Here is a 56,243-nt window from a genome sequence, read left to right as displayed (position 1 = left end):
AGCAGGCCGATGTCGGTGGTGTCGAGGAAGAGCTGCATGGGTGACCTTCTGGCGCGGGGTTTCGCGGGCTCTTTACCGTTTGCAGCCGCGTGCGGCCAGCCTATCTGGACGGGGCCATGAGCCGCATCGCCTCCGTCCTGCTTCCCATGCCGCTGCCTGAGGCGTTCGACTACGCCGAGCCGGAGGGGATGGAGCTCGTCGTCGGCGACCAGGTCGCCGCGCCGCTGGGCCCGCGGCTGCTGCGCGGCGTCGTCGTCGCCCTGCGCGAAGGGGCCGGCGGCAACCGGCCGCTGAAGCCGCTCGACAGCAAGCTGGATTCCCCGCCGCTGCCGCCCGGCGCCATCGAGTTCGTCCAGTGGGCGGCGCGCTATTCCGTCGACGCGCCCGGCCAGCCGTTGGCCATCGCCATCCGCGGCGCCCGCGCCCCCAAGGCCAAACCCGAAAAGGTGCTCGAGGCCACCGGCCTGCTGCCGGCCCGCGCGACCCCCGCCCGGCTGAAAGTGCTGGAGGCCGCCGCCGCCGGCCCGCAGGCGCCGGCCGATCTCGCCCGCGCCGCCGGGGTTTCGGCTGGCGTGGTCAAGGGCCTGGTCGAAGAGGGCGCGCTGGCCCTGCGGCTGATCGAGGCGCAGGCCGCTTTTCCCGAACCCGATCTCGCCCGCGCGGGCCATCCGCTGAACCCCAGCCAGGCCGCCGCGGCCCAGGCGCTGGTCGACATGGTCCGTGAGGGCGGCTTCAACGTCGCCCTGCTCGACGGCGTCACCGGTTCGGGCAAGACCGAGGTCTATCTGGAGGCGGTCGCCGCCGCCCTGGCCAAGGACCCCGCCGCCCAGGTGCTGGTCATGCTGCCCGAGATCGCCCTGACCCAGGCGGTGATCGCCCGGTTCGTGGAGCGCTTCGGGGTGAAACCGGCCGAATGGCACTCCGACGTCGCCCCGCCGATGCGCCGCCGCACCTGGGACGCGGTCGCCACCGGCCAAGCCCGCATCGTCATCGGCGCCCGGTCGGCGCTGTTCCTGCCGTTCACCCGCCTGTCGCTGATCGTCGTCGATGAGGAGCACGACGGCTCCTACAAGCAGGACGAGGGCTTCATCTACCAGGCCCGCGACCTCTCGGTGATGCGCGGCAAGATCGAGGGCGCGGGCGTGATCCTGGCTTCGGCGACCCCGTCGCTCGAGACCCTGCGCAACGCCGAGACCGGCCGTTACCGCTGGCTGAAGCTGACCAGCCGCCACGGGACCGCGCAGCTGCCCGACATCACGCTCATCGACCTTAAGGCGACGCCGCCGCCGCCCGGCCGCTGGCTTTCGCCGCCGCTGGTCGACGCCATGGGACAGACCCTGGCCGCCGGCGAGCAGACCCTGCTGTTCCTCAACCGCCGCGGCTACGCCCCGCTTGTGCTCTGCAAGGCCTGCGGCGAGAAGCTGACGTCGCCCGACACCGACAGCTGGCTGGTCGAGCACCGCTATAGCGGCCGGCTGGTCTGCCACCTGACCGGCTTTTCCATGCCCAAGCCCGACAAGTGTCCGCACTGCGGGGCCAAGGACAGCCTGACCTCGATCGGCCCAGGCGTGGAGCGGGTGGAGGAGGAGGCCCGCCACCTGTTCCCTGACGCCCGCATCGCGGTCTTCTCGTCCGACACGGTCTGGGACGCCAAGGAGGCGCGCCGCCTGGTCGACTCCATGGCCGAGGGCGAGATCGACATCCTGGTGGCGACCCAGGCCGCCGCCAAGGGCCACAATTTCCCCAAGCTGACCCTGGTCGGGGTGGTCGATGCGGACCTTGGCCTGCGCGGCGGCGACCTGCGCGCCGCCGAGCGCACCTACCAGCTGCTGGCCCAGGCCACCGGCCGGGCCGGCCGCCGCGACCGTCCCGGCCGCGCGCTCCTGCAGACCTACGCCCCTGAGCACTCGGTGATGCAGGCGCTGAAGGCCCAGGACCGCGACGCCTTCGTCGAGGCCGAGATGGCCGAGCGCGAGATCATGAAGCTGCCGCCGTTCGGCCGGCTGGGGGCCATCGTGATCTCCGGCCCCGACGCCGCGGCGCTGGAGGCCTTCGCCCGCGAGATGGCCAAGGTCGCGCCCAACGCCGAGGGGGTCGAGGTCTACGGCCCCGCCGACGCCCCGCTCGCCCTGGTGCGCGGCCGGCGGCGCAAGCGCTTCCTGGTCCGCGCCGACCGCAACGTCGACCTTTCGGCCTACCTCGCCACCTGGCGCGCCCGCGTGCGGCCGCCCGGCGCGATCCGGGTGGCCATCGACGTCGATCCGTACAGTTTTCTGTAGAGAGCCGCGTGTCATCCCGGTTTCGGCGCAGCCGAAGACCGGGATCCATGAACACCAGATGGTTCAGATGGCGGCGCCGGCCGCGCCCCTAATTCGACGCGGCGGCAATGGATCCCGGACAGCCGCTATGCGGCTTCCGGGATGACACTGGTGGTCAGTGCTTGGTCGCGTCCTGACCCAGCGCTTCGCGCTTCTTGGCGGCGTTGCGGCTCCACATGTTGAGCGCCTCGACCCCGGCCGAGAAGGCCATCGCCGCGTAGATGTAGCCCTTCGGCACATGCACCCCGAAGCCGTCGGCGATCAGCACGGTGCCGATCATCAGCAGGAAGCCCAGCGCCAGCATCACTACGGTCGGGTTGTTGTTGATGAAGTTGGCCAGCGGATCGGCGGCCAGCAGCATCACCGTCACCGCCACGATCACCGCGATCACCATGACCGGCAGGTGCTCGGTCATGCCCACGGCGGTCAGGATCGAGTCGATCGAGAACACCAGGTCCAGCATGATGATTTGGATGATCGCCGCGCCGAAATTGGTTGCGACCGCCTTCTTGGAGTCGAACACGTCGTCGTTCGGGGTCGGATCGACCGTGTGGTGGATTTCGGTGGTCGCCTTCCAGACCAGGAACAGGCCGCCGGCGATCAGGATCAGGTCGCGCCACGAGAACGCCAGCTCCCAGGCCGGCTTGCCGTTTTCGTCCAGGGCCCCGTGCCAGGGCAGTTCGAACACCGGCGCGGTCAGGCCGACGATGAAGGCCAGGGTCGAGAGCAGGACCAGGCGCATGATGAGCGCCAGGCTGATGCCGATGCGGCGGGCCTTAGTGCGGTGTTCGGGGGGCAGCTTATTCGAGAGAATGGAGATGAAGATGAGGTTGTCGATGCCAAGGACCACCTCCATGACGATGAGCGTGATCAGCGCCGCCCACACGGCCGGATCAGCAGCTAGGGTCATAAGGGTGTCCATCGAGGTCCTCTCGGTTATGTGGAAATTCTATCGAGCCAACCGCGTCAGATAAGGTGGAGTTTCAGCGCCGCAAGCGGGCCATGGTCTCAACAAAGCTCGATTTCAGCCGCGCCAGCGCCTCAGGTCCCTCGCCGTGGCCGGCCCAGACCACGCCGTAGTTGAGCGCCCCGTTGATCATCACCGCCAGGGTTTCGGGGTCGCCCTGCAACTCGTCCGCCTCCACCGCGGCCCGCACGCCCTCGACCAGCAGGCCGAAACCGTGCCGGCGATCCATCTCATTCCAGGCCTCCCAGCCCAGCACGCTGGGGGCGTCGAGGATCAGGATCCGGCGCGCCTGCGGGCCGGCCATGAAGTCGAGAAAGGTGAGGCACCCGGCCAGCAGCCCGTCGAAGGCGCTGGCTTGTGCGTCGGCGTCCGTTTCGATCGCCAGCTCGGCTTCGCCGTGCAGCTGCTCGCACACTGCGGCGAACAGCGCCTGCTTGTCGGCGAAGTGGTGATAGAGCGCCCCGCGGGTCACCCCGGCCGCGGCCAGGATCGCCTCTGTGCCGGTCCCCGCGTACCCTTGAGCGGCGAACAGGTCGCGCGCGACCGCGACCAGCTTGCCTCGCGTCGCCGCCGCCTTCGCCGCCTTCACGCTCATCCGCGATTTCCTATTTGACATACAGACTGTCTGTATTTTAGTTCGCCATCAGGACTGATCAAGGACAATCGCCATGAAGTTCGTCGACCGATATCCGATCATCGTCACCCCTAAGCTGCAGCAGTGTCGCGACTTCTGGGTCGAGCATCTGGGGTTCGAGGTGGTCTTCGAGGCCGACTGGTTCATCCTGCTGGCCGCCGACGGCGCCACCCTGGCCTTCATGCACCCGAACCACCCGTCCAGCCCGCCGGGTCCGCAGGCGTTCTCCGGCCACGGCATGTGCTTCGAACTGCAGGTTGAGGACGCCGCCTTGGCCTATGAGGAGTTCCGCGGCCGCGGCCTGCGGGTCGACTACGCCCTGGCCCAGGAGCCGTTCGGCCAGCTGCGCTTCGGTTTCTTCGACCCCTCCGGCCTCTGGGTCGACGTCGTCGAGCAGATCGAACCGGCCGAAGGCTTCTGGGACCGCTACATGACCGCGGCGGCGTAGGCGCGGCCAACACCGGGACCCATTCGCGCCTGCGCTGCTGGGTCGAGCGCCGTGCGGCGCTTGCCCGTAACCGAATGGTCAGGCTTCCTGGCCTAGTCTCCTCGCCGGGGCTCGCCTGGTGCGCGAATTGCACTCGCCCCTGACGCTGCGCCGAGAACGGCGCCGGAACGGGACGAAGCCGCCTATGAACGACGCCTCGAACATCCGCCAGCTCACCTCCTTGCGGTTCTTCGCCGCTTTCTGGGTCGTGCTGTTCCACTACTGGCCGAAGCTCGATTTCGACGCGGCGATCCCGCTCTTCGTGCAGAAGGGCTATCTCGGGGTCGAGCTGTTCTTCGTCCTCTCCGGCTTCATCCTCTGCCACGTCTACCGGACCAGCCTGGAGGAGGGGCGCTTCCGCTACGGCTCGTTCCTCTGGAATCGGCTCGCGCGGGTCTATCCGCTGCACCTGGCCACCCTGGTCGGCATGATCGTGCTGGCGCTTGGCGCCCAGGCCGCGGGCTTTGGCATCGACTCGAACATTCTCTCCTGGGAATCGCTGCCGGCGAACCTGCTGCTGGTCCAGGCCTGGGGTCTGGCCCCGCAGGCGGCGTTCAACCACCCGTCCTGGTCGATCTCGGCCGAGTGGTTCGCCTATCTGACCTTCCCGCTGTTCGCCTGGGGCGCCCTGGCGCTGAAGGACCGGCCGCTCGTGGCGCTCGGTCTGGCGATCGGCTTCCTCGCCGCCCTATATGCGGCGTTCCAGCACCTGGCCGGCTTTCCGCTCACCCAGGCGACCATACAGTGGGGCGCCCTGCGCATCGTTCCGTGCTTCGCCTACGGCTGCGCCCTGCATGCCCTGTGGCGCGCGCGGCCCTCGCAGAATCGTCGCAGCGCCCTGGTCGGCGCCGTCGCTTCGACCCTCGCGGTGCTTATTTTGGCGGCGATCGCCGCTCCTGATGCCGTAATTGTGACTGCGCTCGGCGCCGTGATCTTCTTCCTCGCACGCATGGCGCAAACCGGTTCTGAAACATTTGGTAACGCACAGCTCGTTTATCTGGGCGAGATCAGCTACTCCGTCTACATGGTCTGCGTTCCGTGGAAGATAGTATTCGTGAACGCGGCGTCGAAAGTATTTGAGCTCAACGACGAGCGCCTGCCCCTTTGGCTGTGGTTAGTTTTCCTCGGCGGAGTCGTTCCACTGGCCGCGGCGTCATATCATCTTATTGAAAAGCCGGCCCGCGCCCGCATGAAGCTATGGGCGGAGGCGTGGGAGGCTCGGCGACCTTCTACCGCAGGCGCATAAAGACTCTTTTCATCCGGGCGTGAGATGGTTACCCCTTACGCTGTTCGCGTGGGGGAGTACCCGTAACATGCTTAAACGCCCGAGGGCCGTGATTGGCTCCCTGGCCGCTGCGGCGGTTATGTTTTTCGCTCCCATCTCGGGCGCGATGGCCGACACCTACTGGCAGTGCGTCCCGTTCGCGCGCCTGATTTCCGGCGTGCAGATCTATGGCGACGCCTGGACCTGGTGGCGTCAGGCGGTGGGCAAATACGAAACCGGCTTCAGCCCCAAGGCGGGCGCGGTCCTCTGCTTCAAGCCCACCGGCAAGATGCGTCTCGGACACGTGGCCGTGGTCAGCCAGGTGCTGACCGACCGCGTCATCCAGATCACCCACGCCAACTGGTCGCGCATCGGGGGCACGCGCGGGCAGATCGAGAAGGACGTCACCGTCATCGACGTCTCGCCGGCCGGCGACTGGTCGCAGGTCAAGGTGTGGTATGATCCGGTGCGTGACCTCGGCTCGTCGACCTACCCGACCCACGGCTTCATCTACCAGGACGCCAACGCCATCCGCATGGCGAGCAACAAGCTCAACGGCGCCCAGAACACCGCCATCGCCGTCGCCCAGGGCGCGGCCAACCAGGTCGCCTCGGTCGTTCGTCCGGGCGCTGGCCCGCTGCAGATGCTGAGCCAGGCCGCCGACTCCACCGACCGGATCGCCGCCCTGATCCAGGCCGCTACCCAGATGAACCCGCCCGCCGAGTCGAACTGACCCGGCTGGGCGCTGACGCCCATCCCTCAAATTTCAGGTGGGGCTCCATCCCTTGCGGAGAGCTCCATGCTGACGGCCGGACGACGACATCATCTGGATCAACCTGGTCTCGCCCTCGCCGGAGGGCGCGTCGTGGAGCGGGCCGTCGAGCGCCTCGATGCCTTCCTCGGCCGCCTCGCCAAAGCCGCCTGACCTCGATCCAGCACGACATTCAGCCCTGAGCGAGCACGCGGAGCTGGCGACGACCGCATCTGGTTCCTGCCCGACGCGGCGCTCGACCTGATGAAGCGAGAGAACAGCATCAATTCTTCTCTGTCGTGGCGGTCGTCTTCCGGCCGCCGCCGCCAGTCGCATCTATATATGGAGCGGACTTCGGCGCGACACCGCATTTGCGCTGGATGTTTGGGTATACATTGACTCATCTGCTTATGGTTATCGCGCAAGTTACCCCGTTCATCTGATACGAGAGGTAGGGTTGGCTGTAGATCGCCGACCGGCGTTAGATATCGCCACGGTGAAGTCACAATTGTGCAACCGTTCCTTAAGCGCGATATCTGATCCTGAGGGCCTCGTTCCTTAAACCGGTCCGCATGTCCGCAGTCGCCAACCTCTATCGGCCGCTGGATCCCCAGGCGCTTCGGCAAACCCTGGAGGCCCATCGCCGCTATCTCGCCCACCGCACCGGCGGGCGGCGGGCGAACCTCGCCTATGCGGACCTGTCAGGCCTGAAGCTCGAAGGCTTCGACCTCAGCGACGCCGACCTGACCGGCGCGCGGCTGTCCGGCGCGATGCTGGCCGGCGTGAAGCTCGACCGCGCGATCCTGTTCGGCGCGGACCTGCGCGACGCCAACCTGCGCAAGGCCAGCCTCTCCAAGGCCGACCTGCGCGGCGCTTCGTTGCGCGGCGCGAACCTGACCGGCGCCAATCTCGCCGGCTGCGACCTGCGCGAGGGCCGCATCGCCCTGCAGGACCGCACCGAGGGGTTCCGATATCTCGACCACGCCGGCGGTCCGGGCGAGCTTAACTTCGCCGTGCTCACCGGCGCCGACCTCACCGGGGCCCAGATGACCGGGGCCTCGGCCCTGGCCACCGATTTCACTGACGCCAACCTGACCGACGCTCAACTGGGCGGGGCGCGCCTGATCAAGGCCAAGCTCGATGGAGCCAACCTGACCGGGGCCCAGGTGGCGGGGGCCGACCTCTCCGGCGCTTCGCTGCGGCGCGCCATTCTGATTCGCGTGGACTTCAGTTTCGCGACCGTCGAGGGGGCCGACCTCTCGGACGTGCTGCGGGCGCCGCCGGCGGTGGTCTATGTCGACGAACGCCCGCTCGGCGAGGTGCTGGCGGCGCACGAGGCCTTCTGCGAAAGCGGCGGTCGCGCCGGCGCCGCCGCCCGGCTGGCCGACATTGACTTCCGCCCGGTGGGCACGCTCAAGCGCCGCAAGCTCAGCGGCCTGATCGCGCCGGGCTCGGTGCTGTTCGGAATGAACCTCGAGGGCGTCGAGCTGCAGGGCGCGGACCTGTCGCGCTGCGACCTGCGCGCGGCCAATCTGCGCATGGCCGACCTGCGCGGCGCGCGCCTGATCGACGCGCAGCTGACCCGCGCTGACCTTCGCGGGGCGATCCTCGGCCCGCTGGAGATCGGTCAGGGCCGGTTCATCCGCGCCGACCTGTCCCGCGCCAACCTGCGCCAGGCCGACCTGCGCCGCGCGTTCGCCCTGCGCGCCCGGTTGCCGGAAGCCGACCTCTCCGACGCCAAGCTCGACGGCTGCGTGCTCACCGACGTCGAGCTGGGCGGCTGAGCTGTGGCTGTCATCCCGGTTTCGGCCGCAGGCCGAAGACCGGGACCCATGAGCACCTGATCATGCGGATGACGGCTCGACCTCGCCGCATGCCTCAAGCGCGGCCAATGGATCCCGGCCTTCCGCTTCGCTTCAGCCGGGATGACACTCCAAGGAAGGCGGGTTCCTACATCCCGTGCTTCAGCGGCTGAAGCCCCTGCCACACCGGCTCGCGCTTCTCGGACTTCGCCGCGAACGCCTCGCCCATGTGCGGGCCCGAGAACATGCCGGTCTGCCAGACGGCGATGTAGTCCAGGCCGTCCTTGATGGTGTGGTCGCGGGCGTAGTTGATCATGACCTTCGAGCCGGTCACCGCCAGCGGGGCCTTGCTAGCGATCTCGTGGGCGGTGGCGAGGGCGTGGGCGACACACTCTTCGTGGGTCGGCAGCACCTCGTTGACCCAGCCGATCTCCTTGGCCTTCGCGGCCGGCATGCGGCGGCCGGTATAGGCCATTTCGCGCACCCAACCCTCAGGGATCAGCTTGCACAGCCGCGGGAAGGTCCCGACGTCGGCGGTCATGCCGATGTTGATCTCCTGGATGCAGAAGAACGCATCGGCGCTGGCGTAGCGGATGTCGCAGGCGCTGGTCATGTCGACCGCTCCCCCGATGCAGCCGCCCTGGATGGCGACGATCACGGGGATGCGCGCCTCGTCGAGACACCCGAAACAGTCCTGCAGCCACAGGATATGATGGCGCTGCTGCTCGGCGTTGATGTGCCGGTCCTGGTTCTGGTTGGCCGAGGTCGAGCCGCCGCCGCCGAACACGGCCAGGTCCATGCCGGCGGAGAAGTGCTTGCCGGTCGAGGAGATCACGATCGCCCGGGCGCGGGCGTTGTGGTCGATGTCCTTCACGATCACCGGCAGCTCGTTCCAGAACTCGCGGATCATCGAGTTCATGGCCTCGGGGCGCTTGAGCTGGATGTGGGCGACGTGGCCGTCCAGGGTCACGTCGAAGCAGGTCCAGGTCTGCGAGAAGGCGTCGGCCATATGGGCGTCTCCTTATGAATGATGCAAAGGCGGCATCATTGCCGGATGACGCAAGGGAATGGGAGGCGTTTAGCCGTAGCGCATCTTGCCGAGCGCGCTGGCGACGTCGGACAGAAGTTGCGAGGGCTTCAGGCCGCCCTTCCACTTCTCGAAGGCCATCACGTTTTCGATGCGGGCGTCGACGAAGGCCGCCGCCGCGTCGCGGCCCGACGACAGCCGGATCGCCAACGCGCTGGCCAGGATGCCCGAGAGGATCGCGCGCTTGGAATAGTGGTTCTCGTCGGTGGCCGTGTCGCCGGCCCACCGCCACAGCTGGTCGGCGCTGTCCCACAACAGCCGCATCGCTAGCGGCAGGTGTATCGGCAGGGCGAGGAAACCTGCCCAACGCCGAACGGCCGCCTCATCCTGGGCTGCGACGTCGATCCGGGTCATGGCGGCGGTGCGGATCCGCTCGCGGATCTTTAGGGCCGCCGGGTCGGGCAGGGCGGCCAGGGTCAAAGCGTCGTGTCGCTTGCCCAGCAAGGCGGCGAGGTCGCGCGGACCGTGCGGCAGCAGCAGTTCGACATCGGCCTCAGACAGTCCGGCCGCCGCGCCGGCGGCCTTCACCGTCGGCCAGGTCCAGCCGCGATCGGCTGCAATCTGCAAGGCGGCGTCGAGAACCTGCCGTTCGGCGTCCTGCGCCCACTCGTCTACATTGGCCATGCATCCATATAGCGGGCGATTTTCCGCCTGTCCGCCGTGGACATCGCGCTCGGGTTCTGATATCTCGCCGCGCTCAACCCGAAGGGCCTTCGCTCGACGGGTCGCAAGGCTTTTATCCGTTCGCCGCCGCCTGATGTCAGGAAGGCCGAGCGGGAACGGGTGATAGGAGAGAGACCTCTGGTTCAGATTTTCGTCCGCGACAACAACGTCGATCAGGCCCTCAAGGCGCTGAAGAAGAAGATGCAGCGCGAGGGCTCGTTCCGCGAAATGAAGCGGCACGTGCACTATGAAAAGCCGAGCGAAAAGCGCGCTCGTCAAAAGGCCGAAGCCGTGCGCCGCGCGCGCAAGCTGGCCCGCAAGCGCGCTCAACGCGAAGGCCTGATCGCCGCGCCGAAGAAGCCGAGCCGGTAAGAAATCAAGGCGTCATGCCTAAGTGTGGGGGGCCGCGCGGGAGACTGCGCGGCCCTTTGCATGTCTGGAATCGGGCTTGGTCAAGCTCGCTCAACGAACCGCGATATTCGGTCGCGCGGCACGAGGCTTGCTAGTGCCCATGGCCACTCCCACCTACAGTGGGATTTGAGAGACACTTTTCACGAAGGCGCGTCATGAACCTGCGTAATCTCGCCATCTGGGGCGTCATCGTCGTCGTCCTGATCGGCCTCTACAGCATGATGACCGGCGGCAGTCAGGCGGCCGGGGCTTCAGGCCAGATCTCCTACTCGCAGCTGCTGAGCAAGGTGAACTCGGGCGAGGTCAAGTCCGCGACGTTCCGCGGCACGGCGATCGAGATCAAGGACGCGGGCGGCAAGTCGTACACCGCGCTGACCCCGAACAATCAGGACGACCTGATCAAGCGGCTGGAGTCCGGCGGCGCCGACATCAATGTGAAGTCGGCTGGCGGCGGCCTGCTGGGCCTGTTCCTGAACAGCCTGCCGATCCTGCTGTTGATCGGCGTCTGGATCTTCTTCATGCGTCAGATGCAGGGCGGCGCCCGTGGCGCCATGGGCTTCGGCAAGTCCAAGGCCAAGATGCTGACCGAGAACAAGAACCGCGTCACCTTCGACGACGTCGCCGGCGTGGACGAGGCCAAGGAAGAGCTGACGGAAATCGTCGATTTCTTGAAGGACCCGCAGAAGTTCCAGCGCCTGGGCGGCAAGATCCCGAAGGGCGCCCTGATGGTCGGCCCTCCCGGCACCGGTAAGACCCTGCTGGGCCGCGCCGTCGCGGGCGAGGCCGGCGTGCCCTTCTTCTACATCTCCGGTTCGGACTTCGTTGAAATGTTCGTCGGCGTCGGCGCCAGCCGCGTGCGCGACATGTTCGAGCAGGCCAAGAAGAACAGCCCCTGCATCATCTTCATCGACGAAATCGACGCCGTCGGCCGTCACCGCGGCGCCGGCCTGGGCGGCGGCAACGACGAGCGCGAGCAGACCCTCAACCAGCTGCTGGTCGAGATGGACGGCTTCGACCCGTCGGAAGCGATTATCGTCATCGCCTCGACCAACCGACCCGACGTTCTGGACCCGGCCCTGCTGCGTCCCGGCCGCTTCGACCGTCAGGTCGTGGTGCCGAACCCGGATATCGGCGGCCGCGAGCGGATCCTGCGCGTCCACATGAAGAACGTGCCGCTGGCCGCCGACGTCGAGGTCAAGACCATCGCCCGCGGCACCCCGGGCTTCTCTGGCGCCGACCTGGCCAACCTGGTCAACGAAGCGGCCCTCATGGCGGCGCGCAAGAACCGCCGCATGGTCACCCAGCGCGACTTCGAGGACGCTAAGGACAAGGTCATGATGGGCGCCGAGCGCAAGTCCATGGCCATGACCGAGGACGAAAAGCGCCTGACTGCATACCATGAGGGCGGCCACGCCCTGATCGCCCTGAACGTCCCGGCCACCGACCCGGTGCACAAGGCCACGATCATTCCGCGCGGCCGCGCCCTGGGCATGGTCATGCAGCTGCCGGAACGCGATCAGCTGTCAATGTCCTACGAGCAGATGACCTCGCGTCTGGCCATCCTGATGGGCGGCCGGATGGCGGAGGAGCTGATCTTCGGCAAGGACAAGATCACCTCGGGCGCGTCGTCCGACATCGATCAGGCGACCAAGCTGGCCCGCGCCATGGTCACCAAGTGGGGCTTCTCCGACAAGCTCGGCGTCGTCTCCTACGGCGAGAACCAGGACGAGGTGTTCCTCGGTCATTCGGTGTCGCGGACCCAGTCGGTCTCGGAAGAGACGGCCAACCTGATCGACGCCGAAGTGAAGCGTCTGGTCCAGGGCGGCTTCGACGAGGCTCGCCGAATCCTGACCGAGAAGATGGACGACCTGCACACCCTGGCCAAGGCTCTGCTCGAGTACGAGACCCTGACCGGCGACGAGATCATCAATGCGCTGAAGGGCGTCCCGCCCGTTCGCGACGACGCCGACGCTAAGCGGCCCACTGGCCCGTCGGTGGCGGTGCCGATCTCGCCGCGGCCCGAACCGGCGTAAGGCCGACCAGCCCTAGCGATCTTGACGCCCTCCCGGCCCCGCGCCAGGAGGGCGTCTTGCTGATTGCGCGAGGAGATCCGTCCATGCCCGGTTCTGCGAAGGTCATGGGGATCGTCAATGTCACCCCCGACAGCTTCTCGGACGGCGGCCGCTTCCTGGATCACGAGGCGGCCCTGATCCATGCCCGGCGGCTGATCGCCGAGGGCGCCGACATCCTCGACATCGGCGCTGAGTCCACGCGGCCAGGCTCCGAGCCGGTCTCCGCCGAGGACGAGATCGCTCGCGCCGTGCCGCTGATCGCGGCTATCCGGGCTGAGAGTCCGATCGCCATCTCGATCGACACGATGAAGCCGCAGGTCGCCCGCGCCGGGGTCGAGGCCGGCGCGAACATCTGGAACGACGTGGCGGCCCTGCGCTACGCGCCGGACGGCCCGCAGATCGCCGCTGAGCTGGGCTGCGACCTAGTGCTCATGCATATGCGCGGCGAGCCGCGCACCATGCAGGCGGACCCGCAGTACGACGACGTCGTCGCCGAGGTCTGCGAATTCCTGGCCGAACGGGCGCAAGCGGCGATGGCGGCCGGGGTGGCGCGCGAGAAGATTTGGCTCGATCCCGGGGTGGGGTTCGGCAAGCGGCCCGAGCACAATCTGGCGCTCATCGCCCGGCTGGACGCGGTCGCAGCCCTCGGCTACCCGGTGCTGTTGGGCGTCAGCCGCAAGCGGTTCATCGCCGCCCTTGATCCGTCTGGCGGCGCGGCCTTGGACGGGCGGTTGGCGGGCTCGCTGGCCGCGGCCTTGGCCGGCGTCGAACGCGGGGCCGGGGTCCTGCGGGTGCACGACGTCGCCGAGACGGTCCAGGCGCTGAAGGTCTGGGAGGCGGTCGCGGCCGCCCGTTAGCCGCGGCCGATGAACGGCATCTTGGTCGCCATCACGGTCATAAACTGGACATTGGCGTCCAGCGGCAGGCCGGCCATGAACGCCACGGCGTCGGCGACGGCCTTTACGTCCATCAGCGGCTCGGGCGCGAACGAGCCGTCGGCCTGCGGCACGCCCTTGGCCATGGCCAGCGTCATTTCGGTGGCCGCATTGCCGATGTCGATCTGGCCGCAAGCGATGTCGTAGGCCCGGCCTTCGAGCGAGGCCGAGCGGGTCAGGCCCGTGATCGCGTGCTTGGTGGCCGTGTAGGCCACCGAATAGGGCCGGGGCGCGTGGGCCGAGATCGAGCCGTTGTTGATGATCCGTCCGCCGCGCGGGTCCTGGGCCTTCATCAGCCGGAACGCCGCCCGGGTGCAGAGGAAGGCGCCGGTGAGATTGGCGTCGACCACCCGCTTCCAGGCGTCCAGAGACAGATCCTCCAGCCGCCCCCCGGCCGAGACGCCCGCATTGTTGAACAGCACGTCCAGCCGCCCGAACCGCGCCCGCGTCGCCTCGAATGCAGCGTCCACGGCGGTCTCGTCGGCGATGTCGGCGGTCTGGATAAGAGTCTCGCCGGGCAGGGCGGCGGCGGTTTCCTCCAGCTTGTCGGCGCGGCGTCCGACAAGGACGAGCGAATAGCCGGCTTCTGCGAGGGCGATCGCGCTGGCGCGGCCGATCCCCGATCCGGCCCCGGTGACGAGGGCGACTTTCATGGCCGGCAGGTTAGCAGTGGGCCGGGCGCAAGCGCCACAGTGGACAGCCGCGCAAATCCCGATGCATTCGCTGCGCGCTCGCGCTACGTCCAGTCCATGAGCGAGACCTTGGGCCGAGTGCTGATCATCGCAGGTTCGGATTCGGGCGGCGGCGCCGGCATCCAGGCCGACATCAAGACGGTCACCATGCTGGGCGCCTATGCGGCGACGGCGATCACGGCGGTGACCGTGCAGAACACCTTGGGCGTCACCGGCGTTCACCCGATCCCTCTAGACGTGGTCGAGGCGCAGGCCCGAGTGGTGCTGGACGACATCGGCGCCGATGCGATCAAGACGGGGATGCTGGGCGACGTCGCCATGGTGGAGACGGTGGCGCGGATACTCGACAGCACCGCTGCGCCCGCAGTGGTCGATCCGGTCATGGTCGCCAAGGGCGGTTCGAACCTCTTGGCGCCCGACGCCGTGGATGCAGTGCGTACGTTGATGGTCCCGCGCGCGGCGCTACTGACCCCCAATGCGCCTGAGGCCCAGGCGCTGACCGGCCTGGCGGTCGAGAGCCTGGACGACCAGCGCCGCGTCGGCGAGGCGCTGCTGAAGCTCGGCGCTCGCGCCGTCCTGATGAAGGGCGGCCACGTGCCAGGAGAGACCGTCACCGACGTGCTGCTGACGCGGCAGGGCGAGACCACCTATGAGGGCGAGCGTATACACACGCGCCATACGCACGGCACCGGCTGCACCCTGGCCTCGGCCTGCGCCGCGGGCCTCTCGCAGGGCCTGCCGCTGAGCGAGGCGGTGGCCCGCGCCTGGGCCTATGTGCATGAGGCGATGCGGGCCGCGCCAGGCCTTGGGGGCGGCCATGGTCCCCTGGATCACGCCTGGGCGCTGCGAGGCGGCAAATGAGCGCAGATCTTGCGGAGCGGCTCGAGACCATCGTCCGATCGACTCCCAGCCTGATGCACGTGCTGACGACGGTGCGGCGCCTGAACCTGCCCGACTGGCTGGTGTTTTCCGGCGCGGTCTACCAGCCAGTGCTGAACCACCTGACCGGCCGCGATCCCGACTATGGGATCAAGGACTACGATCTCGGTTACTTCGATGCGTCCGACACTTCTTATGAGGCGGAAGACGTAGTGATCCGCCAGGTCGCCGCCGCCTTCGCGCCGCCGTTCCAGGAGATGGTCGAGGTCCGTAACCAGGCCCGCGTGCACCTCTGGTTCGAGCAGAAGTTCGGCGAGCCGTACGAGCCGCTGACCTCCTGCACCCAGGCGCTGTCGCGCTTCACCTCCACCGTGTTCGCGGTCGGCGTCCGGCTGGAAGACGACGACCGGTTGACCGTCCACGCCCCATTCGGGCTCGACGACCTGTTTGCGTTGCGCCTGCGCCCGAACCCGAGCCGCGTCACGGGCGGCTTCCTGCGCACCGCCCACGCAGCCCAGCGCCGCTGGCCTGAGCTGTCGATCCTTAACGCCTAGACGGAAAAGGGGCGGCCTCGCGACCGCCCCTTCCCAGTGTCTCAAGCCCGCGCCTCAGCGGCGATAGTCGGGCCCGTAGCCATAGCCGTATCGGCGATCGTCCCGATCGATGCGGCGCGCCAGCTGATCGTAGCGGCGGTCGATGTCCTGGCGCTCCCACTGGCTGAAGCCGCCGCGGCTGTAGCGCCACGCCAGACGTTCGGTGGCGTTCACTTCGCGGCGCAGCCATACGGCGGCGCCGGAGTTCAGCGAGCCGGTGCGCTCGGCGCGGTCGATACGCCACATCAGGCGGTCGGCGCGGTTGTTGTCGTAGTGCTGAGTGCGATCGTAGCGGTCGGGGCCGCCGTACGGCTGGGCCGCGGCGGGAACGGCGGCGGCAGCCAGGGCGGAAGCCGCAGTCAGGGCCAGAACGAGCTTTTTCATGACGGTCCTCCTTGGACATCCGCGTCGCGGGGAAGCGACGTTGATGGGCAAAAGACCATGGGCGACCTGAAACGGGTCTGAGGCCGTCGTTGTCTGTCGTTCAGCTTGATTGGAGGCCGGTCAGGCCGCTGCGCCGGCGACGGCGCCGGTGGTGCTCGAGCCGTTCGCCGCAGCTTCGGTCAGGGCTCGGCTGATCGCCTCGTAGAGCTTGGCGATCTCTATCGGCTTGGCCACGTGCCCGTCCATGCCGGCGGCGAGGTACTCCTCGACCTGATGCGAAAGAGCGTTGGCGGTCAGGGCGATGATCGGGGTGCGCAGGCGGCCGGCCTCGCGCTCGGCCGCGCGGATTGCGCGGGCGGAGTCGATGCCGTCCATGACCGGCATCTGGATGTCCATCAGGATCAGGTCGTAGGACCCGTCGCGCCAGGCCTCGAACGCCAGGCGGCCGTTGGCGACGATGTCGATGTCGATGCCCAGCGAGCCCATGACCGCAGCCAGTACCTGTTGGTTGGTCGGGTTGTCCTCGGCGGCCAGCAGGCGCAGCGCGCCCTCGTCGGTTTCCTCGGTCACTACCGGCGGGGCGATGGTCTCGCAGGCCAACTCGCCGCGCTCCAGCGGCAGCTCGACGGTGAACACCGAGCCCTGGCCCTCACGGCTCTCCACGCTGATTAGACCGCCCATCATCTGGGTCAGCTCGCGGCAGATGGCGAGGCCAAGGCCCGTGCCGCCAAAGCGGCGAGTGGCGGAGTTGTCGGCCTGGGTGAACTTCTCGAACAGGCCAGCCTGCTTTTCGGTGGCGATGCCGACGCCGCTGTCGCGGACCACCAGGCGCAGTACGCCGGACGGGCCGACGTCGAAGCGGGCGCTGACCTCGCCCTGCAAGGTGAACTTGACGGCGTTGGATAGCAGGTTGCCGACGATCTGGCGGATGCGGTCGGCATCGCCGCGCCAGGCGCCGCGGGCTTCCTCGGCGACCGAGACCTCGAAGTCCAGGCCCTTGCCCTGGGCGATGACCGAGAAAGAGTCGCGGGTCGGTGCGATCGCCGCTTCCAAGTCGAAATCGTCGACCAGCAGGGTCAGCTTGCCGGCCTCGATCTTGGACAGGTCGAGCACGTCGTTGAGCACGGCCAGCAGCAGGCCGCCGGACTGGCGGATGACGTCCAGGCGTTCGCGCTGAACCTGGGTCAGGTCGCCCATCGACATGACCTCGGCCATGGCGAGCACGCCGTTCAGCGGCGTGCGGATCTCGTGGCTCATATTGGCCAGGAACTGCGACTTCAGCACGTTGGCGGCGTTGGCCGCGTCGCGCGCCTCTACCAGTTCGCGAAGGGTCCGTTGCAGCGCCTGCTCGCGCTCGTCGAGCTTCGCCAATAAGTGGTTGAAGCTGTCGGTCAGACTGCGGAACAGCGCATCGTCGGCCTCAACCTCGACGGGCGCGAAACGCCCGCTGGCGGCGACGTCATGCATCGCCTCGGACAGCTTGAGCACGGGCGCGATCACCCGAGAGGCGAGTCCGCGCGCGAGGAACAGCGCGACGCCGACGCCGCCGAAGAGTAGCGCAAGGGTCAGGGCGACGAACTGCGGCAGCAGGGCGGTGAAGGCGGGGGTCTCGAAGGTCAGGTTCAGTTCGCCGACCTGGCGGCCTTCGGCCATCAACGGAGTGGCGATCACCTCGAAGGACTCCGAGGTCGACGGCTCAGGCCGCTCGAACCGGGCCACCGCGCGGCCGGAGCCGTCCTTCAGCACGGCGACGGTGACGCTGCCGTCGCTGCCGAGCGTAGCAATGGAGAGCTTTGCACCGTCAAGATCACCGGCGGCGAGGGCCGGAGCCGCGGCGCGCGCCACGACGTCCGACAGGGCGCGGTGGGCCTGGTGGTTCTGTTCGCGGGCGACGGCCCATTGCTGGAGCATGAAGGTCAGGCACGCGGCCACCAGGACGACCACGGTCGTGATCAGGGCCACCCCCGCCACGCGCGCGTGGAAGGTCATCTGGGGCCGAGAGACGGTGGTGCGAGGCTGGTCAGTCATGGAGCCCGAGCTTCATCCGAGCTCCCGATTTAGGCGAATTCTCCTAACGGTTCGCTTCCAGAAGGCTCGCCCAGAGCGCGAACTGTGGCGCCAAAGCCACGATCACAACCGTCGAGCGATAAAATCGTGGTTAACGGAACATGAATCTCCTAGGTAGAATTTAACCTCCGGTTTACCTTGACGGAGTTGGTTAATTTCCTCGGAGGGGTTCCCCATGGAAAAGGCGTTTGTCGCGCAGCGTGTCGCGACCAAGTTGTTCTCGACGGAAGCGGCGGTTGACCAAGCCATGGTCGAAGCCACCGAACTGCTGGCGGATCTGCTGAAAGCCCGTTCGGAAGTTAACGCCTCGCTCGTCTTCGCTGACGAAGTGCAGGTGAAGATGGTTGAAGCCATCAAGGCCCTGGGAGAAGCCCGGAGCGCCATGGTCGGCGCGCACAACGAGCTGGCGGAAGCCCAGCTGCGCCTCGGCATCCGCACCAAGCTTGGCTACATGGACAAGCCGGCCATGCGGAAGCGTGAAACCGTGACCGCGATGCGCGAAGTCGGCTGAGCCGACTTGGTTGCAATAGATTAACTGTTGCTGCGCCCCTAATGCGAGTTAGGGGCGCAGTGTTATGCCGACATCACCGATCGTTCTTGGCCTGATCGCCCTCACCTTGGGGATCTCGCTGCTGGCCCTCTGGAAGGGCGACTTCGCCGAACGGGTCGGCGGCGCCATCGTCGGCGCCAACGTCGTTCTGTCGATCCTGAGCGGGTTGCTGTTACCGGAATCGGCCCAGGCGCTCGCGCGGCTCACCCTCGACGGGCTCACCGCCATCAGCCTGCTGATCATCACCGTCAGCTTCGCCAGCTTCTGGCTCGGCGGGGTGATGCTGCTTTACGCCGTGCAGTTCAGCCTGCATGCGTTCTACATCGTCACATCACGCCCGGTCGACGTGCTCTACGCCTGGATCAACAACCTGAATTTCCTCGGGATTGTCATCTGTCTGCTGGTCGGGGCGATCGTCGGCTGGCGGCAGCGGCTCAGGCGCCCCGCCTAGGCGATTACGCGACGGTTCGCGTCGAATTCGAAAACTTTCGCTTGCGCCGCGTCGCGATCCGGAGTTTCTCCGCCGCGGGCCACACCCCCCCAACGGGGTGCAGCTCATCTGTAAGGATGGGAGACATCGCTATGACGACCCTCGCCAAGCCGGCCATGCGCCCGGCTCGCCCCGAGTTTTCTTCCGGCCCGTGCGCCAAACGCCCCGGCTGGACCCCCGAAAATCTCCAGAACGCCGTGCTCGGCCGCTCGCACCGCTCGAAGCTGGGCAAGGCGCGCCTGCAGGACGCGATCCAACGCACCCGCCAGGTGCTGGAGGTTCCGGACGACTTCCTGATCGGCATCGTGCCGGGATCGGACACCGGCGCCGTGGAAATGGCGATGTGGTCGATGCTGGGCCCCAAGCCAGTTCAGCTGCTGGCCTTCGAGAGTTTCGGCAAGGACTGGGTCACCGACGTGACCAAGCAGCTGAAGCTGCCGGCCGAGGTCTTGGATGCGCCGTATGGCGAGTTGCCGGACCTGACCAAGGTGCGCAAGGACGCCGACCTCGTCTTCACCTGGAACGGCACCACCTCGGGCGTCCGCGTCCCGAACGCCGATTTCATCGCCGCCGACCGTGAAGGCATCACCATCTGCGACGCCACCAGCGCCGCCTTCGCCCAGGATCTCGACTGGGCCAAGCTCGATGTCGTGACCTTCTCCTGGCAGAAGGCGCTGGGCGGCGAAGGCGCGCACGGGATCCTGATCCTGTCGCCGCGCGCGGTCGCCCGCCTGGAAAGCTACACCCCGGCCTGGCCGATGCCGAAGCTGTTCCGCATGACCAAGGCCGGCAAGCTGGCCAAGGACATCTTCGAAGGCGCGACGATCAACACGCCCTCGATGCTCTGCGTGGAAGACGCCATCGACGCCCTCAAGTGGGGCGCCCAGATCGGCGGCCTTGCCGAGATGCAGCGGCGCGCCGACGCCAACCTGGCGGCCCTGGCCGCCTGGGTCGAGAAGACCGACTGGGTGGACTTCCTGGCCGCCGACCCGGCGACTCGCTCGAACACCTCGGTCTGCCTGAAGGTGGTCGACGCCCGCGTGACCGCCCTGGATGACGACGCCCAGGCCGACTTCGCCAAGAAGCTGGCCGCGGTGCTCGAGAAAGAGGGCGCGGCCCTCGACATCGGCGGTTACCGCGACGCCCCGGCCGGCCTGCGCATCTGGTGCGGCGCCACGGTCGAGACCTCGGACATCGAGGCCCTGACGCCGTGGCTCGACTGGGCGTTCGCCACGACCCTCGAGCAACTGCAAGCCGCCTAAGGCCCTTCTCGCGTCCTCGCGACTTCACGCCCGTAAACCGTGTGGAGCCGAGGACGCCTACCCCTTATCCGCAAGGAAATTCCCATGCCCCGCGTCCTTATCGCCGACAAGCTGAGCCCGGCCGCCATCGACATCTTCAAGCAACGCGGCGTCGACGCCGACGTGAAGACCGGCCTGTCGAAAGAGGAGCTGCTCAAGATCATCAACGACTATGACGGCCTGGCCGTCCGCTCGGCCACCAAGGCCGACAAGGACGTCATCGCCGCCGCCGGCAACCTGAAGGTCATTGGCCGCGCCGGCATCGGCGTCGACAACGTCGACATCCCCGCTGCGACCTCCAAGGGGATCGTGGTGATGAACACCCCGTTCGGCAACTCGATCACCACCGCCGAGCACGCCATCGCCATGATGTTCGCCCTGGCCCGCCAGCTGCCGGCCGCCGACGTCTCGACCCAGGCCGGCAAGTGGGAAAAGAACCGCTTCATGGGCGTGGAGCTGTACGCCAAGACCCTGGGTCTGATCGGCGCCGGCAACATCGGCGGCATCGTCGCCGACCGCGCCAACGGCCTGAAGATGAAGGTCGTCGCCTACGACCCCTTCCTGTCGGCTGAACGCGCCGTCGAGATCGGCGTCGAGAAGGTGGAGCTGGAAGAGCTGCTGGCCCGCGCCGACGTCATCACCCTGCACACCCCGCTGACCGACAAGACCCGCAACATCCTGTCGGCCGAGAACCTGGCCAAGACCAAGAAGGGCGTGCTGATCGTCAACTGCGCCCGCGGCGGCCTCGTCGACGAAGCGGCCCTGCGCAAGGGCCTGGACGAAGGCCACATCGGCGGCGCGGCCTTCGACGTGTTCGTCGAGGAGCCGGCGAAGGAAAACGTGCTGTTCGGCGCCGAGAACTTCATCGCCACCCCCCACCTGGGCGCTTCGACCATGGAAGCCCAGGAGAACGTGGCCCTGCAGGTCGCCGAGCAGATGAGCGACTATCTGCTCACCGGCGCGGTCTCCAACGCCCTGAACAGCCCCTCGGTCACCGCCGACGAAGCCCCGAAGCTGAAGCCGTTCGTAGCCCTGGCCGAGCGCCTGGGCGCCTTCGCCGGCCAGATGGTCGACGTCGAGGTCAAGGCCGTGGACATCGCCTACGAAGGCGAAGTCGCCAACCTCAACACCCGCCCGCTGACCGCCGCGGCGCTGGCCGGCGCCATGCGCCCGATGCTGGCCGAGGTGAACATGGTCTCGGCGCCGGCCGTGGCTAAGGATCGGGGCATCACCGTCTCCGAGAGCAAGCAGGACGACTCGCCGATCTTCGACAGCCTGGTGCGGATCACCGTCACCACGGCGCTCGGCAAGCGCTCGTTCGCCGGCACCGTGATCGCCGGCGCCCCGCGCGTCGTCGAGGTCAAGGGCATGGACCTGGACGCCCCGTTCGCCCCGACCATGCTCTACGTCAACAACCTCGATAAGCCGGGCTTCATCGGCGCGCTCGGCGCGCTGCTGGCCGAAGCGCAGGTCAATATCGCCACCTTCAACCTCGGCCGCGTCTCGGCCGGGGAAGACGCCATCGCCCTGGTCGGCGTCGATCAGGATCCGGGCGACACGCTGGTCGAGAAGATCCGCGCCCTGCCGCACGTCAAGGAAGCGCGCACCCTGCGCTTCTGATCTGTCGCGGGCCGCGCCGCCTTGCCGGGCGGCGCGGCCTTGCGCACTTCGGCCTCCGCAGGGAGGTCCCATGTCCCAGACGCCGCACCAGCGGGCCAAGGCCCTGCTCACGGCCTGCGGATGAGCTTGCCGGGGGCCCGGGACGGGCTTTCACCGCGCGCTCTACGTGAACAAGAAGATGTTCGCGGTGTTCGGCGGCAAGGCCCAGCCGCTCGACGCCCTCACTCTCATCGTACAAGCAGCATGACTGGGTGGCCGCCTACGACATCCTGGCCGAGCTGGATACGCTGAAGGCCTGGCTGCGGAGAGGCGGCATGAGCCGCGACAAATTCACCTGTCTGTTCGCCGAGGGGCTGCGCTGTCTCTGGTGACCGACCGGCTGTGGGCGTTGTCGGCCGACCTGCCCATCGTGCAGCCTTCGATGTTGGGGGTCCGCTGCGCGGCGGCGCCACTGTGAGGTGCTTGACTCTCTCGCCGTCGAAACTAGAACAAAAGAAGAACTTCGGAGAACGAAAAAGCCATGTCCGGTGTTCGCGACAGCCGCCTGGCGGCTCTCAAGGCGAAGATCGCCGCCCTTGAGGCGGGCGGACGGGCGGACTCCGAATCCCTCCCGTTCGGGGCCGCCGCGATCGACGCCTGCCTGCCGGGCGGCGGACTGCCGTTGGGCCAGTGGCACGAGTTGCTCGGGGCAGGCATGGAGACCGAGATCGGCGCCAGCCCCGCCGCCTTCGCCGCCCTGACCGCCGCGCCGCTGGCCCGCCGCGGACAGGCGGTCTGGATCCTGCGACGGGACGATCTCTTCGCCCCTGGCCTGGTCGGGCTCGGCTTCCCGGCCGAACGGTTGATCCAGGTCTGCGCCCGCGACGAGGACGAGGCGCTGGCGGTGAGCGAAGACGCGCTATCGACCCTCGGCGTGGCCGCCGTCTTCGCCGAGGTGGAAGGGGTGAACCTGACCTCCGGGCGGCGGCTGCAGTTGGCCTGCGAAAAGCATGGGGCCACCGGCTTCATGATCCGTCGTCGGCCCTATGGCGGGCAGGCCCGCAAGGAGAGTGCGGGGTCGGCCGCCGCCACTCGCTGGAAGATCACGCCTGCGCCCAGCGAACCTGGGTCGGGAGAATTCGGCCTGGGGCCGCCGCGCTGGCGGGTCGAACTGGAGCGCTGCCGGGGCGGGCGGACCGGCGCGTGGCTGATGGAAGCCGAGGCCGCATACACTTGGGAGGCCGAGAATGGCCCGCATCCTCTGCGCCTGGTCGCCGAACTGGGCGATCGCCAACTGGCGCCGGCGGAACCCGTCAGACTCTCCGCCTGAACCCTTCGCCCTGGTCGAAACCGTCAAGGGCGCGCGCCGGCTGGCGGCGGCGGACAAGGCCGCCCGGGCGCTGGGCCTGTTTCCCGGGCAGAAGGCGACCGACGCCATGGCGCTGGTCCCTGATCTGGTCGTCGCCGAGAGCGAGCCGGAGGCCGACGCCGAGGCCCTGACCGCTCTGGCCGACTGGTCGGTGCGCTACTCGCCCGCCGTGGCCGAAGATGCCCCGGACGGCCTCTTCCTAGACATCAGCGGCGTCGCCCACCTGTGGGGCGGCGAAGCGCAACTGCTCGCCGACTATCGCGCGCGGCTGGCGGCCAACGGGATCTTCGTGCGCGGCGCGGTCGCCGACACGCCCGGCGCGGCCTGGGCGCTCGCACACTATGGCAAGGGGGCGGAGATCATCGCCCCGCCGAACGGTCAAGCCGACCTGCTGGCCTATCTGCCGCCGGCCGCCCTGCGGCTGGCCCCGGCGGCGGCGGCCCAGATGGAGCGGCTGGGGCTGCGGCTGCTGCTGCAGATCCTGGGTCTGCCGCGCGCGCCGCTGGCTCGCCGGTTCGGCCAACAGACCCTGGTGCGGATCGACCAGGCCATGGGCCGCGCGGAGGAGGCGTTGAGCTTCCGTCGCCCGCCGCATCCGTGGTTCGCGCGGCTGGCCTTCTTCGAGCCGATCAGCGCCTTGGAGGACTTGCAGCGGGTGACCTGCGACGTCGCCGCCAAACTGTGCGCGCGCCTGGAACAGGAAGGCCGGGGCGCGCGCCGCTTCCGCCTCGTATTCCACCGCCTCGACGGACGGGCCCTGCCGCTGGAGATCGGGACGGCGCTCGCGGCTCGCGACCCGGTTCGGATCGCCAAGCTGCTGGCGCCCAAGCTGGAAACCATCGACCCCGGCTTCGGGATCGACGTGGTCACCCTCGAGGCCGAGGCGGTGGAAGCGGTGTCCGGTCGCCAGGTCCGCCTGGACGCCGGCGCCGAGCCGGCGATCGAGGAGGGGCTGGGCCCGCTGGTCGACCGTCTGAGCAACCGGCTGGGGGGCGAGCGGGTCTGGAAGACTGCGCCTGTGCAGAGCCACGTACCCGAGCTGTCGGCCCGTCCGGCCGGGCCGCTGGCTGCGGTCCCGCCGCGCGCCTGGAGCCCGGAGGCCCCGCGGCCGCTGCGGCTGTTCCGCCAGCCTGAGCCGCTGGACCTGGTCACGGCCCTCACCCCCGACGACCCGCCGCGGCAGTTCCAGTGGCGCAAGCGCCTGCACCGGGTCGCCCGCGCCGAAGGACCCGAGCGCATCGGCGAGGAATGGTGGCGCGGCGACATCGACGACGTCAGCGTCGGCCACGTTCGCGACTACTACCGGGTCGAGGACCAGGACGGCGCGCGGTTCTGGGTCTATCGCGAGGGACTCTATGAAGCCGGCGCGCCGGCCCGCTGGTGGATGCACGGGGTGTTCGGATGACCCGCTACGCCGAGCTTCAGACCGCCACCAATTTCTCGTTCCTGCGCGGAGCCTCGCATCCCTGGGAGCTGGTCTCCGCCGCCGGCATGCTGGGGATGGCGGCGATCGGGATCACCGATCGCAACTCCCTGGCCGGGGTGGTGCGGGCCTGGACGCAGATGCGTTCGATGAAGGACACGCCCTTTGCGGTGAAGGCCCTGACCGGCTGCCGGCTGGACTTCGCCGACGGCACGCCGTCGCTGCTCTGCTATCCTTCCGACCGCGAGGCCTACGGCCGCCTTACCCGGCTGCTGACGCTCGGCCAGTTACGGGCGGAAAAGGGCGGCTGCGAGCTGCACTGGGGCGATTTCGCAGGCCACGCTCAGGGCCAGCTGGTGCTGATCGTGCCGCCGGCCCGCCTGGACGAGGCGTTCGAGAACCAGGTGGTCCAGATCGCCGGCGACCTGCGCGGCGACGTCTGGCTGGCGGCGTCGCGCGACTACGGTCCGCGCGACCTGCAGCGGATTTCGCGGCTAGCGGCGCTGGCCGAGCGCGCAGGCGCGCCGATGGTCGCCACCAACGACGTCCTCTACCACGCAGCCGAACGTCGCCCGCTGCAGGACGTGCTGACCTGCATCCGCGAGACCTGCACCATTCACGAGGCTGGGCTGCGGCTGGCCGCCAACGCCGAGCGGCACCTGAAGTCGCCGACCGAAATGGAGCGGCTGTTCGCGCGCTATCCGGGCGCGGTCGAGCGCAGCCTGGAGATCGTCGAGCGGATTGAGTTCGACCTCTCGCAGCTCAGCTACGAATATCCGGACGAGCCGGTGCCGCCGGGCAAGAACGCGATCCAGCACCTGCGCGACCTGACCTGGGAGGGCGCGCAGTGGCGGTTCGAGAAGGGCATGGGCGACAAGGAGCGCCGGACGCTCGAGCACGAGCTCGACCTCATCGAGAAGCTCGGCTTCGCCAACTACTTCCTGACCGTCCACGACATCGTCCGCTGGGCGCGCGAGCAGGACATCCTCTGCCAGGGCCGCGGGTCGGCCGCCAATTCGTGCGTCTGCTTCTGCCTGGGGGTCACCGCGGTCGACCCGACCAAGGACGACCAGGACCTGCTGTTCTCGCGGTTCATTTCGGAAAAGCGCGGCGAGCCGCCGGACATCGACGTCGACTTCGAGCACGCCCGCCGCGAGGAGGTGATGCAATACGTCTATCGCCGCTACGGCCGCGACCGCGCCGCCATCGTCGCCACCGTCATCCACTACCGCCCGCGCATGGCCATCCGCCAGGTCGGCAAGGCGCTGGGCCTGACCGATGACGTCACCGCCGCCCTGGCCGGCACCATCTGGGGCAGCTGGGGCGAGGAGGTGCCTGACAGCTACATCGTCCAGGCCGGGCTCGATCCGGCCAATCGCGAGATCCGCCGCGCGGTTCGGCTGGCGACGGAACTGCTGAAGTTCCCGCGCCACCTGTCGCAGCACGTCGGCGGCTATGTGCTGACGAAGCGGCGGCTGGACGAGACCGTGCCGATCGGCAACGCGGCCATGAAGGACCGCACCTTCATCGAGTGGGACAAGGACGACATCGACGCGCTGGGCCTGATGAAGGTCGACGTGTTGGCGCTGGGCATGCTGACCGCCCTGAAGAAGAGCTTCGACATGATCCCGCCGGAGGATGTGGGTCGGCCGATCACCGACATCGCCCACATCCCGCAGGAGGTCCCCGAGGTCTACGAGATGCTGAGCCGGGCGGACTCGGTCGGGGTCTTCCAGGTCGAGAGCCGGGCGCAGATGTCGATGCTGCCGCGGCTGAAGCCGAGGAAGTTCTACGACCTGGTCATCGAGGTGGCGATCGTCCGCCCCGGCCCGATCCAGGGCGACATGGTTCATCCCTACCTCAAGCGCCGCGACAAGATCGAACCGGTCGATTATCCGCGGCCGGGGCCGGAGCATCCGCAGGACGAACTCGAAAACATTCTCCGCAAGACCCTGGGCGTGCCGCTGTTTCAGGAACAGGCGATGCGCATCGCCATCGAGGCGGCGAAGTTCTCCGACGACGACGCCGACGGCCTGCGCCGCTCGATGGCGACCTTCCGCAATCTTGGCAGCGTCGGCGAGTACGAGACCAAGTTCCTGGAAGGCATGAAGAGCCGCGGCTACGACCCGGCCTTCGTCGAGCGCTGCTTCAAGCAGATCGAGGGCTTTGGCTCCTACGGCTTCCCCGAGAGCCACGCCATCAGCTTCGCCCTGCTGGTCTACGCCTCGGCCTGGGTGAAGTGGCGCTGGCCGGACGCGTTCCTGGCCTCGCTGCTGAACAGCCAGCCGATGGGCTTCTACCAGCCGGCCCAGCTGGTCCGCGACGCGCGCGAACACGACGTCGAGGTGCGCGGCCCCGACGTGTTGGCCAGTGACTGGGACTGCACCCTGGAGCCGGCGACGCGGGAGGGCCGTCTGCGCGCGGTGCGGCTGGGCCTACGTCAGATCAAGGGGTTCTGTGAGGATGAGGCCGATCGCCTGGTCGCCGCGCGCGAGGCCGGGGTGCGCAGCGTCGAGGGCTTCGCGGTCCGGGCCGGGCTGTCGCGGCGCTCATTGGAGCTGCTGGCCGAGGCCGACGCCTTCGCCGGGCTGGGGCTGTCCCGCCGCCAGGCGCTGTGGACGGTGAAAGGGCTGGCCGACGAAACCAGCAGCCTGAAGACCGCGCCGCTGCTGGCCGCCATGGGGGTCAAGGAGCACCAGGTCGAATTGCCCTTGATGAGCCTGTCGCACGAGGTGGAGGAGGACTACCGCACCACCAGCCTGTCGCTCCGCGCCCATCCGATCAGCTTCTTCCGCGAAAGCCTCAATAGCCTGGGGGCGATCCGGGCGGCGGACCTGAAGACCGTGCGGGATCGCAAGCTGGTCTCGGTCGGCGGGCTGGTGCTGGTGCGCCAGCGGCCAGGCACCGCCAAGGGGGTGACTTTCCTGACCCTGGAGGACGAAACCGGGGTCGCCAACATCGTGGTCTGGCAGGACGCCTTCGCCGCCAACCGGCGGCTGGTGATGACCGCCTCGTTCATGGTCGTGCACGGCCAGATCCAGAGCGAGAGCAACGTCATCCACGTGGTCGCCCGCCGGTTCACCGACCTGTCGCACCGCCTGGCCGAGCTGAAGGACGAAGACGGGCCGGCGCCGCAGATCCGCAATCGCGTGAGCGGCGGCCTGATCCGCAGCCGCGACTTCCACTAGGCCTTGACCACGGGGCGGCATGGTCGAATTCTCCGGCGCCGCTCAAGGGGGAACGCCATGCTGCGTTGGGGTGCGATCGTCTTCGGAAGCCTGGCCCTGGCCGGCGCGGCCCAGGCCGCCGACGGGCCGAAGGTCAAGGTCGAGAGCGGGGTGCTGGTCGGCGCCCAGACCGACCGGGCGAGAATCTTCCGCAACGTGCCCTACGCCGCCCCGCCGGTCGGCGACCTGCGCTGGGCGTCGCCCCAGAAGCCGCTGGCCTGGAGCGGGGAGCGCGACGCCGCCGTCAACGGCCCGTCCTGCCCGCAGAAGATGAACGCCGACGGCACGCCCAACGAAGGCAGCGCCAACGGGCCGACGAGCGAGGACTGCCTGCAGCTCAACGTCTTCGCGCCGCTGGAGGCCAAGAAGGCCCCGGTGATGGTCTGGCTGCATGGCGGCGGCCACAAGACCGGGGGCGGCTGGATCTACGACGGGCAGAACTTCGCCCGCGACGGCGTGGTGCTGGTGGCGATCAACTACCGGCTCGGTCCGCTTGGCTACTTCGCCCATCCGGCGCTTGGAACAGACCAGGGCGGCAATTACGGGCTGATGGACCAGGTTGCGGCCCTGCAGTGGGTCAAGCGCAATATCGCCGCCTTCGGGGGCGATCCGGCCAACGTCACGGTCTTCGGCGAAAGCGCGGGCGGCTCCAGCACCCTGGCCCTGCTCGCCGCGCCCGCCGCTAAAGGCCTGTTCCACAAGGCCGTGGTGCAATCGGGCGGCGGCTGGAGCGCGCCCGAGACCTTAGCCCATAAGCAGGAGGAAGGCTTGGCGCTGGCCGGCAAGCTCGGGGCGCGCGACTTGGCCCAACTGCGCGCTCTGCCGGCTCAGGTCCTCGCCGACGAAGGCGCCGGCGCCGATTACGGGCCATTCGTCGACGGCCGCTGGCTCAAACAGACCCCGGCCCAAGCCTTCGCCGCCGGCCGCGCGATCGACGTGCCGCTGATCATCGGGGCCAATTCCGGCGAGGACTCGCTGCTCGGCCGCCGCCTGCCGAACGCCGCGGCGATGGCCGCCGAGATTCCCGCAACGGTGAAGGCCGCCTATCCAGACGAGGCGGCCAATGGCGACGAGGCCCTGGTCCGCGCCGTGTTCGGGGACCGCTACATGGTCGGCCCGGCACGCTGGCTGGCGGGCCAAGCGGCGGCCGGAAAGCCGGCCTGGCTCTATCATTTCAGCTATGTCGGCTCGCGATTTCGGCCGATGGGCGTGACGCGTGCCGCTCACGCCGCCGAAATCCAGTACGTCTTTGAGTACTGGGGCCGGCGCACGCCGCTGAGCATGGTGGCGGCCGACGACCGGGCCATGGCCGACCTGATGCACGGCTGCTGGGTCGCCTTCGCCAAAACCGGAGCGCCCAAGTGCGCGGTCGCCTGGCCGGCCTATGAGGCCGCGGACGACGAGCTGGTCGAATTCGGGGCGGATAGCGGCGTGCGTTCTGGCTTCCGCAAGCGCCAGCTCGACGCCCAGGAACAGGTCGCCTTGCCAAGCCTGGCCTTGCCGGAGAACTGAATCGCCAAGCTCGGCGTTCTGAGACTCTGGCCGCAGGGGAGTCTTGGAACATGGCCGCGCGTCCGACATGGCAGGGCTATCTGCGCCTGTCGCTGGTGAGCTGCCCGGTGGCGCTCTACACGGCGACCTCGCGCAGCGCCGACGTCTCCTTCAACATGCTGCACAAGGAGACGCATAATCGTATCCGCATGATCCCCACCGACCCAGAAACCGGACCGGTCGATCGGGCCGATATCGTCAAAGGCTACGAAATCGAGAAGGGCCGCTATGTCGTGGTCACCGACGAGGAGATCAAGAACGTGCGGCTGGAGACGACCCGCACCATCGACATCGAGCGGTTCGTTGATGCGGCGGAGATCGATCGTCTCTACTGGAACGATCCCTACTTCCTGACGCCGGACGGCGACCTGGCGGCCGAAGCGTTCGGTGTGATCCGGGAGGCCATGGAAGGGGCCGGCAAGCTGGCCTTGGCTCGCCTGGTGATGCACCAGCGCGAGCGGCTCCTGGCGCTTGAGCCGCGCGACCAGGGGATTGTCGCCTACACCCTGCGCAACAATAAGGAAGTGAAAAATCCGGCCGAGTTCTTCGATCGTATTCCGGACGTGAAGGCCGATCCGAAGATGGTCGCCATCGCCGAAAAGATCATCGAGCAGCTGGAAGGCGCCTTTGATCCCAGCGAGTTCAATGACCGCTATGAGGACGCTCTGCGCAAGCTGATCGCTGAAAAGGAGGCCCACGACGGCGTCGTCTCGAAGCTTGAGGAGCCTAAGGAGGCCGAGGTCATCGATCTGATGGAGGCCCTGCGCCGCAGCCTCGGTGAGGGCGGGCCGCGGCGCAAGACCGAGCCGCGCGGGGGCGCCAAGAAGAGCGCGGCTCGCAAGACGCCCGCCCGAAAGCGGGCGTCCTGACGGCGGTTACTGGAACATCCCCACGATAACCGAGGCGATGACGCCGGTGGCTGCGGCGGTCAGGATCACGTCGTTGTCGACGCGGGTGTAGTAGTAGCCGCGGGGCGGCGGGGGCAGACGGTAGTAGCTGTAGTTGGTGATCCGGTAGCGGTCGGCGCGATAGGCCGGCGGCAGGCGGTCGCCGCGGTTCCAGTGACGGTACTGGTAGCCAGGCGGGCGGTGATAGGCGGCGGCGCGATACTTGCGCTCGGCCTTGCGGACGTCGCGGTCGTACTTGCGTTCGGCCTTGCGGATATCGCGATCGTAGTGGCGCTCGGCATGGTCGCGGCGATCATCGCCGCGGTACGGCTGAGCGGAGGCGACGCCCGCGCTGGCCAGGACCGACAGGGCGACGGCGGCGGTCAGAAACGTCTTCATAAGCTCTCTCCTATCGAACTGAGAGACATCATGAAGTGACGAGCTTGAGCCTGAGCTGAACCGCCATGGTTGGCTAAGGTTCATCTTGGCGGCGCAGCTGTGGCCGATGTTTCAGCCCAGACGCTTTATTGCGGTTTCAAGCGACCGCTCGCCATCGGCGTAGTCGGCCCAGGCGTTGGTCTTGGCCAGCAGCGCCGGAGCGGTGCGGACCGTATAGCGCCGCGGATCGAGCCCGGCGCGCACCTGGCTCCAGGTCAACGGAAACGACACGGTCGCCCCGTCGCGCGCCCGCGGCGACAGCGGCGCAACCGCCGTCGAGAGTCGATCATTGCGCAGGTAATCGAGGAAAATGCGGCCCTGGCGGATCTTCTTCGCCATCTTGGCGACGTAGAGCTCCGGTTCGTCAGCCGCCATCTGCTCGCAGAGTTTCTTGGCGAAGGCCTTGGCGGTCGGCCAGTCGAGTTCGCCCTTTGGCGGCGCCAGCGGGGTGACCACGTGCAGGCCCTTGCCCCCTGTGGTCTTGCAGAACGCGATGAGGCCCAGATCCTCAAGGCGGTCGCGCACGTCGCGGGCGGCTGCGACGACGGTGTCGAACTCAACGTCGGGGCCTGGATCTAGGTCGAAGATCAGCCGGCCAGGCGTCTCCGGCGCGTGAGGGCGGCAGTTCCAAGGGTGGTATTCGGCCGCTCCGATCTGGGCCAAGGCGGCCAACGCCTCGATGCGGTCGACCTGCAAATAGGCGGCGTGGTCGCCGAACACCTCGACCTGCGACAACAGCGGCGAGGCGCCCTTGCCGGCGTGACGCTGGAAGAACTGCTCGCCGCCCAGGCCGTCGGGAATGCGGATGATCGAGCACGGCCGGCCCTCTATGTGGGGCATCATCCAGGCGCCGACGGCCTCCAGATACCTGGCGAGGTCCAGCTTGGTCACCGGTGCGTCGTCGTCGGCGGAGCTCGGCCATAGGGCCTTGTCGGGGCTGGAGATGGTCACGCCCATCACGGTCGGATCGCCCATGCGCTTCCTCGGCGGCGGTGGATCGGGCTTGGCCGGGGCGACGGTCTCGGCTTCGACCTCGCTGGCCGGCTTGTCTTCGCGCAGGCCCTTGAACGCGGCATGCCGCACCGCGCCGCTGTCGGTGTAGCCGGCGAACTCGATCTCGGCGACCAGTTCTGGTCGTGCCCAGTTGATGTCGCCTTGCTTGCGTGGGACGCCGGGGCCGCTGAACGGGCTCTTGGCGGCGGCCACCGCTTCCAGACGAGGCAGAAGGCGGTTGACGACGGCGCTGCTGAAGCCGGTGCCGACCCGGCCTGCATAGACCAGCGCGCCGTCCTTGTAGCGGCCGACCAACAGCGAGCGCAGGCGGCCCTTCTCGCCGGTCCAGCCGCCGATCACGACCTCGTCGCCGGGGCGGAGCTTGGCTTTGCTCCAGGCGTTGCTGCGGCCCGAGCGGTACGGCGACGTCAGCAGTTTGGAGACGATCCCTTCCAACTTGAGTCGCTCGGCCGAGCGCCAGACCGCCTCGCCGGACGCATCGAAATGCTCAACGTACCGGATGAGGTCGTCGCGTCCGTCGAGCAAAGTCTTGAGCCGTGTCTTGCGGTCGCTCAGCGGCAGCTCTCGCAGGTCCTCGCCAGCATCGAACAGCAGGTCGAAGGCGTAGTAGATCAGCTCGTCGCTGCGGCCCTCCGACAGCGCCGCCTGCAGCGCTGCAAAGCTCAGCGTCCCCGCGCCGTCCATGGCGACCGCTTCGCCGTCGAGGATGCAGTCCGGAAGATCGGCGGCCGCGTCGGCGATGGCCTGAAAGCGCTCGGTCCAGTCCAGTCCCTTGCGCGTGCGCAGCCGGGCTGCGCCGTCGGCGACGCGCAACTGCATCCGGTAGCCGTCGAACTTCACCTCGTGCGCCCAACCTGAACCGTTCGGCGGCCTATCCTGCGAGCGGCAGAGCTCCGGCTCGATGAAGTCGGGCATCGCCGAAGCCTTGAGCTTCGCCCGGCGCTTCGCGGGCTTGGCCAGGGGCGGAGCGGAAGTTGCGCCGCGCGGCTTGCTTTGCCACACGTCGTCAGCGCGACCCTCACGGGCGGTCATGAACGCGGCCGGCGCTTCGCCCTTGCCGGCCGCGATGTCGGCCATCTTCCGGCCCGACGCGACCGAGGTGTCGTTGTCCCGGAGCAGGGCGTCGTCGTCTCCCTCGCGGGCGAACTGGTCGCGATGCTTGATCAGCAGCCAGTTGTTACGATCGCCGCCGTCACGGTCATGCTTCATCCGCACCAGCACGAAGCCGCCGTGCAGCCGCTCGCCCTCGAGAACGATCTTCAGGTCGCCCTTTTCCAGGGCGGCGTGGGCATCGGTCCCTGGTTCGGGCGCCCAGAAGCCACGATCCCACAGCATGACCGTGCCGCCGCCGTATTGGCCCTTGGGGATGGCGCCTTCGAAATCGCCATAGTCGAGCGGGTGGTCTTCGACCTCGACCGCCAGCCTACGTTCGCGGGGGTCGAGGGAAGGCCCCTTGGTCACCGCCCAGGACTTGAAGACCCCGTCCAGTTCCAGCCGGAAGTCGTAGTGAAGCCGGGTCGCCGCATGCTTCTGGATCACGTAGCGGAGGTGCTTGGCCGGCTTGACCTTCGCCCGGCCGCTCGGTTCCGCCGTCTGGGTGAAGTCCCGCATGGACTGGTAGCGGGCGAGCTTGTTCGCCATAGAAGGGTCCCTCGGCCGTCCGCGCGCGGTCAGGCTCGCGCGTGGCGGCGAGCGCGTTCACGAACGCGTCGCGCCATGCGGTGACGTCTTCCCGCTGGACGTTGTCGAAGAGAGCGCGCCAGCGCTCGATTCGCTCCATCCGGTCCATCGACAGCGCCCGGTGCAGCGCGTCGGCGATTTCCTCTGGACTGTTGGGATTGACGATCAGTGCGCTTTTGAGCTGGTTCGCGGCGCCGGCGAAACGCGAGAGCACCAGAACCCCTGGATCGGCCGGATCCTGGGCGGCGACGAACTCCTTGGCCACCAGGTTCATCCCATCGCGCAGCGGCGTCACCAGTGCGACCTTGGCCGCCCGATAGATGCCCGCCAGTTCGTCGCGGCGGTAGTTGCGGTTCACGTAGCGGACCGGATTCCAGTCGATGTCCGCGTACTCGCCGTTGATCCGCCCCGACAGCGCGTCCAGCCGGGCGCGGATTTCCTGATAGGCCTCGACGCTTTCGCGGCTGAGCGGAGCGATCTGCAGGAACAGCACTTCGCGGCGCAGCTCGGGATAGGAAGCCAGAAAGCGCTCGAAGCCGAGGAATCGCTCTTCGACCCCCTTCGAATAGTCCAGCCGGTCGACGCCGATGACCACCTTTCGAAACGCCGTGTGGGCGGACATGATGTCGAACGTGCGTCGCGCGATCGTGCTTTCGCTGAGCTCGGCGAAGTCCGCCGCGTCGATGCCGATCGGGAACGCGCCCGCCTGCACGACCCGACCGAACGCGCGCAACTGACCATCGCCCGTGACCACCCCGCGCGCTTCGTTCAGCACGTACTCCTCGAACGCCTGGCGGTACTCGGGCGTCTGGAAACCGACCAGGTCGTAGGCGAACAGCGCCTCGACCAGTTGGCGGTGTCGCGGCAGGGTGATCAGCAGTTGGTGCGCTGGCCACGGAATGTGCAGGAAGAAGCCAATGCGGTTCTTGACGCCTAGTTCGCGGAGCTCGCGGGCCAGCGGGATCAAGTGGTAGTCGTGCACCCAGATCAGGTCGTCGGGCTCGATCAGCGGGGCCAGGGTCTCGGCGAAGCGCCGGTTGACCCGCTGGTAGCCTTCGTCGAACGAGCGGTCGTAGGCGGTCAGGTCCTGGCGGTAGTGGAACAGCGGCCAAAGGGTCTTGTTGGCGTAGCCGTTGTAGTACTCGTTGAGGTCAGCCTCCTCGAGGTCGACCGTAGCGACGGTCACCCCCTCGACGCGCTGCAGATTCAGTTGGCCCGTGAACTCCGGCGTGGTCTTCCCGCTCCAGCCGAACCAAAGCCCGGAGTACTCGCGCAGCGCCGCGGCCAAGGCCATGGCCAGGCCGCCTACCGTCTCCTCGCCCTTGCCGGCGGGCGGGGTGACGCGGTTGGAGACGACGATCAGGCGGCTCATGCCGCGCCCTCCAGCCAGGACAACGCCTCTTCGACTCCTTCCATGCGATAGATCGCGGTGGTGCGGCGCTGCGGCCCGATCAGCACGCCATAGCCGCCCATCTGGCGGACTGCGAAAAAGCCGTGCTCGTCGGTCAGGTCGTCGCCCAGAAAGATCGGCTGCGCGCCCTTGAACGGGACCTCCGCCATGAAGGCGCGGATGGCGTCGCCCTTGCTGGCGCCCGGGGTGCGCAGCTCCACGACCATGTCGCCCGGTTGGAGGGTCAGGCCCGTGATCGTCGCGATCCGCTCAGCCAGGTCGATCGCCTCCTGGCCGCGGTCCGGGGCTAGGCGATAGTGCAGAGTGAGGCTGAGCGATTTGTCCTCGACCAGCAGACGCGGGTCGCTGGCGGCGAAGTCCTTGAGGCTGGCGCGGGCAGAGGCCAGGCCCGGATGCGGCGGCGCCTCGCCCACCACGCCACGGGTGTCGCGGCGGACCAGTCCGTGGATCGCCGCAGCGCAGACCACGCGGCCTTCGAGAATGCGGTCGATGTCGTCCAGCGAGCGGCCGCTGACCACCGCCAGCCGCCCCTGCATGCGGGCCGCCAGCCGGCTCAGCAGATCGTTGCGCCGCCGGTCAGGACCGACATCCTCGGGGCGCTTGGCGATTGGAGCCAGCGTGCCGTCGAGATCCAGGAACAGGGCCGAACCTTCCAGCGCCAGCCGGCTCGGCGGCCGTTCCAGGCCGATGCTCAGTTCGTCAATACTCATACGCGCCTTTACCCCGCAGCCGAACGACAACGCCCGACCGGGCGGTTCGATCCGCCGCAGGTGCGGCGCAAATCTTCCGCCGGAGGGAACGGTGTCCGTCAGAAGGACTTGACGTCGCATGTGCGAACACCGCTATGCGCACACGAAATCGTTTACTCGCGAAAAGGTGACAGCAGATGGCTGAACAGCCCCTGGCCGACGTGATCGTGCTCTTCGGCGGGACGGGCGATCTCGCCCAGAAAATGCTGTTCCCGTCGCTGTATAATCTGGATGCGGACGGTTTCCTCGGCGAGGCCTTTGGGATAATCGCCACGGCGCGCGCCGAAATGACCCGCGAAGCATTCGTCGCCCAGATCAAGGAGGCCGTTTCGGCGCGGGTCGGCGGCGGCGGGCTGGACGCCAAGACCTGGGCGCGCTTCGAAAAGCGCCTGCAGTATGTCGGCGCCGACGCCACCACGCCTGGCGGCGCGGCCGAGCTGAAGACGGCGCTCGGCGGCGCCAAGACGCCGATCTACTATCTGGCCCTGTCGCCCAGCATCTACGGCCGTGTCTGCGCGGCCCTGGCCGGCGCGGGCATGGCCGGGCCGGGCACCCGCATCGTGCTCGAGAAGCCGATCGGCCGGGACCTGGAGAGCTCGAAGGTCATCAACGGCGCGGTGGCCGCGGTCTTCCCGGAGGAAAGCATCTTCCGGATCGACCACTACCTTGGCAAGGAGACGGTGCAGAACCTCCTGGCGCTGCGCTTCGCCAACACGCTGTTCGAGCCGCTTTGGAACAACCTGACCATCGACCACGTGCAGATCACCGTGGCCGAGACCGAGGGCGTCGGCGACCGCTGGCCCTATTACGACGAATACGGCGCGCTGCGCGACATGGTGCAGAACCATATGCTGCAGTTGCTCTGCCTGGTGGCGATGGAGCCGCCGTCGGACATGGAGCCGGACAGCGTCCGCAACGAGAAGGTCAAGGTGCTGCGCTCGCTGCGCCCGGTCACCCGCGGCGACGTCCAGACGGTCAGCGTTCGCGGCCAGTATACGCCGGGTGTCGCCTCCGGCGCTGCGGTCGACGGCTACGAGGCCGAGCGCGGCCAGCCGACCGGCACCGAGACCTTCGTGGCGCTGCGCGCCGACATCGACAACTGGCGCTGGGCCGGGGTGCCGTTCTTCCTGCGGACCGGCAAGCGGCTGCCCGAGCGGCGCACCCAGATCGCCATCCAGTTCAAGCCGGTGCCGCACTCGATCTTCGAGGGCGCGGCCAAGGCCGACATGGCGGCCAACCGCCTGGTCATCGATCTGCAGCCTGACGAAGACATCGAACTGCTGCTGATGAACAAGGCTCCGGGCCTGTCGGAGCGCGGCATGCGCCTGCAGTCGCTGCCGCTGTCGCTGTCGCTGGCCAAGGCCTATTCGGGGCCCAACTCGCGCCGCCGGATCGCCTATGAGCGGCTGATCCTCGACGTCATCCAGAACAACAGCACGCTGTTCGTCCGTCGCGACGAGGTCGAGCGCGCCTGGGAGTGGATCGACGGCGTCGCCGACGCCTGGCGGGAATCGTCGATGGCGCCCAAGCCCTATGCGGCGGGCAGCTGGGGACCGGCCGGCGCGTTCGCGCTGATCGAGCGCTCGGGCCGGGCCTGGTACGACTAATCCAGGTCGATCCGGAAGCAGCGGCGCTCGCCGCTCTGGCAGTCGGTCAGTTCGACCTCGCCCTCGTGGACGAGGTCGGCGAACTCCAGTGCCGCGTCCTCGAAGCTGGCGCCAACGATCTCATAGGTCGCGCCGCCCGCGGTGCGGGCTTCGTAGCGGTGCAGGGTCTGCGTGGCATGGAACATGGGGCCGCCCTTTTCAGCGTGTCCCCACAGAGAATCCATGATTCGCCAAAAGGATTCATCGGACTGACGCCCACGGCCGCGACAACATTGTCGCACAGTTGATCAGGCCGACGAGCGAGTAGGTCTGGGGATAATTGCCCCAGAGCTCGGCGCCGTCGAAGGCGATGTCCTCCGACAGCAGGCCGGCGGCGGTGCGGCGGCCCAGCATCTCCTCGAACAGCTGGCGCGCCTCCTCGGAGCGACCGGAGAGGTGCAGCGCCTCGATGAGCCAAAAGGTGCAGAAATTGAACGCCGTCTTGGGTTCGCCGAAGTCGTCTGGGATCGCGTAGCGCAGCATGTAGGGCCCGCGGCGCAGGCCTTTCTCCACGGCGGCGATCGTAGCGGCCATGCGTGGGTCGTCGGGACTGACAAAACGCACGTCGACCAGCTGCAGCAGGCTGGCGTCCAGCTCGTCGCCCTCGAAGGTGGCGGCGAAGCGGCCGAGCTTGGGGTTCCAGGCGCGGGTCTCGATGGCCTTGCGCACCTCGGCGGCGCGGGCGTTCCAGTGGTCGGCGCGATCGGTCAGGCCAAGCTTGTGGGCCGCATTGCCCAGCCGGTCGCAGGCGGCCCAGCACATCACCGCCGAATAGGTGTGAATGCTCTCGCGGCCGCGGAACTCCCAGAGGCTGGCGTCCGGCTTGTCGTGCATCTCGAAGGCGCGGTCGCCGACCCGCTCCAGAGCCTTGAAATCCTCGACGTTCGCCGGCCGCAGCAGGCGCTCGTCGAAGAAGGCCTGCACGGTCGACAGGATAATTTGTCCGTATACGTCGTGTTGCAGGTGCTCGTGGGCCTGGTTGCCGATCCGCACCGGCCCCATGCCGCGATAGCCGGGCAGGTGTTCGGCGAAGTGCTCGGTCAGGGCCGGCTCCATGCCGACCCCGTAGAGCGGCTGAACGTGGCCGCCGGCGGTGCGGTCTACGAGGTTGCGCAGATAGCCGAGATAATTCTCGAGCATGTCGGCTGCGCCCAGGCGGTTCAGGGCCTGAACCACGTAGTAGGCGTCCCGCAGCCAGCAGTAGCGGTAGTCCCAGTTGCGGCCGCTTTCGGCATGCTCGGGGATCGAGGTGGTCAGGGCCGCGACGATCGCCCCTGTCTCCTCATGGGCGCAGAGCTTGAGCGTGATGGCGGCGCGGATCACCGCCTCCTGCCATTCGAGCGGAACGGCCAGGTTGCGCACCCAGCTGCGCCAGTAGGCGGTGGTCTCGCCGAGCATCCGCTCGCAGGTAGCGGCGAGATCGGCGTCGAAGCCCTCGTCCGGGCCGAGGAACATCGACACCGGCTGTTCAAGCCGGAACAGACGTTCGGCGGTGATGTGCGAGACCGGGGCGTCCGTGGTCAGCCGCAGGGTCGTCTCGCCGCCGACGAACCGGATGTGGTTGGAGCCTGTCGTGTGGTCGGCCGGCCGCTCGCCCCAGTTGACCATAGGGCGCGCACGGATGCGGATCTTGGGTGTTCCGACCAGCGGACGCACGAGGCGGATAATGGCAAGGGGCCGATAAATCCTGCCGAACTGCCGATAGCGGGGGCAGAAGTCGATGATCTGGACCATCGCTCCTTCGGCGTCGGTGACCTCGGTGCAGAGCACCGGGGTGTTGCGCAGATAGCTCTGGGCGACGTGGACCTGGTTCTCGACCTGGATGTCCCAAAACCCATGCGCGTCGGGGTTTGCGTCGGGCTCCTCGCCGAGCAGGGTGCAGAACATGGGGTCGCCGTCGACGCGGGGCGCGCAGGCCCACACCAGTCGTCCGGCGCGGTCGATGAGGCCGCTGGCCGCGCAATTGCCGATCGGGAAGAGGTCGAGAGTCTGGGTCATTCGTCAGGAATTCGCGAAGCGCCTCCAGGTTCGTGCCGATTGTGCAGGCCGGGCGTTCTCGAATCGACCTCTATCGGGGAAAGACTCCCTTCGCCTGCCGGTTGGGCCATAGTGCGGCCCGACCCGATTTCGCCGATGGAGGCCAGATGATCCGCGACCGACGCGCCCGAATCGTCGCGACGCTCGGCCCGGCCAGCCGCGAGGCCGGCAAGGTCGTGCAACTGGCGCTGGCCGGGGCCGACGTGTTCCGCGTGAACTTCAGTCACGGCACGCACGAGGCCCACGCCAGGACCATCGCCAATGTCCGGGCCGCCGAGGCCGCGGTCGGCCGTCCGCTGGCGGTGCTGGCGGACCTGCAGGGCCCGAAGATCCGGCTGGGCGAATTCGCCGACCGGAGCGTGCGGCTGAAGGTCGGGCAGGACTTCCGGCTCGACGTCTCCGATGAGCCAGGCGACGCCAGCCGCGTCGGCGTACCGCTGGCCGAGGTGTTCAGCGTGCTGCGGCCGGGCTCGGACATCCTGCTCGACGACGGGAAGGTGCGGCTGCGGGTGCGCCGCAACGGCCCGGGCTTCGCCGAGACCGAGGTGCTGTCGGGCGAGACCCTGTCGAACCACAAGGGCCTGAACCTGCCCGGCCACGCCATCCCGGTGCCGGCCCTGACCGCCAAGGACCGCGAAGACCTGGCTTTCGCCCTGCACCAGAATGTCGATTGGGTGGCGCTCAGCTTCGTGCAGCGCGCCTCGGACATGGCTGAGCTGCGTCAGATCGTGCAGGGCCGCGCGGCGGTGCTGGCCAAGATCGAGAAGCCGGCGGCGATCGAGGCGCTCGACGAGATCCTCGACCTCTGCGACGGCGTGATGGTGGCCCGCGGCGACCTGGGAGTGGAGCTGAACCCCGAAGACGTGCCGGTGGTGCAGAAGTCGCTGGTCCGCGCCGCGCGCACCCGGGGCATCCCGGTGATCATCGCCACCCAGATGCTCGAGTCGATGATCCATGCCCCGAGCCCGACCCGGGCCGAGGCCTCCGACGTCGCCGGGGCGGTCTACGAGGGCGCCGACGCGGTGATGCTGTCGGCCGAGACCGCGGCGGGCGAGTATCCGCTCGAGGCGGTGACGATCATGAATCGCATCCTGACCCGAGTGGAGCAGGACCCGCGCTGGCCCGAGCTGATGCGCGCGGAGTACCCGATCGAGGACGCCGACGCCGACGCCCTGGTCGCCGCCGCCAGCCGCGCGGCGGAAACCGCGTCGACCGCCTGCATCGCCGCCTTCACCACCACCGGCCGCACGGCCATGCGGCTGGCCCGCGAGCGCCCGTTGCAGCCGACCCTGGCGCTCACCCCCAACCTGCATGCCGCGCGCATGCTGGCCCTGGTCTGGGGGGTGGAAGCTCGCGTGGTGCCGCAGGTCGGCGACGCCGAGGAACTGGCCAAGCTGGCCGTCGATCAGGCGCTGGCCGCCGAACTGGCCCGGCCCAATCAGCGGGTGATCATCCTCGCCGGCCTGCCGATGGGGTCGCCCGGCGCGGCCAACATCCTCCGTATCGCCCACGCGCCGCGACGCTAGCGCACCCGCACCGGGAAGCCGGTGTGGCTGCGGCCTTGGACGTCGACGCGCCGGCCGGTGCGTTCGAACAGGAGGTCGACCTTCTCGTCGCCGACCCGCAGGCCGTCGATCTCCAGGCGGTCTATACCGATCGGCAGCCGCGGATCGGTGACCCGGATCTCGCGGTTCCAGCCGTCGATCGAAACCCCGAGCACCGCCTGCAGCATCATGAACACCGAGCCGGCGGCCCAGGCCTGGGGCAGGCAGGCGACCGGATAGGCGACCGGCGGCTCGCCGGCCATGCGCGGGAAGCCGCAGAACAGCTCCGGCAGCCGCATTTCAAAGTTGATCGCCGTCTCGAACAGGCCGGCTGTCAGGGTGGCGACGCCTTCGCGTTCGCCGTAGTTGGCCAGCCCCATGGCGCACACCGCAGTGTCATGCGGCCAGACCGAACCGTTGTGATAGCTCATCGGATTGTAGCGGGGCTGGCCGGTGGCCAGGGTGCGGATCCCCCAGCCGCTGTCGAAGTCGGCCGACATCAGGCGCTCGACCACCTTGCGTCCTCGCGCGGGACCGGGCAGCCCGGCGAAGAGCAGGTGGCCAGGGTTGCTGCTCAGCACGCGGCACAACTCGCCCTTGCCGTCGATGGCGATGCCATAGAACTGATGCTCCTCCATCCAGAAGCGGCGCTCGACTGACTCGCGGATCTGTTCGGCGCGCGCGGCCCAGCGGGCGGCGTTGTCCTGGTCGCCTCGGTGGTGGGCCAGCCGGGCCATGGCGCGATAGGCGGCGAACGCGTAGCCCTGCACCTCGACCAAGGCGATCGGTCCGTTGGGGAAGCGGCCGTCGGCGTGGAAGACGCTGTCCTCCGAATCCTTCCAACCCTGGTTGGCGAGGCCGGATTCCTTGCCGCGCTTGTAGTCTATCAGACCGTCGCCGTCGGAATCGCCGAACTGCTCGATCCAGCGGATCGCCGCGGTCAGGGCCGGCCAGAGGTCGTCGATCAGCGTCAAGTCGCGCGTGCGCTCAGCGTAGGCGCCAGCCAGGGCGACGAACAGCGGCGTAGTGTCGACCCCGCCGTAGTAGCGGGCGAACGGCACCTCGCCCATGGCCGGCATCTCGCCCTTGCGGGTCTCGTGCATGATCTTGCCGGGGGCCGAGTCGCGGAAGGCTGAGACCTCCTCGGCCTGATGGGCGGCGAGATAGGTCAGCACGCCGCGCGCCAGCGACGGCTCGAACCACAGGATTTGCCAGGCCGTGATCACCGCGTCTCGCCCGAAGGCGGTCGAAAACCACGGGATGCCGGCATAGGGGTAGGGGCCGGTCTCCATACGGGTGGTGAGCAGGGCGAGGTCGGCGCGCGACTTGACCAGCCATTCGTTGAACAGTCGGCCCGAACTCTTGATCCTCGCGCCGTGGCGACGGCGCGCGCGCATGTCCCAGCGGGCGCGGGCGGCCGCGTACCGAAAACGTTCGCGGCCTGGGGGCGGGGCGCTGCTGGCCCCGATCTCCAGATAGAGCTCCAGCCGCCCCTCCGGCTGCAGCGAATACATGTAGTCGGCGCGGGTCGCGCTGATCCGCGCCGGCGGGTCGGAGAACGAGACGAGGCTGGTGCGCTCGACCCCGTCCAGGCCGTCGTAGCGGAAACGCACGCTGCGGCCGTCGACGGTGGGCGGATGCAGCCGCCCGCGGCGCTCGCGGTGCAGGCCGCGGACCTCGAACATGTCGCGGAAGTCGGCGCCGAACTCGACGGATAGGGGGATCAGCACCACGTCGCGGCTATAGTTGACGCAGCAAATCCGCTCGTAGAGCCGTTCCTCCCACAGGAAACGCTTGCGCTCGACGTGCAGCACGCCGGGCGGCCCCACGGGCCCGCCGGGGTAGGGCAGGGCCTGGTTGGCGCCGTGCGACGTGAAGAACACATTGTCCTGAGCGATGGCGGCCGACAGCAGCGAGGGCGGCCGCCCGCCCAGCAGCAGCCGGAAGTGAGACAGAATCCGGGTGTCGTTGTGGAACAGGCCGTCGCCCGCGCCGACGATGTCCCCAAAGGCGTCGGCCACCACGAAGGTGTCCTTGTCCTTGAGGGCGAAGAGCCGGTGCGGGACCCGCGGTTCGCCCGTCTCACCGGTTTCGACCGGCGCATCGGGGGCCGGCGCGAGATCGTCCATGAGCGCTACCTTAGGCGTTCGCCGCGAGTGCGACGCCGAGTTCGGGGCGAGCGCCGGCCAGGCGGGCGTAGAGGTCGAGATAGCGCTGGGCCATGGCCACGCTAGAGAAACGCTCGTCGAATCTGCGCCGCACCTCGCGGCGATTCAAGCTCGGGATCCTGCTGATGGCGGCGAGCGCTTCGTCGTCGCTGGAGACGATGAAGCCGGTCTGGCCGTCGTCGATCACCTCTGGCACCGATCCGCAGCCATAGGCGATGACCGGCGTGCCGCAGGCCATGGCCTCGATCATCACCAGGCCGAAGGGTTCGGGCCAGTCGATCGGGAACAGCAGCGCCTTGGCGCCGCCCAGGAAGGCCGACTTCTCGTCGTCGCCGATTTCGCCCACGAACTCGACCAGCTTCTGGCCGATGAGCAGCGGTTCGATCTTGTCCTGGAAGTAGCGCAGGTCGGCGTCGTCGACCTTCGCGGCGATCTTCAGCGGCAGACCTGCCCGCTTGGCCAGGGCGATCGCGCGGTCTGGGCGCTTTTCCGGCGAAATCCGGCCGAGGAAGGCCAAGTACTCGCCGGGGCCGTAGTTCGGCCGGTAGAGGTCGGCCTGCATGCCGTGGTGCACGGTCCCGGCCCAGTTGGCGAAGGCGATCGGCTTGCGCTGGGAGTCGGAGATCGAGACCAGGGGGAACTGCTGCCAGCGCCAGTAGACGCCGGGCAGGTCCTTCAGGTCGAGCCGCCCGTGTAGGGTGGTCAGGGTCTTGTGGGCCACGTCCTCGAAAAACGGGAAGTGGATCATGTCGGTGTGGAAGTGGATCAGGTCGAACTCGTGCGCCCGGCGGCGAACGTCCCAGAGCATCGACATGTGGGCGGCGAGGTCCGATTTCAGCTGCACGGGATCGAGCCGGATCGCCTGGTCGCGGACCTTGACCAGTTCGGCCTTGGTCTGGGCCTCCGCGCTGGCGAACAGGGTGACTTGGTGTCCGAGATCAACCAGGGCGTCGGTGAGGTGGGCGACGACGCGCTCGGTTCCACCATAGAAACGGGGCGGCACGGCCTCATAAAGCGGTGGAACTTGAGCGATCCTCATCACGTGAGCTCCTTGTTGTGGGTGGGCCGCAAGCGTCTGGACGCGCCGTAGAGCCGCAGAGGAAGTTCGCGACCGCCCGGTCTGGTTCCGAATCAGCCGGCGCTTTTCCGCCTTGCCGACGTGAATCGGTGGCGCGTTCGTCGTGGTGCTGCGTTATGGGCGGGATATGATCGAGACCTACGCAACCTCGGCCGAGCTGGCCGCCGCCGCCGCCGCCGCCGCGACCGGGGCGCTGGAGGCGGCCCTGGACGAGCGCGGCGCCGCCAGCCTAGTGGGCACCGGCGGGCGCTCGCCGGCGCCGGTCTACGACCTGCTGGCGCAGGCGAAGCTGGATTGGCGCCGCATCGCCGTCACGCTGTCGGACGACCGCTTCGTGCCGGTGGATTCGCCCGATTCCAACGAGCGGCTGCTGCGCGAGCGGCTGCTGACGGGGCCGGCCGCCGCGGCGCGTTTCGTGCCGATCAGCACGGCCGCCGACAGCGTCGAGGCCGCCGCCGAAAAGGTGGAGGCTGACGTGCGCGCCATGGCGCCCTATGACGTCATGCTGCTGGGCATGGGAGAGGACGGGCACGTCGCGTCGCTCATACCCGGATCGCCTGTGCTGGATCTGGGCATGGATCCGCACGGAACGCGCTTCTGCCTGGGAATACCCGCCGGGGTCGGCTCGCCGCCGGTCGCGCGGGTGACCATGACCATGCCGGCTCTCCTACAAGCTCGGCTGATTCTGGTGCTCATCTCCGGGGCCAAGAAGCGTGACATCGTGGAGAAGGGGAACGGTCTGCCCGTGCACGCGCTGCTCAGGCAAGCTCAAGCGCCCGTGCGCGTTCTCTGGAACCCTTGAGACAAGTCGGAGCCAGTCATGCCTGTCGCGTTGCACCCCGTCACCGCCGCCGTCACCGCCCGCATCGTCGAGCGGAGCCGACAATCCCGGGCGGACTATCTGAAACGGATGCAGGCGGCGCAGCATGACGGCCCGGGCCGGGCCAAGTTGTCATGCGCCAACTGGGCCCACGCCTTCGCCGCCGAGCCGGACGGCGTGAAGCAGCGGATGCGCAACCCGACCGCGCCGAACATCGCCATCGTGTCGGCCTATAACGACATGCTGAGCGCCCACCAGCCGCTAGAGCGCTTTCCGGAGATTATCAAGGCGGCGGCGGAAGAGGTCGGCGGCACCGCCCAATACGCCGGCGGCGTGCCGGCCATGTGCGACGGCGTCACCCAGGGCCGTCCGGGCATGGAGCTGTCGCTGTTCTCGCGCGACGTCATCGCGATGGCGACGGGGGTGGCGCTGACCCACGACGCCTTCGACGGCGCGCTGATGCTGGGGGTCTGCGACAAGATCGTTCCGGGTCTGGTGATCGGGGCGCTGGCCTTCGGCCACCTGCCGACGATCTTCGTGCCCGCCGGGCCGATGACCTCGGGCCTGTCGAACGCCGAGAAGGCGCGGGTGCGCGGCCTGTTCGCCGAGGGCAAGGCGACCCGCGACGAGCTTCTCGACAGCGAGATGAAGTCCTATCACGGACCGGGGACCTGCACGTTCTACGGCACGGCCAACTCCAATCAGATGATGATGGAGATGATGGGCCTGCACCTGCCGGGGTCGGCCTTCATCCATCCGAACACGCCCCTGCGCGACGCCCTGGTCGCCGCCGCGCCCAAGCGGGCCATCGAGATAGGCCACGGGACCAACGCCTATACGCCGATGGCCCGGGTCGTGGACGAGAAGGCGATCGTCAACGCCGTCGCCGGTCTGCTGGCCACCGGCGGCTCGACCAACCACACCCTGCACATCGTCGCCATGGCGCGGGCGGCGGGCATCATCATCGACTGGTCGGACTTCGATGAACTTTCCAAGATCACGCCGCTGCTGGCGCGCGTCTATCCCAACGGCAGCGAGGACGTGAACGCGTTCCACGCCGCCGGCGGCATGGCCTTCGTGGTGCGCGAGCTGCTGGACGCCGGCCTGGCGCACGAGGACGTGGTCACGGTCGCCGGCCAGGGCCTGCGCCGCTATCAGAACGAGCCGTTCCTGGAGGACGGCAAGCTGGTCTGGCGCGAAGGCGCGAGGGAGAGCCTGAACCGCGACATCCTGCGCCCGGCCTCCGACCCCTTCCAGCCCGAAGGCGGCATGCGGCTGCTGACCGGGCCGCTCGGCCGGGCGGTGATCAAGACCTCGGCGGTCAAGGATGAGAACCTAGTGGTCGAGGCCCCGGCCATCGTCTTCGAGGACCAGGAGGAGTTGCTGGAGGCGCACAAGCGCGGCGAGCTGAACCGCGACTTCATCGCGGTGGTCCGCTTCCAGGGGCCGAGCGCCAACGGCATGCCAGAGCTGCACAGCCTGACGCCGGTGCTGGGGGTCCTGCAGGACAAGGGCTTCAAGGTGGCGCTCGTCACAGACGGGCGGATGAGCGGCGCGTCGGGCAAGGTGCCGGCGGCGATCCACGTCAGCCCCGAGGCGGCCCAGGGCGGCCCCTTGTCGCAAGTGCGCGAGGGAGATGTGATCCGGCTGGACGCCCACGCCGGGACGTTGGAGATCAAGCTTGACCCTGCGCAGTTCGCGGCGCGGGAGAAGTTGAGCGTCGCCCAGCCCGGATTCGGCTATGGCCGTGAGCTGTTCGGCTGGATGCGCCGGGCGGCCGCGCCGGCCGAGCAGGGCGGCGGCGCGCTATTCGGAGATGTTGCGTGAAGACCATCTATACCGGCCTGGTCGGTGACATCGGCGGCACCAATGCGCGGCTGGCCGTGGTCGATTCCACGGGGCGGATCCGCAATCCCAAGACCTATCCGGCCGCGGAGTACGGATCGCTGACCGAGGTGATCGGCGAGTACCTCGAGACCACGGTCGGTCGCCAGAAGGTGCACACCGCGGCGATCGCCGTGGCCGGCCCGGTGGTCGACGGCGAGATCGAATTCACCAATCTCGACTGGCGGATCTCGGAAGGCGAGCTGATAGGCACCTTCGAGTTCCACTCAGCCAAGCTGATCAACGACTTCGCTGCGCAAGCGCTGGCCGCGCCGGTGCTCGATCCGGACGATCTGAAGATCATCGGCCCGGCGATGCGCGGGGCCGAAGGCGCGCCGATCCTGGTGCTGGGGGCCGGCACCGGCTTCGGCGTCTCCATGGTGGTGCGCACCGACCGCGGCGACATCGCCGTGCCCTGCGAGGGCGGCCACGCCGGCTTTGCGCCCTATGACGGGGTCGAGGCGGCGATCTGGGCCTCGCTGCGCCGCACCTACGGGCGGGTCTCGATCGAGCGGATCCTGTCCGGTCCGGGCCTCTACGCGCTCTACCGCGGCCTGGCCGACGTCCGCGGCGTGCCTGCCGAGCTGAAGGACGAGAAGGAAGTGCTGGCGGCCGGCCAGAAGGGCGGCGACCTGCTGGCGGAGGAGACCCTCGACCGATTCTGCGAGATCCTCGGCTCGACCGCAGGCGACATCGCCCTGACCTGCGGCGCCCGCGGGGGGGTCTATGTCTCGGGCGGCATCGCCCCGCGGCTGGCCGACCGGCTGTCGTCAGGCGGCTTCCGCCGCCGGTTCGAGGACAAGGGCCGGCTGTCGGACTACACCCGAGACATCCCGACCTATCTGATCGTCCACCCCTATGCGGCGCTGGTCGGCGCCGCGCGCGTGCTCGAGCAACTGGAAGGAAGCCCGCTTTGACCCTCGCCGAGACCCTCAAGCTGGCGCCGGTGGTGCCGGTCCTGATCATCGAGGACGCCGCCCAGGCCGTGCCGCTGGCCAAGGCGCTGACAGCGGGCGGGCTCTATGCGCTGGAAGTGACCCTGCGCACGCCGGCGGCGCTCGAATGCATCCGCCGCATCGCCGGCGAGGTCGAGGGCGCGGTGGTCGGCGCGGGGACCATCACCACCGCCCAGGCGCGGCAGTCGGCGGCCGACGCCGGCGCGAAGTTCGGGGTCAGCCCGGGCCTGATCGACGGCGAGGGTGTCGACGGGGCGTTGCCGTTGCTTCCCGGGATCGCCACCGCCAGCGAGTTGATGCGCGGCATGCGCGCCGGCTTCACGCACTTCAAACTGTTCCCAGCCAATGTGGTCGGCGGCGTGAGCGCGCTGAAGGCGTTCGCCAGCCCGTTCCCGCAGGCGATCTTCTGCCCGACCGGCGGGATCGACGCCAAGAACGCGGCCGACTATCTGGCCTTGCCCAACGTGATCTGCGTCGGCGGCAGCTGGGTGGCGCCGGCCGACGCGGTCCGCGCCGGCGACTGGGGCAGGATCACCGAGCTGGCCCGCGCGGCGTCGACGCTGGGAAAGAGGTAGGCGCTGCTCCCCAGCGCCGGCCCCCGGCGCGGCGCGAATAGGTCCCGGTCTTCGACTGAGCCGAAGCCGGGATGATACGCGGTTGGCGGGCCTACCGTCCCTTGAACACGCCCGGGCGGCGCTCCTGCACCGCGCGGACGCCCTCGGCGAAGTCCTCGGTGGCGCGCAGGATGGTCTGCTCGGCGTGCTCGTGGGCGGTCTGGGCGCGGACGACGGCGGCGAGGTCGCCGCGCAGGGTCTTGCGAGTGGCGATCACCGCCAGCGGCGCGTTCTCGGCGATCTCGGCGGCCAGGGCCTGGGCGGCCGGCAGCAGCTCGTGCAGGGGGACGATTTCGTCGGCCAGACCCCAGGCCACGGCTTCCTCGCCCTTGATGCGGCGGCCGGTCAGGAACATCAGGTTGGCGCGCTGCACGCCGATCAGGCGTGGCAGGGTGTGGGTCAGGCCAAAGCCCGGGTGGAAGCCGAGCTTCACGAAGTTGGCCGAGAACCGCGCCTCGGGCGCGACCACCCGGAAGTCGGCGACCAGCGCCAGGCCGAGGCCCGCCCCGACGGCCGCGCCCTGGACGGCGGCGATGATCGGGGTCTCGACCGCGAACAGCCGCACGGCCTGCTCGTAGAGGCTGTCGATGCCGCTCATGCCGGTTCCGCCGATGCCGGTCGGCGAGACCAGGTCGGCGCCGGCGCAGAACGCGCGGCCGGCGGCGGCCAGCACCACGGCGCGGATGTTGTTGTCGCGGTCCATCGCCTCGAGCGCGTCGGCGAGGTCGCGCATGAGCTCGACCGAGACGTGGTTGTTCTCCGGCCGGTCGATGACGATGGTCGCCACATGGCCGTCGGTGGTCAGGGTCAGGTGGTCGCCGTAGGCGGTCTTCATCGTCTCGATCCCATCAGGTTGCGGGCCACCACCCATTTGTGCACTTCGGTGGGGCCGTCGTAGATTCGCATGGTGCGCAGGCGGTTGGCCATCAACTGCAGCGGCAGCTCCTTGGTCATGCCCATGGCGCCGAAGGTCTGCATCGCGCGGTCGACGACCTCCCAGGCCATCTCGGTCGCGTAGCCCTTGATCATCGAGATTTCCACCCGCACGTCGCGGCCCTGGTCCAGCTTCCAGGCGCAGTCGTAGGTCATCAGGCGGGCGGCGTGGATGCGGGTGGCGGCGTCGGCCACCCACCACTGGATCGCCTGGCGTTCGCTGAGCGGCAAGCCGAACGTCTTCCGCTGCGGGGCGTACTCGCAGATCATGTCCAGCGCCCGCTGCGCCATGCCGATCGACCACGAGGCCATCTCGATGCGCCGGGTGCCCAGCCGCAGCTGCATGGGGGCGAAGCCGTTCCCCTCTTCGCCGAGCAGCTTCCAGCCCTCGACCCGGCAATCCTCCAGCGCCACCTCGTAGGTCGCCTGGCCGCCGATCATCGGAATCTTGCGCAGCACGTTGAAGCCGGGCGTCCCCTTGTCGACCAGGAAGGCCGACATGCCGCCGCGCGCGCCCTTCTCCTTGTTCGTCACCGCCATCAGGATGGTGAAGTCGGCTTCCTCGGCGCGGGTGATCCAAATTTTTCGGCCGTTGATCACCCAGTCGTCGCCGTCGCGGTCGGCGCGGGTCAGCATGCCGGCCGGGTCGGCCCCGGCGCCGGGCTCGGAGATGCCGATGGCGCTGATGGTTTCGCCGCGCACATAGGGGGCCAGATAGGCCTCGCGCTGGCGTTCGTTCACGGTCGCCGCGAGCATCCGCAGGTTCGGGCTGTCGGGCGGCAGGGTGTAGGGCGTGATGGTCTTGCCCAGCTCCTCGTTGACACCGACCATGGCGACGGCCGGCAGGTCGACGCCGCCCACATCCTCGGGCGCGTCCAGGCCCCAGAGGCCGAGCGACTTGGAGACTTCGTCGAGCCGAGCGTTGTCGGCCGCGCCGATGCCCAGGCCCTTGCCGTCCGCCTCACGGGCCAGCACCCCGGCCTCCAGCGGCATCAGCTCGTCCTGGACGAAGCGGGCGACCAGCTCCTTGAGCATCCTGTGTTCGTCGGAAAGCGCGAAGTCCACTAGCCCTCCCCCGCGTCAATGCGCGATGTTCGGCCTCGATCATAACGAGGCGGTGTGCAGAGGGGAGGCCTGACGTGGCGGAAGTAAAGCAACTGGCGAACGAAGCCACGGGGCCGCTGAAGGGGATCCGGATCCTCGACCTGACCAGCGTCGTGTTCGGGGCCTATGCGACCCAGATGCTGGGCGATCAGGGCGCCGAGGTGATCAAGCTGGAAGATCCCGGCTCCGGCCGGGGGAACGGCGGCGACATCATGCGCTGGCCGGGACACACGCCGAAGGACTGGCCGCGCGACCTGGGGCCGATCTTCCTGACCATCAACCGCAACAAGCGCTCGGTCTCGTTCAACCTCGCCGACCCGAAGTCGCGCCGCAGCCTGGAAGCGCTGATCAAGAGCTGCGACGTGTTCGCGACCTCGATCCGCTACGAGGGCCTCAAGCGGCTGGGCCTGTCGTACGAGGAGGTGAAGGCGCTGCGCCCGGACGTGGTCTACGTCCACGCCGCCGGGTACGGTTCGGACGGCCCCTATGCTGGCGAGCCCGCGTATGACGACCTGATCCAGTCGGCCTCGGGCCTAGCCGACGTGCTGCCGCGCACGGACGGCAATCCGACGCCGCGCATCCTGCCGAGCCTGATCGCCGACAAGGTCTCGGGCCTGTTCATGTGTCAGGCGATCACCGCCGGCCTACTCAGCCGCGAGCGCACCGGCCAGGGCCAGTTCATCGAGGTGCCGATGCTGGAGTGCGTGACCAGCTTCAATCTGGTCGAGCACCTCTACGACCACGCCTTCGACCCCCCGACCGGGCAGTGGGGCTATCAGCGGGTGGTCAATCCGCACCGCAAGCCGTTCCCGACCAAGGACGGCTACATCGGCTTGCTGCCCTATACCGACAAGCAGTGGGACATCTTCTTCGACGTCGCCGGCTGGGGCGACACCTTCGGCAAGGACCCGCGCTTCCAGGGCCTGGAGCGCGGCAAGAACATCCACGAGCTCTACGCCCTGGTCGAGACGGTGACGGTGACCAAGACCACGGACGAGTGGCTGGATCTGCTCAAGCCGCTGTCGATCCCGGTGACCCGGACCAACCGGCTGGACGACCTGCCCGAGGATCCGCACCTGAAGGCGGTCGGCTTCTTCGAGAAGTACGACCACCCGCAGGCCGGGACCTATGTGGCGATGAAGCCGCCTGTGAAGTTTACGGGCACGCCGTCGAACATCCGCCGGCACCCGCCGCGTCTGGGGGAGCACACCGAAGAAGTGCTGGCCGAGGTCTCGCAGGAGGCCTGATGCGTATTGCGGTGGTGGGCAGTTCGGGGTCCGGCAAGTCGACCTTGGCGCGGCGCCTCGCCGTCGAGCTCGGGCTGCCGCATATCGAGCTCGACGCGATCAACTGGCAGGCCGGCTGGAAGGACCTCAACAGCCACGACCCGGACGAATTCGTCCGGCGGGTCGACGCGGCGGTCGGCCAGGACGCCTGGGTCAGCGACGGCAACTACGGCAAGGTCCGGGACCTGGTCTGGAGCCGGGCAACGCATCTGGTCTGGCTCGACTACGAGCGCAGCGTGATCATGCCGCGGGTGATCAGGCGCTCGGTGCTGCGGGCGATCGACCGCACCGAGCTGTGGCCCGGCACCGGCAACCGCGAGGACTGGCGGATGTGGCTCAGCAAGGAGCACCCGATCCGCTGGGCGTGGGACACCTGGGCGCGGCGGCGGGCGGAGTACGGCGGGCGGGTCGAGGACCCGCGCTTTGCGCACCTGAAGGTGCATCGCCTGCGCCATCCGCGCGAGGCGGAGGGGCTGGCGGCGCGGCTGGCCTAGCGTGTCATCCCGGTCTGCGCGATGCGCGGCTTCCGGGATGACACTCTGTTTGCGGCTCTAGACCGGCGAGAACACCGGGACCGGCGGGCCGTTCTCGGTGGGCTGGAACTTCACCTTGACCTTCTGGCCGATGGAGAGCCCGTCGGGCGCCACGTCGACGAAGTTGGTCAGCACGGCGGGACCTTCGTTCAGGGTCACGTAGCCGATGGCGTAGGGGCCGGACGGCGAGCGGTGCATGACGCTGTAGCTGTAGATCACGCCTTCGCCCGGGCTCTCCTTCCACTCGGTCTGGTCCGAGAAGCAGAACGGGCAGAGCGCGCGCGGGTACCAGTGATCCTCACCGCAAGCGTTGCAGTGCTTGATGAGGAACTTGCCCTCGGCGGCCGCATCCCAGAAGGGCTTGCTTTCGATGGTCACGGCCGGGGCCGGGATCTGGCGCGTCATCAGCGCGGGGCGATCTTGGACGTCGGTCATGATTTAGGCCTCCCGTTCCATGATGAGGGTCGCCGCGCCGTGGCGCGTGCCGAGCGAGCCGCCCGTGCCGTGGGCCAGGGCGATGTCGCAGTTGGGGACCTGGACCTTGGGGTGGGCCTCGCCGCGGAGCTGACGCACCGCTTCGATGACCTTGGTGATGCCGCCGCGGTTGGTCGGGTGGTTGTTGCAGAGCCCGCCGCCGTCGGTGTTGAACGGCAGTTTGCCGACGCCGGAGATCAGGTTGCCGTCGGCGACGAACTTGCCGCCCTGGCCCTTCTCGCAGAAGCCGAGGTCCTCGAGCTGCATCAGCACCGTGATGGTGAAGCTGTCGTAGATCGAGGCGTACTTGATGTCGGACGGCTTCACGCCGGCCTCGCCGAAGGCGATCGGCCCGGACCAGACCGCGCCCGAGTGGGTCAGGTCGAGACCGCGGCCGCCCATCGGGCCTTTGGGGGCCTCGCCGGCGCCCATCACCTTGACCTTCGGACGGTTCAGGCTCTTGGCGACTTCCGGGCTGGTGACGATCAGCGCGCCGCCGCCGTCGGTGACGACGCAGCAGTCCAGCAGGTGCAGCGGGTCGGAGATCATCCGCGAGTTCACGACCTGCTCGACCGTCACCACGTCCTTCAGGAAGGCGTGCTCGTTGTACTGGGCGTGATGGCTGGCCGCGACCTTGATCCAGGCCAGCTGCTCGGAGGTGGTGCCGTACTCGTACATGTGGCGCATGGCGCACATGCCGTAGGTGTTGTGGGTCGAGCCGCCGTAGATGTTCTCGTAGCCGGCCTCGGGCGGGCCGTCGGTCAGCTGGCCGGGCTTGCCCGCGCCGCCGCCGAAGAACTTGTTCTGGCGCGGACGGCCGGCGAGCGTCACCAGGGCGACCGAGCACTTGCCTTCGGCGATCGCCTGGGCCGCGTGGCCGACGTGCAGCAGGTAGGACGAGCCGCCGGTCTCGGTGGAGTCCATGTGGCGGACGTTGCGCAGGCCCATGTAGTCGACCATCGACATGGCGCCGAAGCCGGGGGCGTCGCCGGCGCAGAAGTAGCCGTCGATGTCGTCCTTGGTGAGACCCGCGTCCTCCAGCGCGCCCTTGGCGCATTCGGCGTGGAGTTGCGGGGTGGACTTGTCGGGCGCGTCGCGGAGCGGATGCTCGTACGCCCCCATGATGTAGGCCTTGCCTTTTATGCTCATGCGTTTCCCCGGAAATTATCTTTGAAGAATGGAAGCTGGCTTATCGCGGTGCAGCATGGACGGCAACCCGCGGAAGCCCAGGGTGTCATCCCGGTTTGCGAAGCAAGAGCGGGACCCATTCGCGCCGTGGTGCAGGTGCGGCGCGGCCTCGCTTCCTGCTTGGGCAATCAGGTGTTCATGGGTCCCGGACAGCCGCTGCGCGGCTTCCGGGATGACACTCGCCAGGCGTCTCGGCGCTACGCCGGCTGCTTCATCGCCGCCAGGCGCTCGTCGCGCAGGGCGGTGCGGCGGACCTTGCCGGCGTCGTCGCGCAGCGGTTCGTCGACGAACTCGTAGGTCCGCGGCTGTTTGTAGGTGACCAGCTTGGCCGCCAGGTGGGCTCGCAGCGAGGCCTCGTCGCGCGAGCCCTTGGTCTGGACGATGGCGTGGATCTTGTTGCCGAGGTCGTCGTCCGGGAAACCGATCACCGCGCAGGACTGCACCTCGGGGTGCTCTTCCAGCGCCGCCTCGATCTCGGCCGGATAGACGTTGGAGCCGCCGACCAGGATCATGTCGGTGCGGCGGTCGGCCAAGTAGAGATAGCCGTCCTCGTCGAACCAGCCGATGTCGCCGAGGCTCTCCCAGCCGCCTTCCAGCACCTTGGCCGTGGCGCCGATGTACTTGTAGGACGGCGGCGCACCCTCGGGCCGGCGCATGTAGATCTCGCCGACTTCGCGCGGGGGCAGGAACGACCCGTCCTCGCCGACCGCGACCATCTCGCCGACCGTGACCTTGCCGACCGATCCGCGGTGCTCCAGCCACTCGGCCCCGGAGATGGTGGTGACCGCCTGGGCCTCGGTGCCTGCGTAGAGCTCCATCACCGTCTCGGGCCCGACCCAGTGGATGAAGGCCTCCTTCAGCCACGCCGGGCAGGGGGCGGCCAGATGCCAGAGGGTTTCCAGCGAGGAGAGGTCGTACTTGGCGCGGACCTCCTCGGGCAGGTGCCAGATGCGGTTCATCATGGTCGGGACGAGGTAGATCCAGGTCGCCTTGTTGCGCTGGATTTCGGCCAGGGTGGCCTCGGCCTCGAAGCGCGGCATCAGCACCATGTGGCAGCCGACGCTGAAGGCTGACATCATCATGCCGAAGCCGGCGTTGTGATAGAGCGGGGCCGGCAGAAGGGCGACGGAGCCGGGCTTTAGGCGCCAGCCGCCGACCTCGGGCGTTTCCTTGGCGGTGACGCCGGGCTGGCCCGACAAGATCAGCTTCGGGCGGCCGGTGGAGCCGCCGCTGGTCGGGGCCTTGGAGACCGGGGCGGTCTGGTCGGGCAGGTCGCTGTCGTCGTCGCTGAGCGCCAGCAGGTCGGGGATCGACAGCAGCGGCCGGTCGATCTGGTGCTCGAACTGGGCGATGACCACGGGCGTATTGGCCAGCTCCATGATCGCTTCGAGCTCGCCCTTCGGCAGGCGGAAGGAAATCGGCTGCGGCGTCGCGCCCAGCTTCCAGATCGCCCAGCAGGCGACGGCGAAGTCGGTGGAATTGGGCAGGCCCAGGGTGACGAGGTCGCCGAACTTGACGCCCTTGGCGGCAAGGCCGCGGGCGACGCGGTTGGAGAGCTTGTGGAATTGCTCGTAGGTCAGCGTGACATCGCCGCAGGTGACGGCGGGCGCGTTCGGCTTGAGCTGCGCCAGCTGCTTCAGCTTGGCGCCGAGCGAAATCATCTCATCGGACATGCTTTGGTTTCCGTCCCCTGGAAATGGATCGGGCTCTGACGGCCCTTTGATCGAAGAATGGCGCGCCGCCGGAATGCGATGGCGGACGCCCCCAGTTTCCTTTGGGGAAGGCTTGTGACGCAAGCGCCGATTGCGGATGTCGCCGTTTCGGGCTTTAGGGGTTCGTACAAGTGTTTGAGAGGGAGACGCCCATGTCCGTGGAAGAACTGCTCACCCAGGAATTCGGGACCCTGGCCGACGTGATCCGCGCGCAGGCGGCGGAGCTGGGCGGCAAGGCGGCGCTGGTGGATGCGAAGCGGACGATCTCCTACGCCGAGCTGGACGAGCTGATGGACCGCATCGCCGTGGCGCTGCAGCGCGACGGGGTGGGCAAGGCGGACGTGGCGGCGATTTGCGCGACGACCAGCGCCGAGTACGGCGCGACCTTCTTCGGGATCCTGCGGGCCGGGGCGATCGTGGCGCCGCTGGCGCCGTCCTCGACGCCGGAAAGCCTGGTGATGATGCTCAATGACTCGGGCGCGAAGGTGTTCTTCCTCGACGCCGGGGTTTCCAAGCAGCTGGAAGGCGTCGCCGGTCAGATCACCGCCAAGCGGGTGGCGCTGGACGGTTC

The 56,243-nt window shown here is 68.4% G+C and carries 50 protein-coding genes and 1 pseudogene (1 of these 51 running past the window's edge); 30 read left to right on the top strand and 21 right to left on the bottom strand.

The window, feature by feature from the left end; translation table 11 throughout:
- Positions 1–38 carry the 5' portion of a fructose-6-phosphate aldolase gene (fsa, locus tag GGQ61_RS16185; protein ID WP_183775096.1) on the bottom strand. 616 nt of this gene lie to the left of the window's left edge, so 38 of the gene's 654 nt are visible here — the first part of the coding sequence; its start codon is at positions 36–38; its stop codon lies off the left edge, out of view.
- Positions 39–116: 78 nt separating this feature from the next.
- On the opposite strand from fsa, the gene GGQ61_RS16180 reads away from it, so the two are divergent.
- Positions 117–2,279 carry a primosomal protein N' gene (locus GGQ61_RS16180; RefSeq protein WP_183775093.1) on the top strand — a complete coding sequence of 721 codons (2,163 nt, stop codon included), beginning with the start codon at positions 117–119 and terminating at the stop codon, positions 2,277–2,279.
- 154 nt (positions 2,280–2,433) lie between these two features.
- Here the strand turns inward: GGQ61_RS16180 and GGQ61_RS16175 are convergent, their stop codons facing one another.
- Both GGQ61_RS16175 and GGQ61_RS16170 read right to left on the bottom strand, forming a co-directional pair.
- Positions 2,434–3,240 carry a TerC family protein gene (locus GGQ61_RS16175; protein ID WP_183775090.1) on the bottom strand — a complete coding sequence of 269 codons (807 nt, stop codon included), beginning with the start codon at positions 3,238–3,240 and terminating at the stop codon, positions 2,434–2,436.
- A 61-nt stretch (positions 3,241–3,301) separates the two neighbouring features.
- On the bottom strand, positions 3,302–3,880 hold the full coding sequence (locus GGQ61_RS16170; RefSeq protein WP_183775087.1) for a TetR/AcrR family transcriptional regulator: 579 nt from the start codon (positions 3,878–3,880) through the stop codon (positions 3,302–3,304).
- 73 nt (positions 3,881–3,953) lie between these two features.
- On the opposite strand from GGQ61_RS16170, the gene GGQ61_RS16165 reads away from it, so the two are divergent.
- From GGQ61_RS16165 to GGQ61_RS16145, 6 genes are all read left to right on the top strand, one after another.
- Positions 3,954–4,367 (top strand): VOC family protein, encoded by a 414-nt coding sequence (locus tag GGQ61_RS16165; protein WP_183775084.1) that lies wholly within the window; start codon positions 3,954–3,956, stop codon positions 4,365–4,367.
- Positions 4,368–4,551: 184 nt separating this feature from the next.
- Positions 4,552–5,652 (top strand): acyltransferase family protein, encoded by a 1,101-nt coding sequence (locus GGQ61_RS16160; RefSeq protein ID WP_183775081.1) that lies wholly within the window; start codon positions 4,552–4,554, stop codon positions 5,650–5,652.
- A 67-nt stretch (positions 5,653–5,719) separates the two neighbouring features.
- A complete protein-coding gene (locus tag GGQ61_RS16155) occupies positions 5,720–6,403 on the top strand; it encodes a CHAP domain-containing protein (protein ID WP_183775078.1) in 684 nt (227 codons plus the stop codon).
- A gap of 66 nt (positions 6,404–6,469) precedes the next feature.
- Positions 6,470–6,595 (top strand): hypothetical protein, encoded by a 126-nt coding sequence (locus GGQ61_RS22505; RefSeq protein ID WP_281372709.1) that lies wholly within the window; start codon positions 6,470–6,472, stop codon positions 6,593–6,595.
- Between the two features lie 125 nt (positions 6,596–6,720).
- Positions 6,721–6,864, top strand: coding sequence for a hypothetical protein (locus GGQ61_RS22730; RefSeq protein WP_183775075.1), 144 nt, complete (start codon positions 6,721–6,723; stop codon positions 6,862–6,864).
- Positions 6,865–6,993: 129 nt separating this feature from the next.
- Positions 6,994–8,205 carry a pentapeptide repeat-containing protein gene (locus tag GGQ61_RS16145; RefSeq protein ID WP_183775072.1) on the top strand — a complete coding sequence of 404 codons (1,212 nt, stop codon included), beginning with the start codon at positions 6,994–6,996 and terminating at the stop codon, positions 8,203–8,205.
- A 166-nt stretch (positions 8,206–8,371) separates the two neighbouring features.
- Here the strand turns inward: GGQ61_RS16145 and GGQ61_RS16140 are convergent, their stop codons facing one another.
- Both GGQ61_RS16140 and GGQ61_RS16135 read right to left on the bottom strand, forming a co-directional pair.
- Positions 8,372–9,232: a crotonase/enoyl-CoA hydratase family protein gene (locus GGQ61_RS16140; RefSeq protein WP_183775069.1), complete on the bottom strand. Its 861-nt coding sequence runs from the start codon at positions 9,230–9,232 to the stop codon at positions 8,372–8,374.
- Positions 9,233–9,301: 69 nt separating this feature from the next.
- The gene (locus tag GGQ61_RS16135; protein ID WP_183775066.1) at positions 9,302–9,934 is read right to left on the bottom strand and encodes a COQ9 family protein; all 633 of its coding nucleotides are present in this window, start codon (positions 9,932–9,934) and stop codon (positions 9,302–9,304) included.
- Between the two features lie 177 nt (positions 9,935–10,111).
- On the opposite strand from GGQ61_RS16135, the gene rpsU reads away from it, so the two are divergent.
- The 3 genes from rpsU (at position 10,112) to folP (ending at position 13,313) form a co-directional block, all read left to right on the top strand.
- Positions 10,112–10,345 (top strand): 30S ribosomal protein S21, encoded by a 234-nt coding sequence (rpsU, locus tag GGQ61_RS16130; protein WP_111275467.1) that lies wholly within the window; start codon positions 10,112–10,114, stop codon positions 10,343–10,345.
- Positions 10,346–10,539: 194 nt separating this feature from the next.
- Entirely contained in the window at positions 10,540–12,417 is a 1,878-nt protein-coding gene (ftsH, locus tag GGQ61_RS16125; RefSeq protein ID WP_183775046.1) for an ATP-dependent zinc metalloprotease FtsH, read from the top strand.
- A gap of 83 nt (positions 12,418–12,500) precedes the next feature.
- Positions 12,501–13,313 (top strand): dihydropteroate synthase, encoded by an 813-nt coding sequence (folP, locus tag GGQ61_RS16120; protein ID WP_246370990.1) that lies wholly within the window; start codon positions 12,501–12,503, stop codon positions 13,311–13,313.
- On the opposite strand, the gene GGQ61_RS16115 is transcribed toward folP, so the two are convergent.
- Complete coding sequence (locus GGQ61_RS16115; RefSeq protein ID WP_183775043.1) at positions 13,310–14,044, bottom strand: SDR family oxidoreductase; 735 nt, start codon at positions 14,042–14,044, stop codon at positions 13,310–13,312. The genes folP and GGQ61_RS16115 overlap by 4 nt on opposite strands.
- 96 nt (positions 14,045–14,140) lie before the next feature.
- Between GGQ61_RS16115 and thiD the strand changes: the two genes are divergently transcribed.
- Together thiD and GGQ61_RS16105 are read left to right on the top strand one after the other, a co-directional pair.
- Positions 14,141–14,944, top strand: coding sequence for a bifunctional hydroxymethylpyrimidine kinase/phosphomethylpyrimidine kinase (gene thiD, locus GGQ61_RS16110; protein WP_183775040.1), 804 nt, complete (start codon positions 14,141–14,143; stop codon positions 14,942–14,944).
- Complete coding sequence (locus GGQ61_RS16105; protein WP_183775037.1) at positions 14,941–15,516, top strand: nucleotidyltransferase family protein; 576 nt, start codon at positions 14,941–14,943, stop codon at positions 15,514–15,516. Before thiD ends, GGQ61_RS16105 begins: the two co-directional genes overlap by 4 nt.
- 54 nt (positions 15,517–15,570) lie before the next feature.
- Here the strand turns inward: GGQ61_RS16105 and GGQ61_RS16100 are convergent, their stop codons facing one another.
- Both GGQ61_RS16100 and GGQ61_RS16095 read right to left on the bottom strand, forming a co-directional pair.
- Positions 15,571–15,939, bottom strand: a complete 369-nt coding sequence (locus GGQ61_RS16100) for a hypothetical protein (RefSeq protein WP_183775034.1) — start codon at positions 15,937–15,939, stop codon at positions 15,571–15,573.
- A 120-nt stretch (positions 15,940–16,059) separates the two neighbouring features.
- A complete protein-coding gene (locus GGQ61_RS16095) occupies positions 16,060–17,967 on the bottom strand; it encodes an ATP-binding protein (RefSeq protein WP_183775031.1) in 1,908 nt (635 codons plus the stop codon).
- 214 nt (positions 17,968–18,181) lie between these two features.
- Between GGQ61_RS16095 and GGQ61_RS16090 the strand changes: the two genes are divergently transcribed.
- The 9 genes from GGQ61_RS16090 (at position 18,182) to ku (ending at position 30,385) form a co-directional block, all read left to right on the top strand.
- Positions 18,182–18,517: a hypothetical protein gene (locus tag GGQ61_RS16090; protein WP_183775028.1), complete on the top strand. Its 336-nt coding sequence runs from the start codon at positions 18,182–18,184 to the stop codon at positions 18,515–18,517.
- A gap of 64 nt (positions 18,518–18,581) precedes the next feature.
- Positions 18,582–19,007 carry a hypothetical protein gene (locus tag GGQ61_RS16085; RefSeq protein ID WP_183775025.1) on the top strand — a complete coding sequence of 142 codons (426 nt, stop codon included), beginning with the start codon at positions 18,582–18,584 and terminating at the stop codon, positions 19,005–19,007.
- Positions 19,008–19,138: 131 nt separating this feature from the next.
- Positions 19,139–20,308 (top strand): phosphoserine transaminase, encoded by a 1,170-nt coding sequence (locus GGQ61_RS16080; RefSeq protein ID WP_183775022.1) that lies wholly within the window; start codon positions 19,139–19,141, stop codon positions 20,306–20,308.
- A 78-nt stretch (positions 20,309–20,386) separates the two neighbouring features.
- A complete protein-coding gene (gene serA, locus GGQ61_RS16075; protein ID WP_183775640.1) occupies positions 20,387–21,967 on the top strand; it encodes a phosphoglycerate dehydrogenase in 1,581 nt (526 codons plus the stop codon).
- Between the two features lie 520 nt (positions 21,968–22,487).
- A complete protein-coding gene (locus tag GGQ61_RS16070) occupies positions 22,488–23,276 on the top strand; it encodes an ImuA family protein (protein WP_183775019.1) in 789 nt (262 codons plus the stop codon).
- Entirely contained in the window at positions 23,194–24,720 is a 1,527-nt protein-coding gene (locus GGQ61_RS16065) for a Y-family DNA polymerase (RefSeq protein WP_183775016.1), read from the top strand. The genes GGQ61_RS16070 and GGQ61_RS16065 overlap by 83 nt, the downstream gene beginning before the upstream one ends.
- Positions 24,717–27,926, top strand: coding sequence for an error-prone DNA polymerase (locus GGQ61_RS16060; RefSeq protein ID WP_183775013.1), 3,210 nt, complete (start codon positions 24,717–24,719; stop codon positions 27,924–27,926). Before GGQ61_RS16065 ends, GGQ61_RS16060 begins: the two co-directional genes overlap by 4 nt.
- 57 nt (positions 27,927–27,983) lie before the next feature.
- Positions 27,984–29,477, top strand: coding sequence for a carboxylesterase/lipase family protein (locus GGQ61_RS16055; RefSeq protein ID WP_183775010.1), 1,494 nt, complete (start codon positions 27,984–27,986; stop codon positions 29,475–29,477).
- 50 nt (positions 29,478–29,527) lie between these two features.
- Complete coding sequence (ku, locus tag GGQ61_RS16050; RefSeq protein ID WP_183775008.1) at positions 29,528–30,385, top strand: non-homologous end joining protein Ku; 858 nt, start codon at positions 29,528–29,530, stop codon at positions 30,383–30,385.
- 6 nt (positions 30,386–30,391) lie between these two features.
- Here ku and GGQ61_RS16045 read toward each other — a convergent pair whose 3' ends face one another.
- The 4 genes and pseudogenes from GGQ61_RS16045 to otsB form a co-directional block, all read right to left on the bottom strand.
- A complete protein-coding gene (locus GGQ61_RS16045) occupies positions 30,392–30,802 on the bottom strand; it encodes an RcnB family protein (protein WP_183775005.1) in 411 nt (136 codons plus the stop codon).
- A 111-nt stretch (positions 30,803–30,913) separates the two neighbouring features.
- Complete coding sequence (gene ligD, locus GGQ61_RS16040) at positions 30,914–33,496, bottom strand: DNA ligase D (protein WP_183775002.1); 2,583 nt, start codon at positions 33,494–33,496, stop codon at positions 30,914–30,916.
- Between the two features lie 28 nt (positions 33,497–33,524).
- Positions 33,525–34,907 (bottom strand): annotated as a pseudogene (otsA, locus tag GGQ61_RS16035) (alpha,alpha-trehalose-phosphate synthase (UDP-forming)); the annotation flags it as partial.
- Entirely contained in the window at positions 34,904–35,656 is a 753-nt protein-coding gene (gene otsB, locus GGQ61_RS16030; RefSeq protein WP_183774999.1) for a trehalose-phosphatase, read from the bottom strand. The gene otsB and the pseudogene otsA, both read right to left, overlap by 4 nt.
- A gap of 176 nt (positions 35,657–35,832) precedes the next feature.
- Between otsB and zwf the strand changes: the two genes are divergently transcribed.
- Positions 35,833–37,302, top strand: coding sequence for a glucose-6-phosphate dehydrogenase (zwf, locus tag GGQ61_RS16025; RefSeq protein ID WP_183774985.1), 1,470 nt, complete (start codon positions 35,833–35,835; stop codon positions 37,300–37,302).
- Here zwf and GGQ61_RS16020 read toward each other — a convergent pair.
- Both GGQ61_RS16020 and GGQ61_RS16015 read right to left on the bottom strand, forming a co-directional pair.
- Entirely contained in the window at positions 37,299–37,487 is a 189-nt protein-coding gene (locus GGQ61_RS16020) for a DUF5961 family protein (RefSeq protein WP_183774981.1), read from the bottom strand. The genes zwf and GGQ61_RS16020 overlap by 4 nt on opposite strands.
- A 55-nt stretch (positions 37,488–37,542) precedes the next feature.
- Positions 37,543–39,339, bottom strand: a complete 1,797-nt coding sequence (locus tag GGQ61_RS16015) for a glycoside hydrolase family 15 protein (protein WP_183774978.1) — start codon at positions 39,337–39,339, stop codon at positions 37,543–37,545.
- Between the two features lie 146 nt (positions 39,340–39,485).
- Between GGQ61_RS16015 and pyk the strand changes: the two genes are divergently transcribed.
- Positions 39,486–40,904 (top strand): pyruvate kinase, encoded by a 1,419-nt coding sequence (pyk, locus tag GGQ61_RS16010; RefSeq protein ID WP_183774975.1) that lies wholly within the window; start codon positions 39,486–39,488, stop codon positions 40,902–40,904.
- On the opposite strand, the gene GGQ61_RS16005 is transcribed toward pyk, so the two are convergent.
- Both GGQ61_RS16005 and GGQ61_RS16000 read right to left on the bottom strand, forming a co-directional pair.
- Positions 40,901–43,051 carry an amylo-alpha-1,6-glucosidase gene (locus GGQ61_RS16005; RefSeq protein ID WP_183774972.1) on the bottom strand — a complete coding sequence of 717 codons (2,151 nt, stop codon included), beginning with the start codon at positions 43,049–43,051 and terminating at the stop codon, positions 40,901–40,903. The genes pyk and GGQ61_RS16005 overlap by 4 nt on opposite strands.
- A 10-nt stretch (positions 43,052–43,061) precedes the next feature.
- Positions 43,062–44,129, bottom strand: coding sequence for a glycosyltransferase family 4 protein (locus GGQ61_RS16000; RefSeq protein ID WP_183774969.1), 1,068 nt, complete (start codon positions 44,127–44,129; stop codon positions 43,062–43,064).
- Positions 44,130–44,295: 166 nt separating this feature from the next.
- Between GGQ61_RS16000 and pgl the strand changes: the two genes are divergently transcribed.
- From pgl to eda, 4 genes are read left to right on the top strand one after another with little or no spacing between them, the layout of a single operon-like run.
- On the top strand, positions 44,296–44,970 hold the full coding sequence (pgl, locus tag GGQ61_RS15995) for a 6-phosphogluconolactonase (RefSeq protein ID WP_183774966.1): 675 nt from the start codon (positions 44,296–44,298) through the stop codon (positions 44,968–44,970).
- A gap of 18 nt (positions 44,971–44,988) precedes the next feature.
- A complete protein-coding gene (gene edd / locus GGQ61_RS15990; protein ID WP_183774963.1) occupies positions 44,989–46,815 on the top strand; it encodes a phosphogluconate dehydratase in 1,827 nt (608 codons plus the stop codon).
- Positions 46,812–47,789 (top strand): glucokinase, encoded by a 978-nt coding sequence (gene glk, locus GGQ61_RS15985; RefSeq protein WP_183774960.1) that lies wholly within the window; start codon positions 46,812–46,814, stop codon positions 47,787–47,789. The genes edd and glk overlap by 4 nt, the downstream gene beginning before the upstream one ends.
- On the top strand, positions 47,786–48,403 hold the full coding sequence (eda, locus tag GGQ61_RS15980; RefSeq protein ID WP_183774957.1) for a bifunctional 4-hydroxy-2-oxoglutarate aldolase/2-dehydro-3-deoxy-phosphogluconate aldolase: 618 nt from the start codon (positions 47,786–47,788) through the stop codon (positions 48,401–48,403). Before glk ends, eda begins: the two co-directional genes overlap by 4 nt.
- A 91-nt stretch (positions 48,404–48,494) precedes the next feature.
- Here the strand turns inward: eda and GGQ61_RS15975 are convergent, their stop codons facing one another.
- The gene (locus GGQ61_RS15975) at positions 48,495–49,277 is read right to left on the bottom strand and encodes an enoyl-CoA hydratase/isomerase family protein (protein WP_183774953.1); all 783 of its coding nucleotides are present in this window, start codon (positions 49,275–49,277) and stop codon (positions 48,495–48,497) included.
- Positions 49,274–50,440, bottom strand: a complete 1,167-nt coding sequence (locus tag GGQ61_RS22645; RefSeq protein ID WP_183774950.1) for an acyl-CoA dehydrogenase family protein — start codon at positions 50,438–50,440, stop codon at positions 49,274–49,276. The genes GGQ61_RS15975 and GGQ61_RS22645 overlap by 4 nt, the downstream gene beginning before the upstream one ends.
- Positions 50,441–50,514: 74 nt before the next feature.
- On the opposite strand from GGQ61_RS22645, the gene GGQ61_RS15965 reads away from it, so the two are divergent.
- Together GGQ61_RS15965 and GGQ61_RS15960 are read left to right on the top strand one after the other, a co-directional pair.
- Complete coding sequence (locus GGQ61_RS15965) at positions 50,515–51,726, top strand: CoA transferase (RefSeq protein WP_183774946.1); 1,212 nt, start codon at positions 50,515–50,517, stop codon at positions 51,724–51,726.
- Positions 51,726–52,259, top strand: coding sequence for a P-loop NTPase family protein (locus GGQ61_RS15960; RefSeq protein ID WP_183774943.1), 534 nt, complete (start codon positions 51,726–51,728; stop codon positions 52,257–52,259). Before GGQ61_RS15965 ends, GGQ61_RS15960 begins: the two co-directional genes overlap by 1 nt.
- A gap of 57 nt (positions 52,260–52,316) precedes the next feature.
- Here GGQ61_RS15960 and GGQ61_RS15955 read toward each other — a convergent pair whose 3' ends face one another.
- The 3 genes from GGQ61_RS15955 to GGQ61_RS15945 form a co-directional block, all read right to left on the bottom strand.
- Complete coding sequence (locus tag GGQ61_RS15955; RefSeq protein ID WP_221221080.1) at positions 52,317–52,733, bottom strand: Zn-ribbon domain-containing OB-fold protein; 417 nt, start codon at positions 52,731–52,733, stop codon at positions 52,317–52,319.
- A gap of 3 nt (positions 52,734–52,736) precedes the next feature.
- The gene (locus GGQ61_RS15950; RefSeq protein WP_183774940.1) at positions 52,737–53,921 is read right to left on the bottom strand and encodes a thiolase domain-containing protein; all 1,185 of its coding nucleotides are present in this window, start codon (positions 53,919–53,921) and stop codon (positions 52,737–52,739) included.
- Between the two features lie 236 nt (positions 53,922–54,157).
- Positions 54,158–55,633, bottom strand: coding sequence for an AMP-binding protein (locus GGQ61_RS15945; RefSeq protein WP_183774937.1), 1,476 nt, complete (start codon positions 55,631–55,633; stop codon positions 54,158–54,160).
- A 191-nt stretch (positions 55,634–55,824) separates the two neighbouring features.
- Here GGQ61_RS15945 and GGQ61_RS15940 point away from each other — a divergent pair.
- The coding region (locus tag GGQ61_RS15940; protein ID WP_183774934.1) for an AMP-binding protein at positions 55,825–56,243 on the top strand (419 nt) is incomplete at its 3' end.

Source organism: Phenylobacterium haematophilum, assembly GCF_014196295.1.
Taxonomy (GTDB): Bacteria; Pseudomonadota; Alphaproteobacteria; order Caulobacterales; family Caulobacteraceae; genus Phenylobacterium; species Phenylobacterium haematophilum.
This window is presented reverse-complemented; position numbering and strand designations above follow the sequence as displayed.

Coding starts and splice junctions, on each gene's coding strand:
- GGQ61_RS16140 (WP_183775069.1), bottom strand. CDS start 9,232: ATGGCCGACGCCTTCTCGCAGACCTGGACCTGCTTCGACGTGACCCTG.
- pyk (WP_183774975.1), top strand. CDS start 39,486: ATGATCCGCGACCGACGCGCCCGAATCGTCGCGACGCTCGGCCCGGCC.
- GGQ61_RS16060 (WP_183775013.1), top strand. CDS start 24,717: ATGACCCGCTACGCCGAGCTTCAGACCGCCACCAATTTCTCGTTCCTG.
- GGQ61_RS15975 (WP_183774953.1), bottom strand. CDS start 49,277: ATGAAGACCGCCTACGGCGACCACCTGACCCTGACCACCGACGGCCAT.
- GGQ61_RS16080 (WP_183775022.1), top strand. CDS start 19,139: ATGACGACCCTCGCCAAGCCGGCCATGCGCCCGGCTCGCCCCGAGTTT.
- pgl (WP_183774966.1), top strand. CDS start 44,296: ATGATCGAGACCTACGCAACCTCGGCCGAGCTGGCCGCCGCCGCCGCC.
- GGQ61_RS16135 (WP_183775066.1), bottom strand. CDS start 9,934: ATGGCCAATGTAGACGAGTGGGCGCAGGACGCCGAACGGCAGGTTCTC.
- GGQ61_RS16160 (WP_183775081.1), top strand. CDS start 4,552: ATGAACGACGCCTCGAACATCCGCCAGCTCACCTCCTTGCGGTTCTTC.
- GGQ61_RS15955 (WP_221221080.1), bottom strand. CDS start 52,733: ATGACCGACGTCCAAGATCGCCCCGCGCTGATGACGCGCCAGATCCCG.
- GGQ61_RS16015 (WP_183774978.1), bottom strand. CDS start 39,339: ATGACCCAGACTCTCGACCTCTTCCCGATCGGCAATTGCGCGGCCAGC.
- ku (WP_183775008.1), top strand. CDS start 29,528: ATGGCCGCGCGTCCGACATGGCAGGGCTATCTGCGCCTGTCGCTGGTG.
- GGQ61_RS16070 (WP_183775019.1), top strand. CDS start 22,488: ATGTCCGGTGTTCGCGACAGCCGCCTGGCGGCTCTCAAGGCGAAGATC.
- GGQ61_RS16045 (WP_183775005.1), bottom strand. CDS start 30,802: ATGAAGACGTTTCTGACCGCCGCCGTCGCCCTGTCGGTCCTGGCCAGC.
- zwf (WP_183774985.1), top strand. CDS start 35,833: ATGGCTGAACAGCCCCTGGCCGACGTGATCGTGCTCTTCGGCGGGACG.
- GGQ61_RS16095 (WP_183775031.1), bottom strand. CDS start 17,967: ATGACTGACCAGCCTCGCACCACCGTCTCTCGGCCCCAGATGACCTTC.
- GGQ61_RS16100 (WP_183775034.1), bottom strand. CDS start 15,939: ATGAAAAAGCTCGTTCTGGCCCTGACTGCGGCTTCCGCCCTGGCTGCC.
- GGQ61_RS16085 (WP_183775025.1), top strand. CDS start 18,582: ATGCCGACATCACCGATCGTTCTTGGCCTGATCGCCCTCACCTTGGGG.
- GGQ61_RS16170 (WP_183775087.1), bottom strand. CDS start 3,880: ATGAGCGTGAAGGCGGCGAAGGCGGCGGCGACGCGAGGCAAGCTGGTC.
- ligD (WP_183775002.1), bottom strand. CDS start 33,496: ATGGCGAACAAGCTCGCCCGCTACCAGTCCATGCGGGACTTCACCCAG.
- GGQ61_RS16065 (WP_183775016.1), top strand. CDS start 23,194: ATGGCCCGCATCCTCTGCGCCTGGTCGCCGAACTGGGCGATCGCCAAC.
- edd (WP_183774963.1), top strand. CDS start 44,989: ATGCCTGTCGCGTTGCACCCCGTCACCGCCGCCGTCACCGCCCGCATC.
- ftsH (WP_183775046.1), top strand. CDS start 10,540: ATGAACCTGCGTAATCTCGCCATCTGGGGCGTCATCGTCGTCGTCCTG.
- GGQ61_RS16155 (WP_183775078.1), top strand. CDS start 5,720: ATGCTTAAACGCCCGAGGGCCGTGATTGGCTCCCTGGCCGCTGCGGCG.
- GGQ61_RS16145 (WP_183775072.1), top strand. CDS start 6,994: ATGTCCGCAGTCGCCAACCTCTATCGGCCGCTGGATCCCCAGGCGCTT.
- GGQ61_RS15960 (WP_183774943.1), top strand. CDS start 51,726: ATGCGTATTGCGGTGGTGGGCAGTTCGGGGTCCGGCAAGTCGACCTTG.
- GGQ61_RS16000 (WP_183774969.1), bottom strand. CDS start 44,129: ATGAGGATCGCTCAAGTTCCACCGCTTTATGAGGCCGTGCCGCCCCGT.
- GGQ61_RS22505 (WP_281372709.1), top strand. CDS start 6,470: ATGCTGACGGCCGGACGACGACATCATCTGGATCAACCTGGTCTCGCC.
- GGQ61_RS16115 (WP_183775043.1), bottom strand. CDS start 14,044: ATGAAAGTCGCCCTCGTCACCGGGGCCGGATCGGGGATCGGCCGCGCC.
- GGQ61_RS15950 (WP_183774940.1), bottom strand. CDS start 53,921: ATGAGCATAAAAGGCAAGGCCTACATCATGGGGGCGTACGAGCATCCG.
- GGQ61_RS15945 (WP_183774937.1), bottom strand. CDS start 55,633: ATGTCCGATGAGATGATTTCGCTCGGCGCCAAGCTGAAGCAGCTGGCG.
- GGQ61_RS16180 (WP_183775093.1), top strand. CDS start 117: ATGAGCCGCATCGCCTCCGTCCTGCTTCCCATGCCGCTGCCTGAGGCG.
- GGQ61_RS16090 (WP_183775028.1), top strand. CDS start 18,182: ATGGAAAAGGCGTTTGTCGCGCAGCGTGTCGCGACCAAGTTGTTCTCG.
- GGQ61_RS16020 (WP_183774981.1), bottom strand. CDS start 37,487: ATGTTCCATGCCACGCAGACCCTGCACCGCTACGAAGCCCGCACCGCG.
- GGQ61_RS16055 (WP_183775010.1), top strand. CDS start 27,984: ATGCTGCGTTGGGGTGCGATCGTCTTCGGAAGCCTGGCCCTGGCCGGC.
- GGQ61_RS16165 (WP_183775084.1), top strand. CDS start 3,954: ATGAAGTTCGTCGACCGATATCCGATCATCGTCACCCCTAAGCTGCAG.
- GGQ61_RS16175 (WP_183775090.1), bottom strand. CDS start 3,240: ATGGACACCCTTATGACCCTAGCTGCTGATCCGGCCGTGTGGGCGGCG.
- GGQ61_RS16005 (WP_183774972.1), bottom strand. CDS start 43,051: ATGGACGATCTCGCGCCGGCCCCCGATGCGCCGGTCGAAACCGGTGAG.
- thiD (WP_183775040.1), top strand. CDS start 14,141: ATGAGCGAGACCTTGGGCCGAGTGCTGATCATCGCAGGTTCGGATTCG.
- GGQ61_RS16105 (WP_183775037.1), top strand. CDS start 14,941: ATGAGCGCAGATCTTGCGGAGCGGCTCGAGACCATCGTCCGATCGACT.
- folP (WP_246370990.1), top strand. CDS start 12,501: ATGCCCGGTTCTGCGAAGGTCATGGGGATCGTCAATGTCACCCCCGAC.
- otsB (WP_183774999.1), bottom strand. CDS start 35,656: ATGAGTATTGACGAACTGAGCATCGGCCTGGAACGGCCGCCGAGCCGG.